General features: G+C 54.8%; 55 protein-coding genes (1 of these 55 running past the window's edge). 25 read left to right on the forward strand and 30 right to left on the reverse strand.

What is annotated here, in order from left to right; genetic code table 11:
• Window positions 1–116: 116 nt before the first annotated feature.
• From AB3175_RS11655 to AB3175_RS11695, 9 genes are all read right to left on the reverse strand, one after another.
• A complete protein-coding gene (locus AB3175_RS11655; RefSeq protein WP_367361112.1) occupies window positions 117–527 on the reverse strand; it encodes a pyridoxamine 5'-phosphate oxidase family protein in 411 nt (136 codons plus the stop codon).
• A gap of 192 nt (window positions 528–719) precedes the next feature.
• Window positions 720–2468: an ATP-binding protein gene (locus AB3175_RS11660; protein WP_367361113.1), complete on the reverse strand. Its 1749-nt coding sequence runs from the start codon at window positions 2466–2468 to the stop codon at window positions 720–722.
• A complete protein-coding gene (gene phoU / locus AB3175_RS11665) occupies window positions 2465–3163 on the reverse strand; it encodes a phosphate signaling complex protein PhoU (protein WP_367361114.1) in 699 nt (232 codons plus the stop codon). The genes AB3175_RS11660 and phoU overlap by 4 nt, the downstream gene beginning before the upstream one ends.
• 45 nt (window positions 3164–3208) lie before the next feature.
• On the reverse strand, window positions 3209–3970 hold the full coding sequence (gene pstB / locus AB3175_RS11670; protein WP_367361115.1) for a phosphate ABC transporter ATP-binding protein PstB: 762 nt from the start codon (window positions 3968–3970) through the stop codon (window positions 3209–3211).
• A 2-nt stretch (window positions 3971–3972) separates the two neighbouring features.
• On the reverse strand, window positions 3973–4833 hold the full coding sequence (pstA, locus tag AB3175_RS11675; RefSeq protein ID WP_367361116.1) for a phosphate ABC transporter permease PstA: 861 nt from the start codon (window positions 4831–4833) through the stop codon (window positions 3973–3975).
• Between the two features lie 22 nt (window positions 4834–4855).
• Window positions 4856–5743, reverse strand: a complete 888-nt coding sequence (pstC, locus tag AB3175_RS11680) for a phosphate ABC transporter permease subunit PstC (RefSeq protein WP_367361117.1) — start codon at window positions 5741–5743, stop codon at window positions 4856–4858.
• Between the two features lie 16 nt (window positions 5744–5759).
• Window positions 5760–6575: a phosphate ABC transporter substrate-binding protein gene (locus AB3175_RS11685; protein ID WP_367361118.1), complete on the reverse strand. Its 816-nt coding sequence runs from the start codon at window positions 6573–6575 to the stop codon at window positions 5760–5762.
• Window positions 6576–7011: 436 nt separating this feature from the next.
• Entirely contained in the window at window positions 7012–7371 is a 360-nt protein-coding gene (locus tag AB3175_RS11690) for a transposase (protein ID WP_367361119.1), read from the reverse strand.
• Window positions 7372–7443: 72 nt separating this feature from the next.
• On the reverse strand, window positions 7444–8172 hold the full coding sequence (locus AB3175_RS11695; RefSeq protein WP_367361120.1) for a response regulator: 729 nt from the start codon (window positions 8170–8172) through the stop codon (window positions 7444–7446).
• Between the two features lie 283 nt (window positions 8173–8455).
• Here AB3175_RS11695 and AB3175_RS11700 point away from each other — a divergent pair, with 283 nt between their 5' ends.
• Window positions 8456–11944: a DUF748 domain-containing protein gene (locus AB3175_RS11700; protein ID WP_367361121.1), complete on the forward strand. Its 3489-nt coding sequence runs from the start codon at window positions 8456–8458 to the stop codon at window positions 11942–11944.
• Window positions 11945–12125: 181 nt separating this feature from the next.
• Here AB3175_RS11700 and AB3175_RS11705 read toward each other — a convergent pair whose 3' ends face one another.
• From AB3175_RS11705 to AB3175_RS11715, 3 genes are all read right to left on the reverse strand, one after another.
• Window positions 12126–12248, reverse strand: a complete 123-nt coding sequence (locus AB3175_RS11705) for a hypothetical protein (RefSeq protein WP_367361122.1) — start codon at window positions 12246–12248, stop codon at window positions 12126–12128.
• A 252-nt stretch (window positions 12249–12500) separates the two neighbouring features.
• Entirely contained in the window at window positions 12501–13709 is a 1209-nt protein-coding gene (locus AB3175_RS11710; RefSeq protein ID WP_367361123.1) for an aminotransferase class I/II-fold pyridoxal phosphate-dependent enzyme, read from the reverse strand.
• Entirely contained in the window at window positions 13696–14676 is a 981-nt protein-coding gene (locus AB3175_RS11715) for an NAD-dependent epimerase/dehydratase family protein (RefSeq protein WP_367361124.1), read from the reverse strand. The genes AB3175_RS11710 and AB3175_RS11715 overlap by 14 nt, the downstream gene beginning before the upstream one ends.
• Before the next feature lie 270 nt (window positions 14677–14946).
• On the opposite strand from AB3175_RS11715, the gene AB3175_RS11720 reads away from it, so the two are divergent.
• A complete protein-coding gene (locus tag AB3175_RS11720) occupies window positions 14947–15384 on the forward strand; it encodes an acyl-CoA thioesterase (protein ID WP_367361192.1) in 438 nt (145 codons plus the stop codon).
• Between the two features lie 195 nt (window positions 15385–15579).
• On the opposite strand, the gene rd is transcribed toward AB3175_RS11720, so the two are convergent.
• Window positions 15580–16299 carry a rubredoxin gene (rd, locus tag AB3175_RS11725; protein WP_367361125.1) on the reverse strand — a complete coding sequence of 240 codons (720 nt, stop codon included), beginning with the start codon at window positions 16297–16299 and terminating at the stop codon, window positions 15580–15582.
• A 738-nt stretch (window positions 16300–17037) separates the two neighbouring features.
• On the opposite strand from rd, the gene AB3175_RS11730 reads away from it, so the two are divergent.
• The 4 genes from AB3175_RS11730 to AB3175_RS11745 all read left to right on the forward strand — a co-directional run bounded on the left by AB3175_RS11730 (window position 17038) and on the right by AB3175_RS11745 (window position 20061).
• Window positions 17038–17604, forward strand: coding sequence for a YSC84-related protein (locus tag AB3175_RS11730; RefSeq protein ID WP_367361126.1), 567 nt, complete (start codon window positions 17038–17040; stop codon window positions 17602–17604).
• Window positions 17605–17866: 262 nt separating this feature from the next.
• On the forward strand, window positions 17867–18298 hold the full coding sequence (locus tag AB3175_RS11735) for a hypothetical protein (protein ID WP_367361127.1): 432 nt from the start codon (window positions 17867–17869) through the stop codon (window positions 18296–18298).
• Between the two features lie 25 nt (window positions 18299–18323).
• Complete coding sequence (locus AB3175_RS11740) at window positions 18324–18788, forward strand: cytochrome c3 family protein (RefSeq protein ID WP_367361128.1); 465 nt, start codon at window positions 18324–18326, stop codon at window positions 18786–18788.
• On the forward strand, window positions 18781–20061 hold the full coding sequence (locus AB3175_RS11745; RefSeq protein ID WP_367361129.1) for an ammonia-forming cytochrome c nitrite reductase subunit c552: 1281 nt from the start codon (window positions 18781–18783) through the stop codon (window positions 20059–20061). The genes AB3175_RS11740 and AB3175_RS11745 overlap by 8 nt, the downstream gene beginning before the upstream one ends.
• A 103-nt stretch (window positions 20062–20164) precedes the next feature.
• Here the strand turns inward: AB3175_RS11745 and AB3175_RS11750 are convergent, their stop codons facing one another.
• The 6 genes from AB3175_RS11750 to AB3175_RS11775 all read right to left on the reverse strand — a co-directional run bounded on the left by AB3175_RS11750 (window position 20165) and on the right by AB3175_RS11775 (window position 27495).
• Window positions 20165–21310, reverse strand: a complete 1146-nt coding sequence (locus AB3175_RS11750; protein WP_367361130.1) for an HD domain-containing protein — start codon at window positions 21308–21310, stop codon at window positions 20165–20167.
• Window positions 21311–21709: 399 nt separating this feature from the next.
• Window positions 21710–22939 carry an ABC transporter permease gene (locus AB3175_RS11755; protein WP_367361131.1) on the reverse strand — a complete coding sequence of 410 codons (1230 nt, stop codon included), beginning with the start codon at window positions 22937–22939 and terminating at the stop codon, window positions 21710–21712.
• The gene (locus AB3175_RS11760) at window positions 22936–23628 is read right to left on the reverse strand and encodes an ABC transporter ATP-binding protein (protein ID WP_367361132.1); all 693 of its coding nucleotides are present in this window, start codon (window positions 23626–23628) and stop codon (window positions 22936–22938) included. The genes AB3175_RS11755 and AB3175_RS11760 overlap by 4 nt, the downstream gene beginning before the upstream one ends.
• Window positions 23629–23632: 4 nt before the next feature.
• The gene (locus AB3175_RS11765) at window positions 23633–24820 is read right to left on the reverse strand and encodes an efflux RND transporter periplasmic adaptor subunit (RefSeq protein ID WP_367361133.1); all 1188 of its coding nucleotides are present in this window, start codon (window positions 24818–24820) and stop codon (window positions 23633–23635) included.
• Window positions 24821–24909: 89 nt separating this feature from the next.
• Window positions 24910–26187: a TolC family protein gene (locus AB3175_RS11770; RefSeq protein WP_367361134.1), complete on the reverse strand. Its 1278-nt coding sequence runs from the start codon at window positions 26185–26187 to the stop codon at window positions 24910–24912.
• A gap of 291 nt (window positions 26188–26478) precedes the next feature.
• A complete protein-coding gene (locus AB3175_RS11775; RefSeq protein ID WP_367361135.1) occupies window positions 26479–27495 on the reverse strand; it encodes a deoxyhypusine synthase in 1017 nt (338 codons plus the stop codon).
• 239 nt (window positions 27496–27734) lie between these two features.
• Between AB3175_RS11775 and xseA the strand changes: the two genes are divergently transcribed.
• The 15 genes from xseA (at window position 27735) to metG (ending at window position 42752) form a co-directional block, all read left to right on the forward strand.
• Window positions 27735–29090, forward strand: a complete 1356-nt coding sequence (gene xseA / locus AB3175_RS11780; RefSeq protein WP_367361136.1) for an exodeoxyribonuclease VII large subunit — start codon at window positions 27735–27737, stop codon at window positions 29088–29090.
• 18 nt (window positions 29091–29108) lie between these two features.
• Window positions 29109–29348: an exodeoxyribonuclease VII small subunit gene (locus AB3175_RS11785; protein WP_367361137.1), complete on the forward strand. Its 240-nt coding sequence runs from the start codon at window positions 29109–29111 to the stop codon at window positions 29346–29348.
• A gap of 7 nt (window positions 29349–29355) precedes the next feature.
• Complete coding sequence (locus AB3175_RS11790) at window positions 29356–30252, forward strand: polyprenyl synthetase family protein (RefSeq protein WP_367361193.1); 897 nt, start codon at window positions 29356–29358, stop codon at window positions 30250–30252.
• Between the two features lie 54 nt (window positions 30253–30306).
• A complete protein-coding gene (dxs, locus tag AB3175_RS11795) occupies window positions 30307–32241 on the forward strand; it encodes a 1-deoxy-D-xylulose-5-phosphate synthase (protein WP_367361138.1) in 1935 nt (644 codons plus the stop codon).
• Between the two features lie 36 nt (window positions 32242–32277).
• Window positions 32278–33030 (forward strand): TlyA family RNA methyltransferase, encoded by a 753-nt coding sequence (locus AB3175_RS11800; RefSeq protein WP_367361139.1) that lies wholly within the window; start codon window positions 32278–32280, stop codon window positions 33028–33030.
• A 6-nt stretch (window positions 33031–33036) separates the two neighbouring features.
• Window positions 33037–34770 (forward strand): 4-hydroxy-3-methylbut-2-enyl diphosphate reductase, encoded by a 1734-nt coding sequence (gene ispH, locus AB3175_RS11805; protein WP_367361140.1) that lies wholly within the window; start codon window positions 33037–33039, stop codon window positions 34768–34770.
• A gap of 41 nt (window positions 34771–34811) precedes the next feature.
• Window positions 34812–35402, forward strand: coding sequence for a hypothetical protein (locus AB3175_RS11810; protein ID WP_367361141.1), 591 nt, complete (start codon window positions 34812–34814; stop codon window positions 35400–35402).
• 86 nt (window positions 35403–35488) lie between these two features.
• Complete coding sequence (locus tag AB3175_RS11815) at window positions 35489–35710, forward strand: NifU family protein (RefSeq protein ID WP_367361142.1); 222 nt, start codon at window positions 35489–35491, stop codon at window positions 35708–35710.
• 86 nt (window positions 35711–35796) lie between these two features.
• Window positions 35797–35976, forward strand: a complete 180-nt coding sequence (locus AB3175_RS11820; RefSeq protein ID WP_367361143.1) for a DUF362 domain-containing protein — start codon at window positions 35797–35799, stop codon at window positions 35974–35976.
• Window positions 35977–36061: 85 nt separating this feature from the next.
• A complete protein-coding gene (gene tmk / locus AB3175_RS11825; RefSeq protein ID WP_367361144.1) occupies window positions 36062–36712 on the forward strand; it encodes a dTMP kinase in 651 nt (216 codons plus the stop codon).
• A gap of 137 nt (window positions 36713–36849) precedes the next feature.
• Window positions 36850–37824, forward strand: a complete 975-nt coding sequence (gene holB / locus AB3175_RS11830) for a DNA polymerase III subunit delta' (protein ID WP_367361145.1) — start codon at window positions 36850–36852, stop codon at window positions 37822–37824.
• A 177-nt stretch (window positions 37825–38001) separates the two neighbouring features.
• The gene (locus AB3175_RS11835) at window positions 38002–38772 is read left to right on the forward strand and encodes a stage 0 sporulation family protein (protein ID WP_367361146.1); all 771 of its coding nucleotides are present in this window, start codon (window positions 38002–38004) and stop codon (window positions 38770–38772) included.
• A 157-nt stretch (window positions 38773–38929) separates the two neighbouring features.
• Window positions 38930–39688 (forward strand): Nif3-like dinuclear metal center hexameric protein, encoded by a 759-nt coding sequence (locus AB3175_RS11840; RefSeq protein WP_367361147.1) that lies wholly within the window; start codon window positions 38930–38932, stop codon window positions 39686–39688.
• Between the two features lie 108 nt (window positions 39689–39796).
• Entirely contained in the window at window positions 39797–40795 is a 999-nt protein-coding gene (locus AB3175_RS11845; protein WP_367361148.1) for a hypothetical protein, read from the forward strand.
• A gap of 46 nt (window positions 40796–40841) precedes the next feature.
• Entirely contained in the window at window positions 40842–42752 is a 1911-nt protein-coding gene (gene metG / locus AB3175_RS11850) for a methionine--tRNA ligase (protein WP_367361149.1), read from the forward strand.
• A 250-nt stretch (window positions 42753–43002) separates the two neighbouring features.
• Here metG and AB3175_RS11855 read toward each other — a convergent pair whose 3' ends face one another.
• Together AB3175_RS11855 and AB3175_RS11860 are read right to left on the reverse strand one after the other, a co-directional pair.
• A complete protein-coding gene (locus AB3175_RS11855; RefSeq protein ID WP_367361150.1) occupies window positions 43003–44400 on the reverse strand; it encodes a class II fructose-bisphosphate aldolase in 1398 nt (465 codons plus the stop codon).
• Window positions 44401–44969: 569 nt separating this feature from the next.
• Window positions 44970–45260 (reverse strand): hypothetical protein, encoded by a 291-nt coding sequence (locus AB3175_RS11860; protein ID WP_367361151.1) that lies wholly within the window; start codon window positions 45258–45260, stop codon window positions 44970–44972.
• Between the two features lie 149 nt (window positions 45261–45409).
• Between AB3175_RS11860 and AB3175_RS11865 the strand changes: the two genes are divergently transcribed.
• The 4 genes from AB3175_RS11865 to AB3175_RS11880 all read left to right on the forward strand — a co-directional run bounded on the left by AB3175_RS11865 (window position 45410) and on the right by AB3175_RS11880 (window position 51007).
• Window positions 45410–45892, forward strand: a complete 483-nt coding sequence (locus AB3175_RS11865) for a hypothetical protein (RefSeq protein ID WP_367361152.1) — start codon at window positions 45410–45412, stop codon at window positions 45890–45892.
• A 99-nt stretch (window positions 45893–45991) separates the two neighbouring features.
• Window positions 45992–47341, forward strand: a complete 1350-nt coding sequence (locus AB3175_RS11870; RefSeq protein WP_367361153.1) for a phosphomannomutase/phosphoglucomutase — start codon at window positions 45992–45994, stop codon at window positions 47339–47341.
• A gap of 415 nt (window positions 47342–47756) precedes the next feature.
• Entirely contained in the window at window positions 47757–49565 is a 1809-nt protein-coding gene (gene typA / locus AB3175_RS11875; protein ID WP_367361154.1) for a translational GTPase TypA, read from the forward strand.
• A gap of 89 nt (window positions 49566–49654) precedes the next feature.
• Complete coding sequence (locus AB3175_RS11880; protein WP_367361155.1) at window positions 49655–51007, forward strand: M23 family metallopeptidase; 1353 nt, start codon at window positions 49655–49657, stop codon at window positions 51005–51007.
• 53 nt (window positions 51008–51060) lie between these two features.
• On the opposite strand, the gene rapZ is transcribed toward AB3175_RS11880, so the two are convergent.
• The 9 genes from rapZ to AB3175_RS11925 form a co-directional block, all read right to left on the reverse strand.
• Window positions 51061–51924 carry an RNase adapter RapZ gene (gene rapZ / locus AB3175_RS11885; protein ID WP_367361156.1) on the reverse strand — a complete coding sequence of 288 codons (864 nt, stop codon included), beginning with the start codon at window positions 51922–51924 and terminating at the stop codon, window positions 51061–51063.
• Complete coding sequence (locus AB3175_RS11890; RefSeq protein WP_367361157.1) at window positions 51921–52715, reverse strand: HPr kinase/phosphorylase; 795 nt, start codon at window positions 52713–52715, stop codon at window positions 51921–51923. Before AB3175_RS11890 ends, rapZ begins: the two co-directional genes overlap by 4 nt.
• A 123-nt stretch (window positions 52716–52838) precedes the next feature.
• A complete protein-coding gene (locus tag AB3175_RS11895) occupies window positions 52839–53300 on the reverse strand; it encodes a PTS sugar transporter subunit IIA (protein WP_367361158.1) in 462 nt (153 codons plus the stop codon).
• Between the two features lie 15 nt (window positions 53301–53315).
• Window positions 53316–53855, reverse strand: coding sequence for a ribosome-associated translation inhibitor RaiA (gene raiA, locus AB3175_RS11900; RefSeq protein ID WP_367361159.1), 540 nt, complete (start codon window positions 53853–53855; stop codon window positions 53316–53318).
• 149 nt (window positions 53856–54004) lie between these two features.
• Window positions 54005–55468 (reverse strand): RNA polymerase factor sigma-54, encoded by a 1464-nt coding sequence (gene rpoN, locus AB3175_RS11905; protein WP_367361160.1) that lies wholly within the window; start codon window positions 55466–55468, stop codon window positions 54005–54007.
• 30 nt (window positions 55469–55498) lie between these two features.
• Window positions 55499–56221 carry an LPS export ABC transporter ATP-binding protein gene (gene lptB / locus AB3175_RS11910; protein WP_367361161.1) on the reverse strand — a complete coding sequence of 241 codons (723 nt, stop codon included), beginning with the start codon at window positions 56219–56221 and terminating at the stop codon, window positions 55499–55501.
• Between the two features lie 2 nt (window positions 56222–56223).
• Window positions 56224–56805: an LptA/OstA family protein gene (locus tag AB3175_RS11915; RefSeq protein ID WP_367361162.1), complete on the reverse strand. Its 582-nt coding sequence runs from the start codon at window positions 56803–56805 to the stop codon at window positions 56224–56226.
• A 14-nt stretch (window positions 56806–56819) separates the two neighbouring features.
• Window positions 56820–57395, reverse strand: a complete 576-nt coding sequence (gene lptC / locus AB3175_RS11920; protein WP_367361163.1) for an LPS export ABC transporter periplasmic protein LptC — start codon at window positions 57393–57395, stop codon at window positions 56820–56822.
• Between the two features lie 79 nt (window positions 57396–57474).
• A protein-coding gene (locus AB3175_RS11925; protein ID WP_367361164.1) for a KdsC family phosphatase crosses the window boundary here: on the reverse strand, window positions 57475–57671 show its 3' end. 334 nt of this gene lie beyond the right edge of the window; only the last 197 of its 531 coding nucleotides appear in the window; its start codon lies beyond the right edge, outside the window; it ends in the stop codon at window positions 57475–57477.

Consider the following 57671-nt stretch of genomic DNA (forward strand, 5'->3'; position numbering starts at 1 on the left):
CATCCGGTTCGGATGGTCCCGGCGGCATCAGCTCCAGAATCGCGAGGTCCGGTTTCTCATCCCGGGTAAGCGGCAATGCCTTCGTAACATCCCATATCCCAGCCGCACGCGTCTTCCTAAGCCAGCAGCTTCCCAGCCTTCGGACCCGGGGTGACTCCGTAAATCTCTTCGATTTTCAAAATGGCGATCCCTTTGGACTTCAAGGGAAACCCGGCGGCATTGCCAAGCTCCTCGATCCATCTGGCCGTTTCCTCATACCGGCTACCGCTTGTTTCCAGGACGACGGACCCTTTTAACTGGTATCCTTCATGGCCTTCCCAGAAGGTCACGGCCACGTTCGGGTTTGCCTTCATGTTTTTGAGAGTTTTGTTAAAAAACTGATCCGAAATCAAAATCGTTTCATCGTCAAGAATCTTTTTGGCTCCCACCGGCACGGCATTCGGCTTTCCGTCGCTGTCCGCTGTCGCCAGCACAACCGTGGGGATTTTCTCAAACAATTCCTTCATTCTGTCCGTCATTCTTGCCATAGGGTCTCCTCCTTGAAATTTGATTCCGGCTTACTTTAAAATCAAGCCGCCTTTAATTCAATCACAAATCCCGGGTTTGCAAACGTTCAGAGGACCGACGGTATGATGTTCATTGGAAAAGGCAGGTTGAAAAAGGTCGCCTTGCGGGTTAGGTATCGGGAAAAGAAAGGAATCTTCCAATAAAGACTCTTATCAAGCCCTCTTGAAGAACAGGGACACGGTCGTTCCCTTACCGAGAATGCTGGCAATTTCCATCTTTCCCCCGTGAGACGCCATGAGATGCTTGACAATGGAGAGCCCGAGACCCGTTCCACCCAGCTCCCGCGAGCGTGCCTTGTCCACGCGGTAGAACCTCTCCCCGAGACGGGGAATGTCCTGAGAAGGGATGCCGATTCCGGTATCTTCAACCTCCAGAACCACCCAGTCCTTCGCCCCGTCTTCACGGCAGGAAAGAGTGATTCTTCCCTCTTCCGGCGTGAATTTCACCGCGTTGTGAAGGACATTCATCAGCACCTGCACCGCCCGGTCCCGATCGGCGAGGATCCCGGGGACTGCCCCGGAGATGATCGTATCCAGGGCGATCTTTTTCTCTGCCGCCGAGGATTCCACCATGGGGAGCACCGTCCGTATCAGGGCATCCACGGAAAGAGGTTCAAGCTTCAGATTGGTTTCATTGAGCTCAATGCTGGAAAGCGTCAGGAGATCGTCCACAAGACGGCTCAGGCGCTCTGCGTTGCCGGCAATGGTCCGGAGAAATTTTCTCGCCGTTTCCCTGTCGTCCAATGCCCCCGCCAGGAGTGTCTGGAGAAATCCGATAATGGCCGTAAGCGGCGTCCGGATTTCGTGGGTGACATTGGCCACAAAGTCCGTACGCATCTGTTCCAGTTTTTTCAGCCGTGTCACATCGTGAAAGACCAGCAGCGTTTTCTCCTCGCCGGCGGGAAGGCCCTGAATGTCTGAAATATTGACATCCACGATGTTCGGCTGCTTTCCGCTGAGTCGGATTTCCTCAAGAACGGGTTTCCGCTCCCGCCGGAATCGCTCAAGAGCCCTCTGGAGATCGGCGCTCATAAAGGCTTCCAGAATGGATCTCCCATGAATTTCGGAACTCCGGCGGTCCAGAATGGATTCAATTCCGCGGTTGGAGGATTCGATGCGGCCCTGAGAATCGAGCACAACAACTCCTTCCACCATGCTCGCCAGGGCGGCCTCCAGTTTTCCCTTTTCCTGATGGGCCAGCAGGATTTTTTCCCGGTATTCCTCGACCAGATAATTGATCGCCTCCGCCAGCTGCCCCAACTCATCGGAGGCTTTCACCAGGAGAGTTCCGGAAAGATCCCCCCGGCGAATGGCCTGGGTGTAATCCCGTATTTCCCGGATCGGCTGGAAGATCTTCCGGGTAAACACAAGGGCCAGCAGGAGGGTGGGCAGCAGGGCGAAACCGATTGTCCGGTAGAGGAACCCATACATGCGCTGCACGGAATCTTCCACTTCTCTCAGGGATCGGGACATTCGGACGTATCCCTTGATTCCCTTGTCGTTCCGGACAGCCAGAGCCACATACATTTCATCGTCCCGCAGCGTGGAGCTGCGCCGGACCGATTTGCCGGATCCCCTCAGCCGGGCTTCCTCAACTTCGGGGCGGTTCAAATGAATCTCCATTTGAGAGACATCCCCCCGGGAATCCGCCAGGACGCCTCCACCGGCGTCAATGATCGTCACCCTGGCTCCGGCTTCCTGTGCCAGAAGACGAATGTTGCTCCTGATCTCGTCAAAAGGATGCAGTGATACGAGACGTGCCGTATGAAGAAGGCCTTCCTCGATCTGCTTCGTCTCAATGAGACGTATCTGCCGGGAGAAAAGCACGGCGACAATGGCGGCCACCAGGAGGATCACCGCACAGTAGCTGATCAGGATCCGGATAAAAAGCCGCTTCTTCACGCCATCCGCCCTTTCGGTTCCAAAGAATCATTGTGCCGGACGCTTTTTCCTGTCACCAGATAGATGACCATGTCCGCAATCCCCTCGGCATGATCCGAAATCCGCTCCAGGTTCTTGGCGATCTGCATGATGAGTAGAGCGGTCCGGATCGTTCTGGGGTCCTGTATCATGAATGTCAGGAGTTCACGGAACACCTGCTCATTCAAATTGTCGACGGTTTCATCCTCCCTGCGGACCTGATCCGCCAGATCCACGTCCTCCCGAATCAGGGAGTCCAGGCTCTGACGGATCATTTTCTGGGTGATTTCCGCCATTCGGGGAATGTCGACATAGGGCTTCAACTGAGGCTCTTCATTAAGAAGAAGGACCTTCTCGGCAATGTTGACCGCCATGTCTCCGATCCGTTCCAGATGTCCGTTGATTTTGATGGCCGTGGCGATGAAGCGCAGGTCCCGCGCTGCCGGCTGCCGCAGGGCCAGAATCCGGATGCACCGGTCTTCATTCTCCGAATCGAGCTGATCAATGGCGGCGTCGTCTGCAATGACCCTTCTGGCCAGTTCCGAATTTCTCTCCACGAGCGCCTGCAGAGCGTTCTTTATGGCGTTCTCGGCCAGCCCCCCCAGATAAAGCAATCCATCCTTCAGTTCCTGAAGCTCCTTTTCGTAGTGGGTGCTTGTATGCCGCCTGTCTCCCATGATGTATACCTCGTGATATTAAAAAGATGTCCTTTCTTGGTGTCCTTATCCAAACCGGCCCGTGATGTAGTCTTCCGTCTGCTTCTCTTCCGGGTTCGTGAAGATCTTTTCCGTGGAATTGAATTCAATCAGCCTTCCCAGATAAAAAAATCCCGTTTTCCCTGATACCCGGGCAGCCTGCTGCATGTTATGGGTTACGATGATGATCGTGTAGTTTTCTTTGAGTTCATCGATGAGTTCTTCGATCTTCGCTGTGGATATGGGATCCAGAGCGGACGTCGGCTCGTCCATGAGAACTACGTCTGGTTTCATGGCCAGAGCCCTTGCAATGCACAGGCGCTGCTGCTGACCACCGGAGAGGGTCATCGCCGAGCGGTTCAGGATGTCCTTGACCTCTTCCCACAGGACCGCCTGCCTGAGGCTCGCCTCCACCAGATCTTCGAGATCCCTTTTTTTCCTAACACCATGAAGTTTGGGTCCATAGGTGATGTTGTCAAAGATGCTTTTCGGGAACGGATTCGGCTTTTGAAAGACCATGCCGATCCGACGACGAACCTCCACCGGGTCTACATCGGCGGCGTAGATATTCCTGTCTTCAAAGATTACCTGACCCACCAGGCGAGCGCCATCGATAAGATCATTCATTCGGTTGAGCAGCCTGAGCAGCGTGGATTTTCCGCAACCTGAAGGACCGATGAGGGCCGTGACCTCATTTTTTTCAAAATTCATGGTAATGTCCGTCAGGGCTTGAAACGTACCGTAATAGAAATCGACATCCACGACATCAATAATAGAGTTATTTTTCAAATTTACCACCTCTTCCTTTTTCGCATCCGGCTGCGGATCACAATGGCAATCAGGTCGATTCCCAAAACCAGGGCAACCAGCACGAGAACGGTTCCAAACTGGAGGGGACGGGTTTCTTCAATCCGTGTGCCTGCCGTGGCCAGAACATAGATGTGATAGGGCAAGGCCATGACTTCGTCGAAAATCGACGAGGGGAGCTTCGCCGTAAAAAAAGCTGCTGCCGTGAACATGATCGGCGCCGTTTCTCCGGCGGCACGCCCGATGCCCAGAATGGAGCCGGTCAGAATGCCCGGCATGGCGTTGGGCAGAACGATACGGGAAATGGTGCGCCACTTTGAAACGCCCAATGCCAGGGATGCCTCGCGGAAGGTCTGGGGAACGGCCTTCATGGCTTCCTCGGAGGCCCCAATGATTGTGGGAAGAATCAGAAAACCCAGCGTCAGCGCCCCGGACAGGATACATGAGCCGAACTGCAGGAAGACGACAAAGAAACCAAGGCCGAACAGCCCGAACACGACGGAAGGGATGCCGGCAAGACAGTTGACCCCAAGTCGGATGGCCCGGATGAGCTTTCCCTGGCGGGCGTATTCCGTAAGGTAGACCGCCGAGGCGATTCCGAGGGGCAGGGCTACGAGAATAGCTCCCATCGTCAGGTAAAGCGTTCCGAGAATTGCAGGAAAAACGCCCCCCCTGGTCATGGAATCGCGCGGCGGGCTGCTCAGGAATTCCCAGTTGACGGCCTGAAAGCCGTTTTCAAAAATGTAAAAGAGGATGCCGCCAAGGGAAACCACAATGGCAAGGACACACAGTGTTGCTGTGCCCAGGAAGAGATTCTGCTTAAGATACCGCCATTTCAAGTTCATAGAGGAATGTCCGATAACATGATTAAAGCGTCGCCGATCCCACCTGTTTGAAGCGGTTCGAGACGTAGTCCGCTATCAAATTGAAAAAAAGGGTAAGGAAAAACAGCACGATTCCCGTGGCAAAAAGGGCATGATAATGTCCGCTTCGAAATGGTGCCTCTCCCATCTCGGCGGCAATGCTCGCCGGCATGGGTCGTACCGGATCGAAGAGGCCTTCAGGCATGGCCGCCGCTCCGCCGGCCACCATCAAAACGACCATGGTTTCCCCAATGGCCCTTGCCATTCCCAGAATGACCGCCGCCGAAATGCCGGACAGGGCGGTGGGGACGATCACTCTGGTAATCGTTTCATAGCGTGTCGCCCCCAGGGCGTAGGAGGCTTCCTTGAACTCCTTGCCAACGGCATAGAGGGCGTCTTCTGAAATGCTTGAAATCGTGGGAATCGCCATGATGGCCAGCATGAATGAGGCGTTGACAATGTTCAGGCCCGTGGGGAGATCGAAGGTCTCCTGCATCCAGGGCGCCAGAACAACCATCCCGAAAAAACCGAGTACGACGGAGGGCAATCCGGCCAGGAGCTCAATGGCGGACTTAAGGAAGTCCCGGATGGCCACCGGGGCTATTTCCGCGATGAAGATCGCGGAAAGAACCCCAAGAGGCACGGCAATTAATGAGGAAAGGACCGTCACCACCAGCGAGCCGACGATCAGCGGCAAGATTCCAAATTCGGGAGGATCATAGGTGGGGTACCATTCTTTTCCGAAGAGGAAATTATAAACGGACACTTCCTGAAAAATAGGCACCCCTTCACTGAAAAGAAAAACCACAATCAGCCCGAGAATCAGGATGGATACGGTGGCAATTCCGAGAAAGAACAGCTTGATGAGTTTCTCTTTTCCCTGCCTTGTCATGATATCTCAACCTCTCCTACTTCTTCCCTTTCTTTGCACCCTTTTTATCAGAGGCCTGGACGGGTACAAACCCCTCCTTTTCCACCAGCTTCTGACCGGCAGGGCTCAGGACGAAACGGATGAAGCCGGCCGCCTCGCCTTTGGGCTGACCGTCTGTATACATGTAGAGCGGCCGGGCAATGGGATAGGTCTTTGCCAGAACGGTCTGCACGGAGGCTTGAATCCCATTGACGCTCACTCCCTTGACGGAGCGGTTCAGATATCCCAGCCCGATGTACCCGATGGCGTAGCGGTTTTTGGAAACCGTCTGCACAACGGCCCCGCTGGATGCCTGAAGCTGGGCTTTCGGTGTGACCTTCGCACCGTTGAGCACGAGATGTCCCCAGGATTCGTAAGTGCCGGAACTGCTGTCACGGGAAACCACCACGATGGGGATATTGTCCCCGCCAACCTCTTTCCAGTTTGTAATTTTTCCCTGATAAATCTGGCTCAATTGATCCAGGGTCAGCCCGTTGACCTTGTTGCGGGGATTTACGATGGGCACGATGGCATCGATAGCCACGACGTGTTCCATCGGAGAAACGCCCTTTGCTTTGGCGCTGGCAGTCTCTTTTTCCTTGATCTCCCGGGATGAATTGGCGATGTCTGTTGAACGGTCGATCAGCGCCTTGATTCCCTCTCCCGATCCGCCGCCCGAAAGTGAAATGTTCACTCCCGGATGACTCTTCATATACGCTTCGAGGGCCACCTGTGCAACAGGAAGCACGGTCGTCGAGCCTTTGATCACAAGCGTCGTCGCTGCGGCAGCGGGAAGGCTCCATACTAGAAACATTAAACAACTCACTACCCATAAACCAGCTTTTTTCACTTTAAAATCCTCCTTTAACTTTCTTTTCTCCATCATGTTTGACCCTGTAACAGGGCTTCAAATGAAATCATTGGACTTTTACAGGAATATTGTTGCAGTTTGATGACAGATAGATGAAATGTTTGAAATATAAACCACTCGAGGGGATTTTTTACCCCGGCGGATTGAACGATCTTTATGCCGCATCAATAGGGACGATATCCGGCATTGGGTGAAACCGATCAAAGAACCGATTCTGGGACGTGGAATCATCAGGCCTCACAGAGATCGGAACATGAAAGGATTGTTGCAGTGAAATGAATTTTTAATGAAAAGCATGTCCTCACGAGAGTCAGCTCCGTCGAGTTTCGTTCTCTCGTCCGGACAGAAAAAGGTTCCTCCGACTAAAGCGTACTTCGTCTCATGGAGTGCCATAATTTTGAGTTTGAAGAATCCCATATCTCGGAAACCGTAGGCCATTCATTTTTGTGGTTTTGATTTTGTTATTAGTGCCCTCCAATGATGCCGATGAGATGCGATGATCGTGATAAGAGAGGATTCCGGATTGGAAGGCGGCGATCGTTTTGGAAAATTTCATCAACCTTCTGATAAAGAAGGTTTCCGCTCGTTTGATCCAATCGGCTAATACGATTTGAGCTTTGCCTTTGTACGGTTGGAACCAGATTTGCCTGAGATCCTCTTTGAGGTAATAGGCACATGAAAGAGGCCGGTTTAACAGGAGCAGCCTTTGTATGTTAAAACAAGTGGGGCAAAGGTCCATTCCGACCGAGGCGGGACATAACAGGCACGCAATCTGTTTACCTTCTGAAGAATCGGAACAGGGGATTCTTCTTCAGCGTTCACCAGGGTATTCCGACGGGTCGGCAAACTTGTAGCCGATGCCTCTGACGGTTAAAATGTACTGCGGCTTTTCCGTGTTTTTTTCAATGGCCGCCCGGAGTCGGCTGATGTGGACGTCGACCGTGCGGGGTTCAACAAACGCTTCGTCTCCCCAGATGAAATCAAGCAACTGCTCCCTGCTGAACACCCTGCCGGGTTGGCGGATGAAAAATTGAAGCAGTTTGACCTCCTTCGGCCCTAGATCAACCTTTTTCCCGTCCACAGTGACCTGATAGTTCCTGTAATTGAAAGCGAGTCCCTGGAACGTGAAGATTTCCCCGGCAGCGGGACCGGGGTCCATCCGTTGATCGGAACGGCGCAGCACGGCCCTCACCCGGGCGATTAATTCCCGCATGTTGAAGGGTTTGGTGATGTAGTCATCTGCCCCCATTTCCAGTCCCAGAATTTTGTCGACAGGCTCCCCTTTCGCCGTCACCATGATGATGGGCAAGGCTTCGGTATGTTCCCGCTGACGCAGAATCCTGCAGACGTCCAATCCTGACAGTCCCGGCAGCATGAGATCCAGGATCAGGAGATCCGGCTTCCGCCTCTGAATCATCTCCAGGGCCTGCTCTCCATCGAAGGCCCTCAGCACGGCCATCCCTTCTCTTTCAAGGTTGAAGGCCACCAGTTCAACAATGTCCTTCTCGTCGTCCACGACGAGAATTCGCTTTTTCCCCATCGTCATTTTTCTCTTTTCCAAGGGTCATCATTTGCCAGAACGTATCGCCGGGGCATTTAACCCTTAATCAACAAAAACTTCAAATGAAAGATGAACACGTTTCTACGGAAATTCTCAGGACACGGTCCAGGTCATCCTCGTGGCACAAAATTCAAAAAAGGTGTATAACTCGACATCCGCTTGCCTATGCCTCTGCAGAGCGCCGGCCTTGCATCACACCTTCTCCGGCGATAAGGGCCGTCAATGCCTTTGTCGGTCCAAGCGGATTGAAAGGGACACAAAAATGAATGTGCGAAAAAGATTTTCAACCGCCCCGATCAAAGATACTCTGGCCAGGCCGTGGATCCGGAAAGCCGTCTTCCTCCTGATCGGTCTGTTTGTGGTGTTTGCTTCGGCGCTGTTTTTTGGCGGTCCGCCACTGCTGAAATCCTATCTGACATCAAGCCTCTCCAAAAAGCTGGGTAGAACGATCAGCATAGGGGCTGTCAACATGAATCCGCTGACGCTCTCCCTTTCTCTCAAAGATTTTACCCTGTCGGAGGGCGACGGAAAAACGCCCTTTGTCACCTTCAAGGAGGCCTATGCAAATGCCCAACTGGCCTCTCTCGTATTCGGCGGTCCGGTGCTGGCTGAAGTCCGATTGACGGAACCCCGAATAAATCTGGTGCGCAGAGCGGACAACACCTACAATTTTCAGGACCTGATCACACGCCTGAAGCCGGCGCCTGGCGGGCCTAAAAAAAAGACATCAAAGCCTCTGCGTTTTTCATTCAACAACATCCGTATTCTTTCCGGCCGGATCGATTTCGATGACCGGCCTGCAACGCGAAAACACACCATCCAGGATTTGAATGTCGCGATCCCCTTTTTATCCAATCTTCCCTATCGCGTGGATGACTATGTCCTTCCGGAGCTTTCAGCCCTGATCAACGGAGCCCCCTTCCGCCTTGACGGCAGGAGCAAACCTTTCGAGGCCGACCAAGAAAGTTCCCTGAACCTCAAAGTCAGCAAACTCGCCTTGACGGAATACCTGGCCTACGTGCCGAAGAAGCTTTATTTCTCCCTGCCCGCCGGAACGCTTGACGCCGATCTCAAGATTTCCTTTGTCCAGCCCCGGGACAGGGCCCCGTCGCTGCAGCTTTCCGGAAGCGCAGCCCTGCATGATCTTGCAATGAATGAGGCAAGGGAGATGCCGGTCGTACGGCTCAAGAGCCTTGACGTGGCCCTGAACTGCATCGAACCTCTTTCTCAGCGCTTCACCGTTGACCGTGTGGCCCTTGAAGGCCTGGAGCTCTTTGTGCGTCGGGACCGCCGCGGCCGCCTCAATCTGACGTCTCTTGTGGAGCCGGGCGAGGAGAAAAAACCGCTGCCCTATTTCCTTTTGAAGGAGGGCAGCGTGGGTCCATCGGTCGTCCATGTGCTGGATGACTCGCGGACCCAACCCGTTGAAGTCACCCTGAAGGATGTCCGCCTCCTCGTCCGCCATCTCACCAGCGAAAAGGGCAAGGCGGGTCAGGTCGAACTCAGCGCATCGGGCCCGGGGAGCGCTTCTGTTCAAGCGGCTGCGGATGTTACCCTGGAACCCTTTGCGGTTGGAGGTCTCAACGCCCGGCTTGAAGCTCTCCGTCTTCCCCTGCAGAATGGCAAGCCTGAGATCGTCTCCATCGGGAGCCTGGCCGTTACCGGGGCTTCCTTTGAAATGGAGCGCCGTAACCTGCTCGTCAGCGAAATCTCTCTCCGCAGAAGCCGCCTGTTTGTCCACCGAAACGGGAAGGGCGAACTCAACCTCCGTGAAATGGCGGGAAGCAGCCGAACGGCTTCGACGTCCACACCGGCGGGCCCCGCCTGGCAATATGCGCTCCAAAAGGTCGCCCTGGATGACATCGGCGTACGCTGGCGCGATGAAATTCCTTCTTCCGGGACTGCTGACATCGGACTTCAACATCTTTCCGCCACGGTTGAAAACCTGTCATCCCGACCGGATTCCTCGGCCGACATATCCCTCAACGCGCAGACCGGGCGAAGCGGCACGGTGAGACTTGCCGGCAGCGTTGTGACAACCCCCCGGATCTCTGCAAAACTCCGGGTCAAGGCAAGCAGCCTCCCGATCCTCCCCGTGCAGCCCTATTTCGCCGACAAGGTTCAGATCCGAGTCACCGGCGGCACAGTAAGTGCGGAAGGCGCACTGACGGCCCTGCTGGAGAACGCTCCGAAATTTTCTTATCGCGGCGATGCTTCAGTAAACAGATTCTCTTCGGTGGACAACGTCCACCACAACGATTTCCTGAAATGGGAAACCCTGCATGTCGACGGTATCCGGTTTGACTCGGCCCCTTTGAATGTGGACATCCAGGAAATTTCTCTGAAGAATTTCTACTCGCGCCTGATCATTCATCCGGACGGGTCAGTCAACGTGCAGCACATTCTTGATAAAGGAGATGGATCTATGGAAGCTCCGGCCGAAGCGGACGAAGCGGCCTCATCGTGGGGAGACATCGGGAAGCCCCCCGGGAAGGTTCGGGCGCAATCGTCAGCACCGTCAGGGGCTCCGGACCGGCAACCGCCGGCGCCGGTCAGAATTTCCCGCGTGTCGCTGGAAGGCGGCCAGGTGCGCTTCTCCGACCGCTTCATCAAGCCGAACTATTCCGCAAATCTTACCAGACTCGGCGGGCGGATCGTCGGTTTGTCTTCGAACCTTGCGGAAACCGCTGCCGTGGACATCCACGGCACCGTGGACGGCGCGGCTCCCGTGATCATACAGGGAAGGATCAACCCGCTCTCCGAAAATCTTTTCCTGGATCTGACCGCTGTGGCCAAGGGCGTTGATCTTCCAACGGCAACGCCCTATTCTTCGACCTATGCCGGCTATCCAATTATAAAGGGAAAGCTGTCCATGGATGTGCACTATGTCATCAAGAACCGCAAATTGGTTGCTGATAACCGCCTTGTTCTCGATCAGCTCACCTTTGGAGACAAGGTGGAAAGTCCGAAGGCAACCAATCTTCCCGTGCTTCTGGCTGTTGCGCTCCTCAAGGATCGCCACGGCGTCATCGACGTCAACCTGCCCGTCTCCGGTTCGCTGGATGATCCGAAATTTTCGGTGGGCGCCATTATTTTGAAAGTGATTGTCAACCTCATTTCAAAAGCCGTGACGGCGCCCTTTGCACTTCTGGGAAGCCTGGTCGGCGCCGGAGCGGAACTTTCTTACATCGAGTTTGCTCCCGGCCGTTCAGATCTGGATCAAAACGCCCTCGATAAGATTTCGTCATTGTCCAGGGCATTGGAAGACCGTCCCGCACTTCATCTCGACGTAGCGGGACGGATCGACCCCGTCTCGGACCGGCAGGGGCTTCAGCGCAGAATGCTCGAGCACAAAGTGAAGCGTATAAAGTTGATGAGCCTTTCAAAGAAGATGGACGATACCACAAACCTTGACGAACTATCGGTCGACCGAAATGAATATCCCATGCTCCTGAAACGGGTCTATCGAAAGGAAACATTCCCCAAACCGCGAAACCTCATCGGTTTTCCAAAGGATCTCCCGGTGCCGGAAATGGAAAATCTTATTCTGAGCCACACGAAGGTAACGGACGATGACCTGCGTCAGTTGGGATTGAGGCGGGCACGGGTTGTTGCCGACGCCATTCTCAAGACCGGCAAGGTGACCTCTGATCGGGTGTTTGTTCTGGAGCCGAACCTCAAGAGCAAGGCCGGCGAAAGTGATCCAGCGGAAAAAGCAAAGATGAGCCGCGTCGATTTTTCCCTGAAATGAAACGGAACAGCGGCTTAAATCAGAAAATGGATACGGGGGCGTTTTCTTGCAGAACGGCTGGCGGAATCCGGCCCGCTTCCCCCTATTGTTCTGATGGCCATAAAAACCAGCAGAACCGATTCCACAGAAACATGGTCCTGGATGACAGTCCTTTCTTCGTCAAAGGGATCTTCAGATATCCCTATTTATTGAAGAACCTGTTCCCGAAAGCATAGAGGGCGGCCTCTTCAACAGAAAGATTGCTTCCAGTCTCAACATAGGGATTTAAATAAACCGTCAGATTGCTCAGAATGGAATCCGTCATCCCAAAGACTCTTGTTCTCCGTCTTCGCGGATACTTTTTCCTGCCGTTCAAATTTGCCTGATTCATTGTTTCCTCCCCCTTCAGCACACTTCCGATGCGAAAAAAATCGTTTCGTTTATGCAACTCATCACATAACGAAGAAGAAATGCAATACGGATTAACTACGGGACAATTACCAGACAAATCCTGGGAGTTTAAAAGTTGATGGACGGGAATCGCGAAAACCCCTTCCTGGTTGTTTTTCCAGGAGGCTCACAAGTGATCAAGAAGAAAACCAATGTCCTTTTCAGTATGTTCGGCGGTGACCTGAAAACGGATCTCCTCCTCACCCTTTGGCACCACGGGGTAACCGATCCCCGTTGCAAGAATCTGGTTGATAAAGAGGTTTTTGACCAGTTTTCTCGTTCTGTCACTGTCACCGATCAGCAGAGGAACAATGGGATGTTCGCTGCCGATCGTTTCGAAACCCCGTTCAAAAAGGCCCTTGCGAAGGATCGCCGCGTGCCTGCGGACCCTTTCCAGCAGCCCCATCCCCTCGTCGCTGTCCAGGATATTGAGCGCCTCCAGTGCAGCGGCCGTTTCCGAAGGGGTCATGGGGTTCGAGTAGATATAAAATGGGGCGGTCTCCCTCAGGTAGTCGATCACGGTCTTATCGGCGGCCACATAGCCTCCGTTGACTCCCAGGGCCTTTCCCATGGTGGCGATGACGATGTCGGCCCTCGCCGCTGTTCTTTCCTCCGTACCCCGGCCGAGCGCACCCAAGGTACCGACACCATGGGAATCGTCCACTGCGATGATCAGGCCTTCTTCGAAAAGAGTCTGATACCGGTTGCAGACTTCGCGGATCTCATCAAGGGGAGCGAAATCCCCGCGCATGCTGAAGACGCCGTCCGTCACCACCAGGACCCTTTTCACCTCCCCCGTAAACTGCTCCAGAATCCCATCGAGCTCCCGGATGTCCAGGTGCCCATAGATTCTTCTAGCGTACGGCTTGGCAAGGCGAAGGGCGTTGATGATGCTGTTGTGATTGAGGGCGTCACTCACCACCAGGGTTTCGGAAGTGATCAGCTGCGGCAGAACCCCCATGACGGCGGCATAGGCAGCGCTGAAGATCATGGCAGCCTCCCGTCCGTGAAAGGCGGCAAGCCGCCTTTCCAGTTCAATGTGAGGTTGGTGGGTTCCGCTGATGAAGCGCACGGACCCTGGTCCTGCTCCGAACTGCCGCGCCGCCCTTTCTTCCGCATCAATCACCCGCGGATGAACATGGAGTCCAAGATACGAGTTTGAATTCATGCGCAGAAAAGCACGCCCTTCATAGCCATCAAGGAGATATCTCGGTCCGTATCCATTGGCGGGGGGTTGGCGGCCGGTGATGATCCGCTCATGCCTTTTCCGGATCCCGTTCCGGGCCGATTCTTCAAGCTTCGCTTCCAGGATGGGCTTCAGTTTATCGAGCGCCATGGCCGTTCTCTCCTCCTTTTCCCAGTTTCACGGCGAGTGTTTCCATCATATCCGACACGGTCGCGTCAAGATCGTAGCGGGGTTCCCAACTCCATTCGGTTCGTGCCGCACGGTCGTCCATGCGCCGGGGCCAGGAATCGGCAATAGCCTGGCGCAGCGGATCGATCTCGTAGGAGATTGAAAATCCGGGCAGGAACGAACGGATCTTCTCCACCAGTTCCGCCGGCGTGAAATTCATGGCGGATAGATTGTAGGCGTTGCGGTGGAAAAGTCTACCGCCGTCCGTTTCCATCAGAGTCACAGCCGCACGGAGGGCATCCGGCATGTACATCATGTCCAGGCGGGTGTCGGATGCAAGGTAGCAGCGGTAGCGCCCATCCGTCAGGGCGGCATGGAAGATCTCCACGGCATAGTCGGTTGTGCCGCCGCCGGGCCGTGTCCTTGAAGAGATAAGTCCCGGAAAGCGGAGCCCCCTCGTGTCCACACCGAAGCGCCGGAAGTAATAGTCGCAAAGAAGTTCGCCGGCCAGTTTGGTAATGCCGTAAAGGGTGCCCGGTCTCTGGATTGTCGTCTGTGGAGCGTTTTCCCTCGGCGTGCCTGGACCGAAGACGGCGATGGAGCTGGGAAAGAAGACGGCGCAGCCGCAGCGGCGTGCAGTCTCCAGCACATTCTTCAATCCGCCCATGTTGATTTCCCAGGCCAGATGGGGATTTTCCTCCGCCCGTGCAGACAGGATCGACGCCAGATGAAATATGGTGTCGATCCTGTAATCGGTTACGATGTGCTGAAGCTCAAGGGCATCCCGGACGTCCAGGATGCCGTAGGGGCCGCTCTTCCTGAGTTCGGATTCAGGTTCGCGGCGATGTCCGGCAGCGACAACGTTCTCTTGCCCGTAGGCCTTCCTGAGGGCTGGGGTCAATTCCGATCCGATCTGGCCGGTTGATCCGGTTACCAGGATTTTTTTCATTCCCGTCTCCCAAGGGATACCGCATCCGCCTCTCTAAACCGCCTGTCCACGCTAAGGGACGTCAGCATCCCGGCATCTTGGAACCTATAAGAACACCATAGACTTATGTCAACAATACACCGCCGGTCCAGGGGAATAAAGCCGCAATTTGTCCTGTTGCCAAATGCGTTCTTTATGTGATAGCAGAATCCGGAGAGAAAAGACCCGCTTTCCCCCGCATGAAATCCGGCCTTTCGACAAAGGCCGTCGATCCGGAAGAATGGAGCCGTGATGCGTTCGATCTCCCGCAAAGACAGCTATCCGAGCATTGTAGTTCAAATGACGGTTCCCTTCCACGACCTCGATCCAATGGGGGTGGTCTGGCATGGCAACTATCTTAAATATTTCGATGTGGCCCGATCGGCCCTGTTCAAAAGCCTCGGGGTTGACCTTTATGGAGTCCGTGGCGACAGCCCGTTCATATATCCCATCATCCGGACTTCGATCAAATACGTCCATCCCCTTCGCCACGGGGATGACTTCACCTGCAGGGCCACGGTCGTCGAAGCCCGCTTCAAGGTGGTTTTGGATTTTGAAATCCGGCTGGCGGATACCGGGCGGATCTGCACTCGGGGCCACGGTGAGCAGGTGGCTGTAAAATTGCCGGACATGGAACTGATGATGAGTATTCCAAAGGATATTCAGTTGGCGCTGGGCTTCGGAAGATGACCGGGGCGTGCCCCCTCGGAACGGCTCCGGTCATGTCGCCCGGTTTCGGTCCGTTGCCGCTTTTCTTCAAAGGTCCGTACGACAGGCCCCTTTGATCGCCCTGAACATCCGAACTCTCCGGGAGGAGAGCAAAACCGCATCGGGTTCCCGGAAGGCGGCCCGCCGGTTGCGCACCGGAGGACCGCCTTGGTACCATCAGGCTACTTCGCTGAAGTCTTCCTTGCCGGCTCCGCAGATCGGACAGGTCCAGTCGTCGGGAAGCTTGTCAAAGGGCGTCCCGGCGGGGATATTGTTCTCCGGATCACCCGCTTCCGGGTCATAGATGTAGCCGCAAATTCCACACTCATACTTTTTCATTGAACTCTCCTTTTCTGTTGTTTTCGAGGCGTTTTCTGCCGCCGCTTCCTTATAGGTCGGGGCGGTTTTGGGGGCTTTTCCGTTTTTTACCTCCTGATAATAGGCATAGGTCAGCGGCGTACCCTTTTTCAGGACGGCCGCCGCCGCAAGCTCCACGATGAAGACCGTATGCGTCCCGCCGTCGGCGGAAGCAACCACCTTTCCTTCCATATACGACAGTGCATGGTCGGTGACACAGGGGCATCCCGTTGCACCCTGAACGTAGGCGCACTGGGACAGCTTGTCGATCTCGCGCCCTGATTTAAAGCCGAAGAGCCCGATGAAGGGAAGCGGGGTTTCCTGCCCCAGGGTCGACACCGCCAGAACACCGCTTTTCAGGATGTATTCATGGGTGAGATTTTCCTTGTTGATGCTCACGGCAATTTTTGCCGGCGTACTGCTGACCTGGAAAACCGTATTGGCAATCTGCCCGTTCATTCTGCCGTCCGCAATCGAGGTAATGACATAAAGCCCATAGCTGATGTCGTACAAAGCCTTTCGATCCATCGTTGTCTCCATGATCCAGGTAACCTCCTTGAAGTCGCTGCGCCTCCGCCATACCCATGGCGCGGTATTCTAACGTCATTTCGCCGCGGGGACATACCCGGCCGTTATGGCCTGCGTGAAATCTGTCTCCTAATCTAACGGACTTTCTTGAAATTTTCAAACAAGAGGTTTCTTCCCAATATCGCCTTCCGATCGATGAAATCCCATCGCGGGACCAGCGCGGTCCAGCAGGTTTTGGTTCGAATTTTTCGGTCACCGAGTTTAAAGAACCTCAAGCCCCTTTGTCCGCTTTTTATTTAGTATTTATTCTTAATAGGATGTTGTTCTTCGCAAGTCAAGGTTCTGCTTCATAAAAGGCAGGGCGGTCCCTGTCCCGGGGCAGAAATCGTCTTGACACCCATGCCCCCTTCTCTTATATTCAAGGTCTCAATGTAAGGGAAAAAGGACGTTCTGATGACTCCAGACAGGATCACCATCAAAAATGACTTCCGCTCCTGATCCCCGCTGCTGTCCCCTTCCCCGACTTCCATCTGTCGCTGCCGCTGTCACCACTGTCCTGATCCTCTATTCGGAGCCAGGAATACGTTGCAACCATTTCTCCCCTTGCCGCCCGCAAACGCCGAGGCTTCTGGAAAGGAGGTGATCAATACCCCGTAACGATTGTACCTGATCGGAGCCCCATGTCGTCAACATGGAAGTTTTCCCTCAACCATTTCTTTCACCAAAAATTCGTAGAAAGGAGTAGCTGCCATGAAAAAGAACCGTACGCTGATTTTCGGTCTGCTCATTCTGATGCTGCTGGCCACCCTTGTGTCCTGCGCACCGGCTCGCATCCATTCCGGTTCCAGCACGAATGAAATTGATCTAAACGTCAATGCCACCCTGGACCGTTTTACCAGGGATGTCAAAGGCGCATCCGAGTTTCTCGCGTCGGCCAAGGGCGTCCTTATTGTACCCAATGTGATCCAGGGAGGGTTTTTCGTCGGAGGTCAGTATGGCGAAGGCGCCCTGAGAATTGGCGGGAATAGCGTGGATTACTACAGCCTCGCCGGCGGCTCCTTCGGCCTTCAGGTCGGAGCCCAGCAGAAGGACATCATTCTGGTCTTCATGGAAAAGGAAGCCCTGGATAAATTCCGCTCCAGCACAGGATGGCAGGCCGGCGTTGATGGAACGGTGGCGATGGCCAATATAGGCGCCGAGGGATCCGTAGACACGACAAAAATCAGAGATCCGATTGTCGGTTTCGTCTTCGGCCAGAAAGGTCTCATGGCGGGTGTATCGATTTCCGGTTCGAAATTCACGAAGCTGGCGCGATAATCCCCGACCCGGCAGGCATAAACAGAGTGCCGCCGCTGCCGGGGACCTGATCCCGATGGACGGACAGCGGAAATAAAAGAAGGGCTGAAGCCTTCATTGCCCTGCGTGACGGACAATTCTGACGATGGCATTGTCGTCACCAGGGCATTACAGGCAAGCGGGGGATCTCCTGCCAACGAGACGGACACGGTGAACAGCATTCCGCCACCAACGGCCCACAGAACCTTTGCCCATGATTTCATACGCCCCTCCTTGACAAAGGTTGATTGGTTCTTCCGCAGGTTATCCTGCCAGGATTATATCCCCCCTTTCTCAGAAAGGGATCGATGAAAGCAAAGAGCAGGACGGACCCGGTCCTGACACGTTGAAACGCTCCATCGCATTGTTTGCTGACAGCCAAGGAAGCCTGATGTTTTTGAAGCAGGGCGCTCTTGGGTCATCAGGTCCAACGCCGGCCCTGCGTTTAAACAGGGCTCTCGGCAGACAGGCGCTACGCCTGGTAATGCTTCTTCTCACCATTGGAGTGAACGCGCTGCCGGCCGTTTATTTTACCAAAGGAATGCAAAAATTTGTTTATATTCATCCGTTTAAATTCATCCAGGGATATTTACCGTTGACCGAATGTTTGGAAATGGCTATAAAAAAGGTGCATATCACTCGTATCGTTTCGCTGGAGCAGTTGAACCCCTTATGAAATGGGAAGGGAATTTCCCGGGGCCATGTGCAGGCATAAAAAAACGATAACCATCCTCTTGGCCGGCATCCTGACAGGGCTACTTCTAACGGGCCTGATGGCGGGAGCGTATCATTACGCGGGAACTTCGGAATTCTGCGCAAGCTGCCACAGCATGGGCGATGTCCACAAGCAGTGGCAGCGCTCTCTCCACAGCTCCTTTACGTGCATCGAATGCCACATGCCCGCGGCCAATGCACTGACACGATTTGCCTATAAGGCCAAGGCCGGCCTTTCGGACGTCTACCACGAAACGCTCCGGGATTATCCGGCGGCGATTACCCTGTCCGAGCAAGGCAGGAACATCGCTGACAGCAACTGTCTGCGCTGCCACCGAGCCGCGGTGGAAAACTCCTTCATGGTTGAAGATCCGCAGGGAAGCTGCACGTCCTGTCATCGCCGTCTTGTTCATGGCCAAAAATTGCCGGAAAGGGGACTGCTTCATGATTAAAAAGATCGTCTTTTCAGGGATTGCCCTTGCCGTCCTGTTGGGCGTTTTTATCGTTGCCCGGGTCTGGCTTTTTTCTCCGGAAGATGGAATCAAGCGGGTCAGCATTCCAGAAGGCGTCCATGATCCGGCTGAATGGGGAAAGGCCTATCCTCTACAATACCAGGGTTATTTAAAGAATCGTGAAATGGCCCCATCGCCGACGGGGTTCGGCGGTAGTGAGAAAACACAGAAGGCCGTCATGGAGCCGGCGAACCTCATGAACTTCAAGGGAATGGGGTTCAGCAAGGACTACACGGAAGACCGCGGCCATCCCTATGCCCTCGAGGATCTCCGTGAGACGGAACGCTTGACCCCAAAGACCACGGGCGCCTGCATGACCTGCAAGACGGCGCAGATCGGCGGCATCTTCAAGGATAAAGGCTGGGCATATGCCAGGACGCCCCTGACGGATCTGCTTCCGACCCTGAAGCATCCCATTACCTGCAGCAATTGCCATGACCCGAAAACGATGAACCTCCGGGTGATGAATCCCGCCTTTATCGAGGCCCTGGCCAAAAAGGGCATCGATGTCCGCAAGGCCTCCAGGGCGGAGATGCGCAGCTACGTCTGCGGCCAATGCCATGTGGAATACTATTTCGAGCCGGAAACGTACCGCGTGGTCTTTCCCTGGAACAAGGGGCTCCAGCCGGAACAGATGTACGCCTATTATGCCGAAAAGCCGGCCGGTTTTACCCAGGACTGGGTCCATCCTGATTCGCAGACAAAAATGCTCAAGGCACAGCATCCCGACTACGAAACCTGGAGCACGGGCACTCACGGGATGGCGGGCGTCGCCTGCGCCGACTGCCATATGCCCTTTCTGAGAGAGAGCGGACGGAAATATTCAAGCCACTGGGTGACGAGCCCCATGCGGACCGTTGAGGAATCCTGCCGGACCTGCCATACGCAGAGCAAGGACTGGCTGATGGCGCGCGTAAAGACGACCCAGCGCCACGTGTGGGACATGCAGCTCAGGGCGGGGTCCACGGTGAGCCGGGCCCACGAGGCGATCGCCAAAGCTGCGGCTGATTCCCGCGTCAATGGAGCCGAGCTTGAAAATGCCCGGGAGCTTCTCCGAAGGGCCCAGTGGTACTGGGATATCGTCTCGGCGGAAAACAGTATGGGCTTTCACAATCCAGCGCAGGTCCTCAACACGCTGGGACAGTCCGTCGATCTGGCCCATCAGGCCATCGCCACGGCAAACCGGGCAGTGTCCGCTTCACACGGGAAGTGAGCAGGTACAAGTTACGGAGTCCCTCATGAAAGGGGAACTCCGCGAAGGCAGAGGCGGCCCGGCCTTGCATGCCGGTCCGTTTTTCATGGGATGACGCGTTGTCCTACAGTTCCGGTCGAACCCCTTCCGCGCTGATTCCATGAATATAATAATCGGGATCATTCATAAAGTTCAGAAAAATGATGACAAAGGCGACGGCGACTTCAATCATGAACGCCTTGTCGTTGTAGAGACCCTTGAGCTGTTCCTTGCGTGATTCGCGCTCCGGCTGATCGAAGACGGTCATGAGCAATCCGTTCAGGCGGGATGTCGGATTGGGCGGAGTCACTTGGTCAAATCCGCCCGATTGTGAGTAGGCCATCGTATCCATGAGGATTCCCCGGAATTTTGCCGTGTCCGGATCATGGTATCCGAAGACATGCAGGGCAATCCGCTGGGCCTCCATCATGCTGGCCTGCGCGAGAGCTTCGAAGAGCGCCCGGGCGATCTCGTCGTCCTTTGCCGCCTTTTTCTGCCGGATGAGCGAAAGCAGGAGAATATTTTTGAAGAGCTGGTAGAGCCGCTGCGCGCCGTTGAGAATCACGGTGGGTTGATGGGGCTTGCCGGGCAGATAGCCCTTATAGGTATTGGTAAAGACCGTCTGAAAGGCGATTTCAAAGAAGTCCACGCCCTGCATGGGGTCCTGAAGATCAATGCGCATATCCAGCGTGTTGTCCAGCCGGTCTGCAAGCTTGACCCTGACGACCGGTGGCCTGCCACCGGCTTCATCAAGCAGATGGCCGATATAATGATAATAGTTCTCGGAAGGTTCTTTGGTCAGCCATTGCAGCTGCTCCCTTAAGCGCCTCTGATCGAGTTCCGGCAGGGCCAGCAGGAAGGATTGAAACGCCGTATCCAGGTTGATCCAATCCGAATCCTTGAACTGTGCCGGCTTGAAATCTTCGAACGTATCATGAAGAAGGCAGGTCATCATGTCCAGCAGGTCGATCTTCTCTGAAGCCCGGCACAACAAGGCCGTGGCCCGGATCGGATGTAAAATGGAAAGAGGCCCCAGGTTCCGTTCCATTTTTCCATAGACATTGCTCAGATAATCGAATACCTGGGACAAGATGTTCTGATCCTCTGTGGAGATCGGTCTACCCTCAAGGATCACCATCGTGATGCTGTCCCAGTTCAGCTGCTTCGAACACAACTGGTAGTTCAATAAGGCTGAAGTCGTGAGAAATTCCGTCAAACTGTAGGCTTTCATCAACCACCCTCCTTTTTTCGATCATTCAGGAATCTTGAGCTTTCGGCAGTCGCGCACCGGGTGCACGGCCAATGTGACCCCATAAAGGCGATTGTTCCCGCAGAAACTCTTCGCAGTACCAGGAATTTAAAACAACGCTCAGCCCCGGTGTAAACGGCTTTCATGAATCGAAGCGTTAAGAATGATTCTGCCCCCTGTCAAAAGCATCCTGTTCTCAGGATAGAAAATTATATCATACAGAAACACAAAATAAATCTTTTTTGAGGACAGGGGTCAAAGGCAGACCTCCGTCAAGGGCATCGCACTTCTGCCTAAAATTGACAGCCGTGGACACCGCGACGCTGTCACGATCCCGTCGCCTCAAAAAAGATCGCACGGGTCGGATCACTTCTGCGGGGCTTATTCATAGCGGAGGGCTTCAATGGGATTGAGCCGGGAAGCTTTGTATGCGGGATAGAATCCGAAAAAGATCCCCACGAGGCCGGAAAATCCAAAGGCCAGGAGAATGGACAGCGAAGATATGACGGTAGGCCATTGGGCCAGTGCAGACAGGGCTTCGGAAGCGGCAATTCCAAGGAGAATTCCCAGTATCCCACCGGTCAACGAAAGGGTCAGTGCTTCGATGATGAATTGAAAGCGGATATCCCAGGTTTTCGCGCCGACGGCCATCCTGATCCCGATTTCTCTGGTCCGTTCCGTCACCGAAACCAGCATGATGTTCATGATTCCGATGCCGCCGACCAGAAGCGATACGGAGGCGACGGCACCCAGCAGAAGGGCCATCACCCTCGAGGACTCTTCTGCAGCCTGCATGATCTGGGTGAGATTCCGCACCGTGAAATCATTCTCCTGCTGCTCTCCGATGCGATGCCGCTGCCGGAGGAGTTCCGTGATCTGCCGTTCCGACGCCGTGAGGTCATCGGAGCTTCCGGCCTTGACCAGGATGGAGCGCACCATGCCGGGGATGGTCACCCCGAATATTTTCTTCTGGGCCGTCGATATGGGAATGTAGATGATGTCGTCCTGATCCTGCCCCATGGCCGACTGTCCTTTGCTTTCCAGGACGCCGATAACCGTGAAGGGAACCTTCTTGATCCGGATAATGGAGCCGACAGGGTCCATGTTTCCAAAGAGGCTGCCTACGACCGTCTGCCCGAGAACGGCCACTTTTGTGGCGTTCCGGATATCCTGATCATTGAAGAAACGGCCGGATGCCAGGTTCCAGTCCCGAACGGTCAGTATTTCCGGCATGGTACCGAAAATGGCTGTCGCCCAGTTCGAATCCCCGTAAACCACCTGGGCCGCGCCGTTCAGGATTGGAGCAACTGCCGTCACCGCCGGACACTCTTTGACGATCGCCTCTGCATCCCCGATATTCAGAGTGGCCCGCGTTCCGGCCCCCAGCCTCAATCCACCCGCCGTCATGCTCCCCGGAAGAACGAGGAGCAGGTTGCTCCCCATGCTTGCAATCTGCCCGGAGATCCGATGGCTCGCACCGGCCCCAACAGCCAGCATGGCGATGACGGCCCCCACGCCGATGATGATTCCCAGCATGGTGAGGACGGAACGCATCTTGTTCACACGGAGGGCCCGAAAAGAAATTTTAATGGTCGAGGGAAGAGAAATCATGACGAACCCGTGGCTTCATCGCTTTGAACGCGCCCGTCCCTGAAGCGGATGATCCTCCGGCTGTAGGCGGCGATTTCCGGTTCATGGGTCACCAGCACGATGGTGATCCCCGATGCCGAATTCAGTCCTTTCAGAAGCTCCATAATCTCAACGCTGGTTTTCGTGTCCAGATTTCCCGTCGGCTCGTCGGCCAGGAGAAGGGGGGCCTCATTGGCCAGCGCTCTGGCAATGGCCACCCGCTGCTGCTGCCCGCCGGAGAGTTGGCTGGGGGCATGCTGTTCCCTCCCCTTGAGCCCCAGCATCCGAAGGGCATCCATGGCGCGCTTTTTTCTTTCCGCAGCGGACAGATTATTGTAGAGCATCGGCAGTTCCACATTTTCCAGGGCGGATGTGCGCGGCAGGAGATTGAACCCCTGAAAGACAAACCCGACCTTCCGGTTCCGGATCTCGGCCAGTTCATCCCGGTCCAAACCGGCGACTTCGATCCCATCGAGGAAATAGTCTCCTCTCGTCGGTTCGTCCAGGCAGCCGATGATGTTCATGAAGGTGGACTTCCCCGAGCCTGAGGGCCCCATGATGGCGACAAACTCCCCCCGGTCGATGGCTACGGACACCCCGTCGAGGGCATGGACCTCCTGCCCCCCCACCTCGTAGATCTTGTAGAGCTCCTTTGTTTCCAGGAATCTCATGGGTTTAAAACATCCTCGGAACCCGGGGAGAAGAGGAGGAGCCGTTGTCTTTCTTTTTATTCTTCAGGGTTTCCAGGATCACCTGCTCTCCTTCACGTAGTGTCCCGGCATGGATTTCCGTGAACGTTCCATCGCTTATTCCAGGGGTGACGGCAACGCGCTGCGGCGTATTGTCCCTCAGAACCCATACGGCCTGCTCCCTTCCCCGCGAGGCGACGGGTTTGAGGCCCCTGCCGTCTTCCGCCGGACGGAAACGCAGGGCTCCGTTGGGAACCCTGAGCACCCCCGCCTTATCCGCAAGAATGACGGATACATTGGCCGTCATGCCGGGCTTCAGCCTCATGTCCGGATTATCCACCCGGACGACCACATCATAGGTTACGACATTCTGAACATTGATCGGTGCTATGCGCACCTCGGCGACCCTGCCCTGGAAGATGGAATCGGGATAGGCGTCCACGGTGAACTCCACGGGCATCCGGACCTTCACCTTGCCGATGTCGGCCTCGTCTACATTGGTGTCGATCTGCATCCGCTTCAGGTCCTGGGCGATGGTAAAGAGTGTGGGGGTCTGAAAGCTGGCGGCCACCGTCTGTCCGACATCGACATTCCGGGAAATCACCGTACCGTCGACGGGCGAAAGAATCCGTGTATATCTCAGGTTGGTTTCTGCAAGGCTTAGAGCGGCCCGGGTCTGCGCTACCTGGGCGCTGGCGGCGGAAAGCTGGGACAGAAAAACCTGGGCGTTCGTTTCCGCTGCGTCCAGGTCACCTTGGGCGACCAGGTTGCGCTGAAAGAGCATCCGGTATCGGTCCCGTGACCGTTTCGCATCGCTCAGCGACGCCTCGGCCTTGGCCTCGTTCGCCTTCGCCTGGAGCAGGTTTGCCCTTGCCTGCTGAACCTGCGCCTCGAATATGGCCGGGTCTATCTGTGCAAGGAGTTCCCCCTTTTTTACAGGGGCGTTGAAATCGACATAGATGCCCTTGATCGTACCGGAAACCTGGGTGCCGACCTGGACGGTCGTGACGGCATTGACCGTTCCGGTCGCCGTGACCGTCGCCCGGACATTGCCCCTTGAGACGTCTTCCGTCCTGTATGTTGGCTCCTTCTTCCCGCTCTCACGGAGATAGTAACCTCCGGCTCCGAAGATCAGGATCAGCAGGACGATCCCGGCGACCAGTTTCTTGTTCACGATTTCCCTTCCTGCAATCCGATTTTTGTCAGGGCTCTCTCCCCGGGTGTCGAATCCTTTCGATTGCACATTGGCCGTTCATGGCTCGTTCAGAATGTTTCACCCACCGCTCTTTCCAGCTCCGCCTGAGCAATCCGGCAATCGGCCAGCGCAGACGCATAGGCTGTCCTGGCATTGCTCAGGGACACCAGTGCGTCGGTCACTTCGATCGGATTTCCCACCCCGGCGTCATAGCGCCCCTCGGCCAGCTCCGCATTTTCTTCGGCCTGACGGACGGCAACGAGCGTGGCCTCCCTCCGCTCCCGGGCCTCCCGCAGATTTGAAAGGGCCTGCTCCACTTCAAGTCGTATCGATTGCCGAAGCGACGACTCATTCGCCCGGAGCACCTCCAGGGTTGCCCGTGCCCCCTCGACGGCATACCGCGTCTCGAAACCGCTGAACAAGGGAACATTCAGAAACGCTCCTACGTTCCAGCCTTCCTGGAGGGGGAAATCCTCGCCGCTGAAGCCGTAGCCGGCCGATCCGGTCACATGGGGATAATACCCCTTGCGGGCCAGCTCAACAGATTCTTCCGCCGCCTCCAATTTCTTTCGGATCGATTGCAGGTCGGGTCGGTTATGGAACGCCCTTTCCAGAGCATCGGGTAGATCCGCCGGATTGTCCTGAAACAGCAGACTGTCATCCAGGACATAGCCCGAAGCGCCTGGAAGCCCCATGGCATTGTTCAGGCCGACACGGGCGATCCTCAGGTCGTTTTCAGCCCTTATCCGATTGAGAACGGCATTGCTGAGATCAACTTCGGCCTTCGTCACATCGAACTTCGGTTTTATGCCCACCTCGAAAAAGCCTTTGGCCTGGATGAGATGATGCTGAAACCGGCCGACGGTCTCCACGGCGACCTGTTGACTCTTTTCGGCCAGCAGCGTTATGAAATAGGCAGACTTGACGCCGAATACAATCTCCGCCTCGGTGTCATGAAGATCCTGGCGGAAGGCGTCGGTGGAGAGCTTTTCAATGTTCAGCGAGGACCTTCGCTTTCCGAAATCCAGGAGTGTCTGACTCAGAACCACGCTACTGTTGTAGTCGTCAAAGGTGTCCCTTCCCGCCCTGGAACGATTGAAACGGGTGTAATCCGTCTGCCAGTTGATTTCTGGATAATAGCTCGCCTTAGCCTGCCCCACCCTGCTTTCGCCGATCCGAATCGTATCCCTGGCCGCCTGAACGGCAGGATGGTTTCGAAGGGCCATTTGCACACACCGTTGAAGATCCAGGCGTTCTCCCGGTCGGACCGGCATTTCCGCCCCGGCCGGTACGGAAAACGGGACCAGCAGGAGAGCCGCCAAAATGAATTTGAGATGTTTGTTCATGACTTCACATTCGGACCTGCGCCCAAGAAATTCTGCATACGGGATGCGGGTGTCCCGGAGCCTCAGAAATCGGCGGCGAGCATGCCCGCAAAACATCGTCGACTTCTCTCCCTCAAGCCGTTACCCCGTGATGTCAGCCGGCTTGGGATGGCGTCATGTTCTGGCGAGTTGACAGCAGATACCGGCTCGCAGCTGCAGGAGCCATGCGTCTTCACCGGATGCTTCATCTTCGATATCCGCTGCAATATTACTGGAAAAAAATAAGGGCTGGTAATCGGCGCTTTTCTCGATCTAGCCGAAGGTTTGCGCGAGCCTCCGCCGCGGCCTCCCCTTCCAGTGCCCCTGTTGGTAGGCATAGCTGGCCATGAGGGGAAGGACGGAAGTGGCTTCCGCGTAAACCATCTGCTCGTAGGAAACGTCCACCTTACCCCAGGAGGTCGCTTCGCGGAGGGTGGAACTGGAACAGGCGCCGTCGCGGGCGTCCGCCACGGTAATTTGAATGGCGTAGCGGTGCATGGGCACTTCCTTGCCGAGCACTTCAGCGCAGATCACGGTATCCTGGGCAAAATTCTTGGGAACACCGCCACCGATCATCAGCAGTCCTGAGTTTTCCACCGCCATCTTGATCATGGTCAGTTCCCGGAAATCCTTGACGGAATCGATGCTTACATGGGATTCCGGGGCATTCCACTGATGGAGGACCAGACCAAAACCGGCGCTGCTGTCCGAAAAGGCCGGACAGAAAATGGGCACATCATGTTCGAAGGCCGTCTGAACGAGCGAATTTTTCTTGACGGCATGGGACGACAGATACCGTCCCATTTCCCGGATGATTTCCCTGGAGGAATAGGGCCTGGGGGAAAGGGCATCGGCAATCTCCTTGATGGTGCGGTCGCAGACCTGCAGTTCCTCCTCATCGATGTAGGTGTCGTAGATCCGGTCGATATAAAGCCTGCGCAGATCCTGGTCGTCCACATGGGGGGTTCCCTGGTAATGCCGGAAGCCGAGGGCCTCGAAGAAATCCATGTCGACAATCGTCGCCCCCGTGGCCACAATGACGTCTACCATGTTATACCGGACCAGATCCGCATACAGCTGCATGCATCCCGCAGCGCTCGTGCTTCCCGCAATCGTGAGAATCACGGCGCAATCCTCATCGGCCAGCATCGCGTCATAAATTTCCGCCGCCACGGCAAGATCGCGGGCTGTAAAGGACATGCCCCTCATGGCCCGGATGATCTCCACCGAGTTTATTTTCGTAAAATCGATATGCTCCACGGGTTTTTTCAGATAATCCTTCTTTTCCATGCATTCTCCTCGGACGCAGGACGCTGAACCGAGCATCGGCTCCCATGCCTGCCGTTATGATTTCGTAAAGGACATTTCCGCCGAAGTCTCTTCCCGAATCTCTCCCGGCGGAAGAGCACTCCGTCAACCGATCCTACTCTTAAATCAAGCCCGTTCAAATGTCAACTTCGGAAGAACGCTGGACAAAATCACCCTTGCCACAACAGGCAATATCTGATAGTTGCTCTAAAATGAAGGAAATGACGACGGGGATACTGACCGTTTCAGAATTGAATAAACAGATCGGGGATCTCCTGGAAATTCGTTTCGATCTGCTCTGGGTTGAAGGGGAAGTCTCCAATCTCCGCCGCCCCTCGTCAGGGCACCTCTATTTCACCCTCAAGGATGAGAAAAGTCAGATTCGGGCCGTTATTTTCAAATCGCCCTCCGGATCAAAGGCCTTTCGCAACAACCGCCTTCCCCTTTTCGAGCTTGAGGAAGGCATGCGCATCCTCTGCCGGGGCAGGCTGGCCGTCTATGCACCCCGCGGGGAATACCAGCTTATCCTCGATTCGGCGGAGCCGCGCGGAACCGGCGCTCTTCAGAGAGCCTACGAGCAGTTGAAGCTCCGTCTTCAGGCCGAAGGCCTTTTTGACCCCCTGAGGAAGAAACCGATCCCCTATCTGCCTCGAAAGATCGGCGTCATCACCTCGCCCACCGGGGCCGTTATCCGCGACATCATCAGCATTGCGAAAAGGCGCTTTTCCTCCGTCTCCGTCGTGGTCTCTCCGGTCCGGGTCCAGGGAGCCTCGGCAGCCGGAGAAATTGTCCAGGCGTTTCAGGATATGCACGCCTTCGGCGGCATCGACGTCCTGATCCTGGCCCGCGGCGGTGGATCCCTGGAAGATCTTGCCCCTTTCAACGACGAGAGGGTCGCCCGGATCATTGCCGCCTCCACAATCCCGGTCATCTCCGCGGTCGGCCATGAAACGGATTACACGATCGCCGATTTCGCCGCGGATCTGCGGGCGCCGACTCCGTCGGCTGCGGCGGAGCTTGCCGTTCCCGACAGGGCTGAACTGAAGCTGAGGCTCTCCGGCCTGCAGACTCGTCTTGCCAAAGCCGGCCGCCGGAAGCTGTTGCGGGATCAGGAAAGGCTGTACCTCCATCAGGAGCGGCTGAAGAATCCGCAGCGGCTCATTGCCGGATTCCGTCTTTCCCTGGATGACCGTGGAGAACGCCTCCTGTCCCTTGTAAAGGAACGGATTTCAAGGGAAATGCAGAATCTTCCGCTTCTTTCGCTGCACCTCCGGCAGGCAGGTCCCCTCGGCATGGTCCGCAGCAGCCGCCCGGAAATCGACATTCTGGAAAACCGGCTCAATGCCGCCATCCGCCGCTTTTTCCAACAGTCCAGGAAGGCATGGGCCCTACAGGCTACTCTTCTTGAATCCCTGAGCCCCCTTGCTGTGTTGTCCCGTGGCTACGGTATCGTCCGCACCCTTCCCCACGGTCGGATTGTCAGAAATGCCGATGTGCTTTCGCCCGGGGATTCCTTCGAGGTGCAGGTTTTTCGGGGTCGTTTCCGGGCGATCGTTGAGCGGATTTTCCCGGAATAAAGGACAGGAGAGGATGTGATGGCAAAGGAAAAATTTGAAGAGGCCATGGCCAAACTGGAAGCCCTCGTGCGTAAAATGGAAGCGGGTGAAATGACCCTGGAAGAATCCCTGAAGGCCTTTGAGGAGGGGGTGCGCCTTTCCCGGCTGTGCGCAAACCGCCTGGACGAGGCGGAGCGGCGGGTTGAGCTGCTTGTCCGGGAAAGCCAGCAGCTGACGGTCCAGCCTTTTCCGGAACATGGAGGAAAAGATGAATCCTGAATCTCTTTTGGATCTCAACGCCTACCTCAAGGATCGAAAGCAGCGAATCGACGAGGCCATCGACCGCTTCCTGCCCGGCGATGACAGCCTGCCGGCGGACCTTTTCAAGGCGATGCGCTACAGCCTCTTTGCCGGAGGAAAGCGGATCCGCCCCATTCTCTGCCTTGCGGCGGCGGAGGCGACGGGCCTATCCGATGTTTCCGAAAGCATCCTGCCGGTGGCCTGCGCCCTGGAATACATCCATACCTATTCCCTCATCCACGACGACCTTCCGGCAATGGACAATGACGATTACCGCAGGGGGAATCCCACCAGCCATAAGGTATTCGGTGAGGCCCTGGCTATTCTTGCCGGTGATGCGCTGCTCACGGAGGCATTTGCTCTCATGGCCCGCGGGGATCTGCAGCCTGAAATCGCACCGGAAACGCTCCTGAAGGTCATTTCCGAAATCGCCACGGCCGCGGGGGCTTTCGGGATGGTGGGCGGACAGGTCGACGATGTGAAGGCGGAGGGGAAACCGGGGAATCTGGATGTTCTGAATCAGATTCACTCCAGGAAGACCGGCGCGATGATTGTCGTCTCATTGAGGGCCGGCGCCATCCTCTCCTGCGCATCCGAATCACACCTTGCAGCCCTCACCGATTACGGCCACAAAATCGGGTTGGTTTTCCAGATTGCCGATGATATTCTCAATGTGGAAGGAGACCGCCATCTGCTGGGCAAAAATACGGGAAGCGACGCGGCGCGCGGGAAAATGACCTTTCCCACCCTGCTGGGACTGGAAAATTCCCGCCAGAAGGCTTGTTCCCTCGTTGAGGACGCCCTGGGCGACCTGGAGTTGTTTGACAGCCGTGCAATGCCTCTGCGGCTGCTGGCACGGTATTTCCTCGAACGGCGGTTTTAGGGACCGATCGCTTTCACGATTTTCTAACAGGACGTTTTTGCTATATTCAACCTTATGGACCTCTCAAAGCGAAGCTCCGGACGCCTTCTCAACGGGATTTTGTATCCCCGGGACATCCGGAACATGAACAACGACGCCCTTGCGGCTCTGGCTGAAGATCTTCGAGCCACCATCATTGGAACGGTTTCCCGGACGGGCGGGCACCTGGCTTCATCCCTAGGGGCCGTCGAACTGACGCTGGCCGTGCACAAGGTTTTTGATACCCCACGGGACAAGATCATCTGGGATGTGGGTCATCAGGCCTATGCCCACAAATTGATCACCGGACGGGCGGACCGTTTCTTCACCCTCCGTCAGAAGGGCGGCATCAGCGGCTTCCCGAAACGGGAGGAGAGCCCCTATGATGTCTTCAACGTCGGCCACAGCAGCACATCCATTTCCGCCGCTTCCGGCATCCTCGAGGCCCGGGATCTGAAAAAAGAAGCTTTCAAGGTCGTGGCCATCATCGGCGACGGATCCATGACGGCCGGGCTGGCTTTTGAAGGCCTGAACTGGTCCGGAGACCGCAAGAAGGACCTGATCATCATCCTCAACGACAACGAGATGTCCATCTCGCCGAATGTGGGGGCCTTGTCCTGCTACCTGAACTCCGTCATGACCGGCCAGACGGTCAAGAGAATCCGGAAGGACATCAAGAATTTTCTGAAAACGATCCCCTCCATCGGCGAGCAGGTCCTGGAATTTTCCAAGAGAGCGGAGGAGTCCCTGAAAGCCCTCATCGTGCCCGGAGCGCTTTTTGAAGACCTCGGATTTACCTATGTGGGTCCTCTGGACGGTCACCGCCTCGATCATTTGATCCGGAACCTCGAAAATGTCCGCCATATGGAAGGCCCCGTTCTGGTCCATGTCATCACCCGGAAGGGGAAAGGCTACGAGTTTGCGGAAGCGGAGCCCCTGCGTTTTCATGGCATCGGGCCCTTTTATCCGGAAACGGGAGGGCCCAGTTCTGCCGGAGGAGCTCAGGCGCCGGCCTCCTATACGCAGGTCTTCGGCCGGACGCTTGTCCGGCTGGCCCGAGACAATCCCCGAATTGTCGCCATTACCGCCGCCATGTGCGAAGGCACCGGGCTGAATGAATTCGCCGGACAATTTCCGGAGCGCTTTTTCGATGTGGGCATTGCCGAACAGCATGGTGTAACCTTCGCCGCCGGCTTGGCCACCGAAGGGATGATACCCGTTGTCGCCATCTATTCGAGCTTTCTTCAACGGGCCTATGACCAGATTCTCCACGACGTCTGCCTGCAGAATCTTCCGGTGGTCTTTGCCCTGGACCGCTCCGGATTCGTCGGGGAAGACGGCCCAACCCACCATGGACTCTTCGATCTGTCCTTTCTCCGGCCGATTCCAAACATGATCGTCATGGCGCCCAAGGATGAGAATGAACTGCAGAGCATGCTCTTTTCGGCAATGGGCTATGGCCGGCCCGTCGCGATCCGTTATCCTCGGGGAAGCGGGATCGGCGTTTCCCCGGATGCGGAACCCACCCTTTTGGAAATCGGCAAAGGGGAGCTCCTTGCCGACGGGACGGACGTCGCCATCCTCGCCATCGGCTCGACGGTTTACCCGGCCCTTGCCGCCTCGGAGAAGCTCGCAAAGGAGGGAATCTCCGCCGCGGTCGTCAATGCCCGGTTTGTCAAGCCTCTGGACCGTCAACTCCTTTTGGACCTTTCACGCTCATTCAAGCACATCCTGACCGTCGAGGAAAATGCCGTCATGGGGGGGTTCGGCAGTGCCGTCCTGGAATGCTTCGAAGAAAACGGCATCCGCGATCTCCGCATCAAAAGGCTGGGAGTCCGGGACGAGTTTGCACAGCAAGCCACTCAGGCCGAGCTGCGCGACCTCTACGGAATCGATGAACAGGGCATTGTGGCAGCCGTCTTGGCCATGATGGATCAAAAAAAAGAGCGGGAACCTGATCCTCCCGCCTGAGAAGGAATCGTCGACAGCACTCCTAAACCCGTTGCCATGAAAACGAAATCAGAAAAAATCCGTCTGGATCAGCTCCTCGTCAAGCAGGGCCTTTCGGTAAGCCGGGAACGTGCCAGGGCCCTGATCCTTGCCGGCGCCGTTCTGGTGGATGACCAAGCCGCTCTCAAGGCCGGTATGCTCGTTTCCCCCCAGGCCCTTGTCCGGATCAGGGGCAAGGAATCCCCCTACGTCAGCCGCGGGGGGCAGAAGCTTCAAGGGGCGCTTGAAGCCTTTTCCATGGATGTCCATGATCTGGTAGCTCTGGATGTCGGGGCCTCCACGGGGGGCTTCACCGATTGCCTTCTCCAGAAGGGCGCCCGCCACGTTTATGCCCTTGACGTCGGTTATGGACAGCTGGCCTGGAAATTGAGGAAGGATCCAAGGGTGACCAGCATCGAAAGAACCAACATCCGGTTTTATGACGGCGCCGGCATGGACGCCCCTGTCGATCTGATCACCATCGATGCCTCGTTCATTTCCCTGAAGCTCGTCATTCCTTCCGCGGTGAAATTCTTAAAACGGGGAGGGCATCTTCTCGCTCTGATCAAGCCTCAGTTTGAAGTGGGAAAGGGACAGGTCGGAAAGGGAGGCATTGTCCGGGAGCCGGATCTTCATCAGCGCGTTCAGGATGAGGTGACCCTCTTTATGGGGGGTTCCGGATTGGAGGTCATCGGAACGGCGGCCTCACCCCTTCCAGGCGCCAGGGGAAACAGGGAGTTCTTCATCTATGCCCGCTTACCGGTGGAATAACGAGAGATGAGCGTTCGAATAGCACAGACGGCCGGGTTTTGCATGGGCGTTCGGCGAGCCGTTGAAATGGTCCTTGAGATCGCCCGTCACAAAGGCCCCAGAACCATCTACACCTATGGCCCGCTGATTCACAATCCGCAAACGGTGGACTTCCTGCGCGCCAGGGGGATTGTCCCTGTCGACGATCTTGATGCGATCCCCTCATCGGAACACAACGCGGCCATCGTCATCCGGGCCCATGGAATTTCCCCGGCTGAACGGCGAAAACTCCGTGAAAAGGGCCTACGGATCATTGACGCAACCTGCCCCAAGGTTGCCCACGTTCAGGCCATCATCCGCAAGCACGCGGCTCAGCATTACGCCATCCTGATCGTCGGCGACGGCGATCATCCCGAGGTAAACGGCCTCCTCGGCCACTCCGGCGGCCATGGCAGGGTCGTCAGCAGCTGTTCCGATGTCGACCGTCTTCCCGATCTGGAAAAGGTGTGCGTCGTTGCCCAGACCACCCAGAGCGTTGATGAATTCAAGGCCGTCGTCCAGCGGGTCCGCGAGAAGTTTCCGGAAACCGTCGTTTACAATACGATCTGCGACTCCACGGAACGGCGCCAGTCTGAAGTCCAGGAACTGGCCTCCCAGACGGAAGCCATGGTGATCGTCGGCGGCAGAAACAGCGCCAATACGCGACGCCTGGCCGACCTGGCGGCCCTTCAGGGCACGCCGACTTTTCACATCGAAACGGCGGACGAACTGAGCGGAGACCTCCTCGTCGGCTTCGATCGCATCGGTCTCTCGGCCGGGGCTTCCACACCGAACTGGATCCTTTCCCGTGTCGTTGACCGGATCACGGAACAGCAGTCGGAAAAAAAGCGAAAGGGTCAGCTGTTCTTCAAGCTCTGGACCCTGGCGGTCCGTACCGATCTGTACTCCGCCCTCGGGGCGGCCTGCCTCTCACTGACAGCCATGCTCCTCGAGCGCGTCCCTGTCAACATCCTGTTTCTTTTAATCACCGCCCTTTATGTTCATGCCATGCACACCTTCAACCGGTTTGTAAACCGGAAGAATTGCACCATCGGCTCCTTTCGGGAGGAGTCCTACCTGAAGCACGAGTATTTTTATCTTTCCGGGGCCATCTTATCCATGCTCACCGGACTGGGCATCGCCATGAGCCAGGGAATCCATGCCTTTCTGCTTCTCTTTTTCATGTCGACCCTGGGGATCCTCTACAATTCTTCCCTGTTGCCCAAAAAATGGCACTATCGAAGCTTGAAGGATCTCCCCGGCTCAAAAAATATCTCCATGGCCCTGGCCTGGGCAACCGTCGTCGCCATCATGCCTGTTGTGGAACGGAAGCCCTCCTTCTCCCCCGAACTCCTCATCGCCTTTCTTTTTACCTTTGGTGTGGTTTTTATCCGCTCGTCCCTTTCCGATATCCTGGATATCCAGAGCGACCGGCTCATCGGCAGGGAGACGATCCCCGTTGTGGTCGGCAAGCAGAAAACGCAGACCCTCCTGGCGGCTATCTGCCTGCTGTTAGCGGTCATGCTGGTTTCCAGCGCTCTCGTCGGCTGGACCTCCCCGCTCTCACTGGTCCTGCTGATAAATTTATTTTATATATGGATTTGTTTCCGACTTTGTGATAGAAGGGCCTCGCTTTCAGGAATAGTCCTTGAGGGGCTTCTGGAAACAAGCTATGTTATCGCAGGGTTGTGCTCTATTCTTTGGGTTGCCGCACGGTCCTGAACAGGGGGATTCCGCAGGCCTTGTAGAAGCGAGAGGTTCTTGTGCACATAAGATTCCGGCATGTCATTCTTGCCATATTACTGATCCTAGCTCTTGCCGGCTGCGGGGGATTGCGCTATTCCGAGGTGGACCCGGAAGCCGGCAATTTTCATCCGGAGCGGATAGGGATCCTGCCCGTCGATGTGGGACCCTATGAAGAGGCCAGGGGGACTGTCGATCAGATCATCGCCGGAGTCGTGAGTGAAAAAAAGTGGTTTACCGATATCGTCTCCGGGAATGATATCCAGCGCCAGCTCCAGGAAAATGAAGAGCTGCGGAAAGTGACGGCCGATTATACTGCGAAGCTCAAAGCCGTCAATTTTTCCGACCCCGATCTGAGCAGGAGAATCGGGGAAATATGCCGCGTTGACGCCTTTCTGGTTGTTTCTCTCGACTACTGGAACTACACGACGGAAGCGACAGACAAGGTGGGAAAGATCGGTCTTTCCATGAAACTCATTTCTGCCGCCGAAGGCAGGGTTCTTTGGAAGGCCGGTCATTCAAGGGCTCAAAAATACCTGCTCATCAAGCCCCAGCTGCCGGATGTGGCCAGAGCCCTCGCCAGGGAGATGATCGCGGAAATGCCCCATTGAAATCGTGACGCCTTCTTTCAGAAGGAGACCGCCATGAGCCATCTTCTCCTGGAAGGGAACAAAAGGAAAAATTGGAGGGTACAAACATGAAAGATAAAGTTGAAGCAGTCCTGAATCAGATCCGGCCCAACCTGAAAGCTGACGGTGGCGATGTTGAGCTGGTCGACGTCAGTGAGGATGGGGTGGTGAAGGTCCGCCTGGTCGGTGCATGCAAGGGGTGTCCCATGTCTCAGATGACCTTGAAGATGGGGATAGAAAAAATGCTCAGGGAAAAGGTCTCCGGAGTCAAGGAAGTGGTTTCGGTTTAAGTGAGTTCATGATATGACCCATTTGCCTGTCAGGTCGATGGATCATGAAATAAAAGAAAACAACATTTTAAAAGGAGATAAAAGTTATGGCGTATGTAATTACCGACGATTGTTTGGCTTGTGGTTCCTGCCAGGATGAGTGCCCCGTTGGAGCGATCAGTGAGGGAGAAGACAAGTACGTAATCGATGCAAATCTGTGCACCGACTGTGGAACGTGTGCGGAACAGTGCCCGGCTGAAGCGATCGTTCCCGGCGAAGCCAAATAAATCTTCAGATTCTTCTTCAAGACGGGGGGAGCACTTCTCGCTTTTTTGGGCGGAAGTACCCCCCTTTTGATTTTTATCACCAGACATGTCTTATTTTATTTCTTTCGAAGGAATTGAAGGGTGCGGGAAAACGACTCAGATCAAACTGGCCGCAAGATTCTTGAGAAAGTGGCGTCTCCCCGTGATGACGACGGAAGAACCGGGAGGCTCTCCCCTCGGGAAAAGGATCCGGAAGCTTCTTTTGAAGCGCGGCCCCTTTGACATCTGTGACGAGGCGGAAACACTGCTTTTTCTGGCGGCCCGCGCTCAGCATATCCGCGAGGTCATCCGCCCCGCCCTGGTCCGTGGGAATTGGATTCTCTGCGACCGGTTTTCAGACGCCACCATGGTTTACCAGGGCCTCGTACGGGGCATTGACGCAACATGGATCCGCACGCTGGATGAGTTCGCCACCTCCTCCCTGAAGCCACACCTGACCTTTCTCTTCGATCTTCCCGCGGAAACGGGCATTCGCCGGGCCCTGCAGCGGATGTCCGGCGTTCCGGAAAAGGCAAGGGAGGACCGCTTCGAACAGGAGGGGCTGATTTTTCACGAAAAAATCCGCAAGGGCTATCTTTCCCTCGCAAGGCAGGAGCCGGACAGGTTCCGCGTCATCGACGCGACCGGGGATGTTGCTTCCATATCCCTTGAGGTGTGCCGTCATCTCAAGGCTTTCCTGAGCGCAGACGGCGGCTGAGCACCGCTCCGGCGCTCTTCCAACCCCTGAAATCCCCTGAAGGGCTCGGCCGGTTCCTGCGACCATTGCAAGCTTCAGCCGAGTTCGCCGTCAACCGGGGCCCAAACCCCTTCAAATCAGAGCATAGGACTATTTTCATGTCATTCAAGGATATCCTGGGCCACCCGAAACCCGTCAGCATCCTTCAGAATGCCCTGCGTCATGACCGTCTTGCCCACGCCTATCTTTTTCACGGCATGGACGGCATCGGCAAACGCACCCTCGCCTTGACCTTCGCCAAGGCGTTGAACTGCCGGCAAGCCGCCTTCGATTCCTGCGATTCCTGCCTTTCCTGCCTCAAGACCGATCACAGGAATCATCCGGACGTTGAAACCGTGGAGGCGGACGGAGCCTTCATCCGGATCGATGCCGTCAAAGGCCTTCAGGAAAGGATGAAATTCAAACCCATGGAGGGCCGCAAACGCATCGCCCTTATCCTGGATGCCGACCGTTTGAACAACGCAGCGGCTAACGCCCTTCTGAAAACCCTTGAGGAGCCCTCTGCATCCAATATCCTGATTCTGGTAACGGCCAGGCCATACTCCCTGCCGCTCACCATTCTTTCAAGGTGTCAGCAGATCCGGTTCAATCCCCTTCCGCAGGAGATCGTGCTGACCCTTCTCGCCGAGCGGTCTTCTCTGGAGGAATCTCACGCCCGCCTGCTGTCAGCCGCTTCCAGCGGCAGCATCGGCAAAGCCCTGGAGCTCAATCGCGAGTCCTTTCTTGTGTTGAAAGAGGAATGCCTGGATTATCTTTCCAGGATGCAACAGGATGAGCCTCTTCAGCATTTGTCTTTTCTTCGTTTTTTAATCGATGACAGGAAAGACATCCAGGATAAGCTCGATTTCCTCAAAACGTTTTTCCGGGACCTTCTGATTTTCAAAGAAACAGGGAGGGGTGACGGCCTTATGCACAGGGACCGCCTGGACCTGATTGCGGCCTTGTCCGAGAGGCGAACCCCTGCAGAAATTCTGATGAACGTGCAGGCCATTGAAGAGGCCATTCATCAATTGGAGCAAAATGCGAATAAATCGTTGACTTTGGAGGTTATGATGTTTAGACTTTCGATCTAACCTTGATAAGCGCCTTCCAATACGCACATCTTCGTTCCGATCCAGGTTGAACTGCAGGGGAAAACCCAGATGGCGAAGGCCATGCCGGTTCCGCCCGGCAAAGCGTTGCCGGAATCGTCGGGAAGGCGCGTGAATTGCAGTAGAAGTGAGCCGAACTTTCAGGAGACCATACAGCCTGTGCTAAAAACCATCGTTGGTGTCAAGTTTAAAAAAGAAGGAAAGATCTACAACTTCGACGCAGGGGACCTTGCGATCCTGGTGAATGATCCGGTGATCGTCTCGACAGACGACGGAACATCCATGGGAACGGTTCTCACAAGCCCCCGATCCGTTCCGGAGGAGGACATCCAGACCCCCTTGAAGCCCGTGATTCGTAAAGTGACGGAAGAAGATCTGCGCATTCGCGACAGCAACAGGACTCTCGAAGAGAGTTGCTTCTCCTTCTGTTCCGAAAGAATCAAGATACGGAATCTGCCCATGAAGCTGATTGATGTGGAATGCCTTTTTGACAGGAGCAAGATCATCTTCTACTTCACGGCGGAAAATCGCGTGGATTTCCGGGAGATCGTCAAGGATCTTGCACAGAAATACAAAACCAAGATCGAGCTGAGGCAGATCGGGGCCCGCCAGGAGGCAAGGATCGTCAAGGGCATGGGGGTTTGCGGACGCGAAGTCTGCTGTGTCAACCTGCTTCACAATCTGGACCGCGTTTCCGTCAAAATGGCCAAGGAGCAGAATATGTCCCTCAACCCGGAAAAGATATCCGGGCTCTGCGGCAGGCTCATGTGCTGCCTTGCCTTTGAGTACGAATGCTACCGGGAACGAAAAAAGGACAAGGGCGCCCAAAGCCGAAAAGAGAATGCCGGCTCCGCCGATCACCCGTCTTCGGAAAAACCTCCGCAGAAACCGGGCCGTGGGGATCACCGGAATGATCCCCGCAGCCATTGACGCCCCTGGAGCATCCTGCTTCCTGTCCCGAAGGAGAACGCCTTTCCGGGGATTGGCGGGCGAAACGTCAAAACTTTTTTGAAGGGGTTGACTTAAAGGCGCCATCTGTTATGATGTCGCGCTAGTATTTTACAGGATGCACTTTCTGCAGGAATTAATGGAACGAAACGTCATCACGGACTATCTTGACTCCTACTTGGAAATCGGCTCCTTTACAGATGATTCGGCAAACGGTCTCCAGGTTGAAAACAGCGGAACCGTCGACCGGATCGGCCTGGCCGTCGATGCCTGCCATGAGTCGATCACCAAGGCGGCACAGGCGGGCTGCAATCTTCTTGTCGTTCATCACGGGCTCTACTGGGGACGCCAGGAACTGGTTCTGGACCATCACTATCAGCGGATACGGGATCTGATCATCGCCGACATGGCGCTGTATACAGCTCACATTCCCCTCGACGCCCATCCTGAAATCGGACATAACCGTGTTATCGCAGAGCATCTTGAACTGGTCGATGCTGAACCCTTTGCCCTCTATCACGGCAGGGCGATCGGCGTAAAGGGCCGATTCAAGAGGCTTTTTTCACGAACCGAAGCAGCGTCTGAAGTCGAGAAGGTCATCGGTTGCCGTCAGGGTTTTTTAACCTTCGGCCCGGATATCATCTCGACCGCCGCCATTGTCGCCGGCTCGGCCACCGATACCGCGCTTTTCAGGGAATTGAAACGGGAGGGAATCGATCTCTTCATCACCGGCGAGCCGAAGCACGGCGCGTTTCACCTGGCCCGGGAATTCGGGCTGAACATTTTTTATGGCGGCCATTACCAGACGGAAACGTTCGGGATGAAGGCGCTGGGAGAGCATCTTCACAAGCGTTTTTCCATTCCTGTTTCTTTTGTCGACGCGCCCTGCATCTTCTAAGATCGCGCATGCGCCGCGCCCCGGGGCCGCACTTTCGGCATTCGATTCCGCTGCAAAAAGCGCTTTAGCTAGAAAGTCTTTCTTAACCATAATTTACAGGAGGGTGACATGCCAGTAGAGTTTGAACAGACGTTTCGTAATTTTTTGATGTTGCACCAGGAAAAGCATAACCGCACCTATCACTTCCTGATTCTCATGGATTCCATCATTGCCGCGGCAAAGCGAATTGAACTTTATTACCGAACCGGCGCCCTCAAGGGAAATCTCGGCGTGGCCGGATCGATCAATATCCAGGGCGAGAATGTCATGAAGATGGACGACATCGCCAACGAGATCGTGCTCCACTACCTGGCCTCGAACAAGCGCGTGATCCAGGTGGTAAGCGAAGAGTGTGATGACATTGTTGACATGAACAAAGAGGGCGGCCGCTACTTTGTCTATTTCGATCCCCTGGACGGATCATCCAACGTGTCCCATGGGCTGCCTGTGGGGTTCATGTTCGGGATTGCCAAGCGGTTTCTCGATGGCGATATGCGGGGCCCTGAGGATTATCACCTCCGCGAAGGCAGCGAGTACATCGCAGCAGGCATGTTCGTCATTCCAACGGGGATGTTCACCCTGGCACTGCGCGACGCAGGCTGCTGGCGCTTCCATTCCGACGAAACCTCAACCTACGTCAAGCCGGTTCAATTGACCATGCCCGACAATCCAAAAACCTGGGAATTGTCCTTCAACGCCGGAAACACAAACGTCTTCAGCGACAAAGTGCAGAAGTGGATCGGGGCCAATTTGAACAAATACAAGTTCCGCTATATCGGCGCCCTTGCCGGCGACTTTCACCGCCTGCTGTCAAACGGCGGCCTTTTCATGTATCCTGCCATCGTCAACCATCCGAATCCCAAGGAAAATCGTCCTCAGGGTAAACTCAGGCTTCTGTATGAGGCCAATGTCGCGGCGTTCATGTGCCGGGAAGCCGGCGGCGACGCCATCGATGAAACGGGCACACGCATTCTTGATCTGAAGCCGGCGGCGCATCACCAGCGTACCACGCTGTACGTCGGCTCAAAACCGATTATTGATGACCTGGCCGCAGCGCTCAAGGCTTAGGAGAATCTCTCTTGAAATCGTTTCTTTTCTTTGTGGATTGAGAGCCATGGAAAATACCTATTACGTCACAACACCCATTTACTATGTCAATGCCTCCCCCCATCTCGGGCATGCCTATACAACCATCGTCGCTGATGTTCTGGCCCGTTATCATCGGCTGTCGGGACATCGGACGTTCTTTCTCACGGGCACGGACGAACATGGCGACAAGATCGCCGAAGCCGCCGACAAGAGCGGCGTCACGCCGAAAGCTTACGCAGACCGGATCAGCAGCCAGTTCCGTGAACTTTGGCCGAAGCTTTCCGTCACGAACGATTTCTTCATCCGGACAACGGATGCCAGGCACATCGAAACCGTGCAGACGATTCTGCGAAAGGTCTATGACGCCGGCGATATCTATTTCGGTCATTATGAAGGGTTCTACTGCGTCGGCTGCGAACGCTTTTACACGGAAAAAGAGCTGGTCGACGGGAAATGCCCGGACCACCAGACAGAGCCTGAATTCCGCAAGGAAAGCAACTATTTTTTCCGAATGAGCAGATATCAGGAGTGGCTGATTGCCCATATCAAGGAACACCCGGACTTTATCCGGCCGGAACGCTATCGGAATGAAGTGCTGGCCTTCCTTCGCGAGCCCCTGGAGGATCTGTGCATTTCCAGGCCGAAATCACGCCTGAGCTGGGGGATTACCCTGCCCTTTGACGAAAACTATGTAACCTATGTCTGGTTTGACGCGCTGATCAACTATATTTCCGGAATCGACTATCCCGACGGCGAAAATTTCCGCACCTTCTGGCCGGTGGCCGAACATCTGATTGCCAAGGACATCCTCAAGCCCCATGGCATTTACTGGCCCACCATGCTCAAAGCCGCGGGCATCGAACCCTATTCTCATCTGAATGTTCACGGCTACTGGAATGTCGACTCAAGCAAGATGTCGAAAAGCATCGGCAATGTTGTCCGCCCTCTCGATCTGAAGGACAAATACGGGCTGGATGCCTTCCGCTATTATCTTCTCCGGGAAATGGTTTTCGGCCTGGACTCGAGCTTCAGTGAGGAGAGCTTCGTTCTGCGGGTCAATGCGGAACTGGCCAACGATCTGGGGAATCTTGTCAGCCGGGTTACGTCCATGGCCATGAAATTCTGCCAGGGAGCCGTACCGGCGGTCACGGAGGTGACCGGAGCCGACCGTATCCTCGCCGATACGGCCTTCAGGGTTCTTGCTGAAGTCAAAACCTCTTTCCGGGAATTGACTTTTCACAAGGCCCTGATGTCCATCTGGGATTATATCGGCACGGCCAATCGCTACATCGTGGAACAGGAACCCTGGAACCTGGCCAAGGACCAGTCGAAAAAGGCCAAACTGGATGAGGTGATTTATTCCCTGCTGGAAACCCTCCGGGTGATCGCGGTTTTGATCTCCCCCTTCATGCCCGGTTCTGCGGAGAAGATTTTGCTGCAACTGGGGATCGCCCATCCTGACAGGGAAAATTTCGGAACGATCCGCACCTGGGGCGCCCTTGCCCCCGGCCTGCGCCTGCAGCGAGGCGAAGCCCTGTTCCCGCGGATCGATTACAGGTCGGAGACCGCGGCCGTCGAGCAGAAAATCCCCGCACCGCCCCCGCCGATCAAACCGGAGGTTTCTTACGAGGATTTCGAGAAGATCGATCTCCGGGTTGCCCGGATCCTGGAGGCCGAGATCGTTCCCAAATCGGCCAAGCTGCTGAAGCTCAAGATCGACATCGGTGAAGAGCGGACGGTGGTCGCCGGCATTGCCAAGGACTATGCGCCGGAGCAGCTCGTGGGCAAATCCATCGTGATTGTGGCAAACCTCAAACCGGCAAAATTGATGGGAATTGAATCCCGGGGGATGCTTCTGGCCACGGATACAACCGATGAGGGCATCACCGTCCTGTCCTTTGACCGCGAGCCGAGAACCGGGGCAAAGGTCCGGTAACGTCTACCGGAAATGGTCTACATGCATCAGGCCGTCCAACAACCTGTTCCACTCACGCCCAATGCCTCGCATCTCTCGAATTTTAGCGCCTTGGCGGGCTGATTCCGAAGCCGGGCTGAAAGCATACCATCAAAGAGAGGCGGACGGGGTTATGTTCCAGATTCGTCCCCGTCCGGCTCTCTTTCATTTGCATCCGCGACCATTCTCCGGAAAATTTCCTTCAAAACGTCGTCGTTTTCTTTACGTTCATCTATCCCTTCAATGCGGCGGGAGCCTTCAAGGGGACCTCCACGGCCGAAACGAACTTGCGCACAACCGCTTCGGTGTTGGCCACATTTAATTTCCGGAACAGAAAGGTAAACTGGTTTTCCAGCTCCGTACTGATCTGCTTCAATGTTTCCGGCGGAAGCTGCCAGAGTTCCTGCTTGAAAGGTCCAAACCCCTTTTTGCGGGTTTTATAGATAAATTGCTCCTCCGTATCCTTTTCCTTCTTTTCCCCCGCCATCTCACGCTGCAGGTACTCATAAATCCGGTCCTTCAAGTCTACGGGGAAATGGGCACTGTCGTAAATGATGTTCTGGAAACCGGTTGCCAGATGAATCTCTGCCGTTCCGATTGCCGGGAACCTGTCAAAGGCCTCGTTGGGCAGCGTGGACGCACCATGCTGAACAGCGCCGGAAAGTCCGTAACGGCTCCGGGAGACTTCCGACAGCTTTTCCAGGGTTTCAAAATCCAGCTTCACCTTGGCCACACTTCCATCGGCCAGGGGAACGCCACCGTGGGTGGTCCCCGTCTGAACGCTTATTTTGCTGATTCCCTTCAAGTCAGGCCCGTAGCTCTTCAGGGCCTCGAGATACCCATCCATAAAGGCCTGAAGCTCTTCAACGGTACTGTTTTTGCCGCCCACCTCACCGATTTCACCCCCGACGGATACCGTGATACCCGCCGGCTCCAGATCCCGGATCACGCTTGTCAATTCTGCGGCAAGGTCGAAATTTGTCTTCTGCTGTTCATCAATGGTGGGTTTTGACAGGTCCACGAGGGTGGAAGTGTCGACATCGATGTTGTAGAATCCGGCTTCAAGGGCTTCCCAGATAAGGTCCTTGACGCCCTTGACTTCCTTTTCCCCATCGGCGGCAAATTTCTTGGCATTGACCTGGAAGTGATCTCCCTGAAGAAAGATGGGGCCGTGGAATCCGGTTTTTATGGCTGCTGCTGTCACTGCGCTCGTATATTCAATGGGCCTCTGTTTTGTATAGTCAATTTCCGAACGGGCAATTTCAAAAATGACGGCGCCGACGGAGTCTTTCAACGCCGCACGGAAAATGGCCTGGGCCACCTCATAGGTCAAGGCCCTGATGTTGATGGCCGGAACGGTAAAGCCCGTCACTTCCTTTCTGCCCATGGCCTCATAGAGGGACTGAATGGACGATGACAGGATCCCCAACGCGGCTCCGCTTTGCCGAATGAGCCACGAAGCCGCCTCTTTGACTTCCGGCAGGGCACTGAATACCGCCGTAAAAATGAGAGAATCAATAAGCGAATTTCTCAATATCTCTTCATTCAACACCTTGACCTGATCTCCCTTTACCTCCAGGACACCTTCACAGCCTTTTTTCAATTCATCCACACTGTTGAAAATCATCATCTCCACCTTTCTCTTTTGTCTTGATCTTCCTGTTTCCGTTTACGGTCAAACCTTCAGAACGCCGTTCCGTTCAGGCGCGCCTTTTTTCTCCCTCTACCGCTCAAGCCCCCTGGTCCGCTCTGCCGCGTATCCCGCCCGCAGACGGCATTGCGGATCTCTTCACCTGCTCGCGGATTGTTGCCTGTAGCGACTTTAATGACCAAGAAACCGCCTTCCGACTGCACCGCAACCGAAAAAATATCCGCTGTTTTCAGCGGTTAAGAACGACAGAGAGTTGTTTCTATTTTTGATATCGCCCGGTATGAGCTTGCTTTGCAATTTCGATTGCCTTAAAAAGTCTTGAAATACAATGTTCTTGGTTGATACAGGGAGGGTAACGCGGCCGCAGCGATGGAAGACGCCGCTGATTTTTTATTGCGGTAATATATCTTGAAATGGCCTTGCTTGCAACCAATTTTTATGATTAGAAAGGCGGTCAAATCCTCATGCCTCAACCATCATCGGGATGTCGTAACCTAATCCACCTTGATGAACAACCTCATGATCGCCCCGGGCAATCGAAGAAGCAGTCAGAGGCTCGACATCACCATGCCGGAGAGAACCCCGAAGCCCGTAACGACCATCAGTCCCTGAATGGAGAACGGTCCGGTTACGGCTTTCAGGATATGGAGAAACAGGGGTGGATGCAAAAGAAAAAGGCCGAGGGAAAGGGCAATCAGCGGAAGGATCAGCCACTGTGTCCGCCCGATCCAGATTCTTTCAATAAAAAGCGACGTCAGAATCATGGTCATGACGAAATAAACGAGATTGAAAAGGATTAACAATGCGTCACTGATTCCTGGAGATGATATTGCATTCATTTTGTTTGTCCTCAGGACTAACATAATCATTTATTCTTAGGGGACAAGGCGCACAGGGCAGTTTTTCATGAAGAGCGGATCGAATCTGATCCCGGTACGCACGCTCCTCTCATGGACTTGCAAACTTCCACTCAGAAAGGTATTGCCGAATGAAAGCACATTCAGACCGGAAGCTCGGCGGCAGGGACAACAGGCCCTTGAGGCGTTGCATCGTATTGCTGGCCGCGCTTCTTGTTCTGATCAGCCTGTCTGCCTGCGGCGCTTCGGTCGGGCAGACGCTTATATCTCAGCCTGATGAATTTACTTACACCTACGAAGCGAAAGAAAAATTTGTTCTCAGGGCCATTGAACGAGTCCTCAAGGAAAAAAAAATGGGGACCAACATTCGGATCGATGAAGAAAAGCACCTTGTGGAATCCGATTTTGTCGTTCTGGATGATTGGCGGACCCGAAGTCTCGCCAGGACCCGGACACTCAACTGGAAGGAAACGGAAGTGACTCTTTCCGTGGTTGCGGAAAAGAAAACCCCTTCGGGATGGGAAATGCGCCGCCTGCTGGAAAAAGAGCAGTATACCAAAATTTTTGATACGATCGATCTCAAGATTTACGAAGAGATGTACAGGACGCAATGACAGAGCCGGATTTTCGCCCCCGAAGGAAGGGTGGTAAGCCTGGCTGGACGGACGTTGTCTTGCCCAGGCGGCAAGAAGGTCAAGAGGAAAAACAGATCCATGAACCCTGCCATTTTTCGGGAATACGATCTTCGCGGCGTCGTTGAAAAAGATCTGAATGACGAACGGGTTTATACGCTGGGGCGTGCGATCGGGACGTACGCCGTCCACCACGGCGCGACCCTGCTCACGACCGGGAGGGACTGCCGCCTCAGTTCAGATGGGTATCAGCAGGTTCTCAATGCCGGCCTGCGCAGGGCCGGCATTGACGTCATCGACATCGGCCTTTGCGCAACCCCCATCCTGTACTTTTCCATCCGCCATTGCCAGGCACACGGCGGGATCATGGTTACCGGAAGCCACAACCCACCGGAATTTAATGGTTTTAAGGTATGCATCGGCCAGGATGCACTCCATGGCGAAGAAATCCAAGCCCTGAGAAGGATTGCCGAATCGGGAGATTTTGCCCAAGGCGAAGGTCGTTTACAAATGCGATCCATCGCGAAAGACTATGAAGACTACCTCTGCAGTTCCTTTTCGCTGAAACCGGGCATCCGGGTCGTTCTCGATGGAGGGAACGGCGTTGGGGGATATTTTGCCGCCCCCATCCTGAAGCGGCTGGGCTGCCGGACTCAGGAGCTCTTCTGCGAACCGGACGGGCGATTTCCGAACCATTTCCCGGACCCGACGATCCCGGAAAACCTGTATGAGCTCACACGGCAGGTGACAGCGGAACATGCCGATGTCGGGTTGGCATACGACGGCGATGCGGACCGCCTGGGCGTTGTCTCGAATACCGGCAGAATCCTGTGGGGTGACGAACTGCTGATTCTCTTTTCCCGCGCCGTTCTCGAAAAGCATCCCGGAGCCGCCATCATCGGTGAAGTGAAATGTTCACAGAAGCTTTTTGACGATATTTCCAGCCACGGCGGCAAAGCCATCATGTGGAAGGCCGGCCACTCCCTGATCAAGGCCAAAATGAAGGAAGAGAAGGCGATGCTCGCCGGCGAAATGAGCGGCCACGTGTTTTTTGCAGACCGCTATTTCGGATACGACGATGCCATTTACGCCTCTCTGCGGCTCCTCGAAATGCTTTCCCGGACGGGGAAGTCCGTCAGCGAACTCATGGCGGACATTCCGGAAACCTGCACCACGCCGGAGATCCGAATCGCCTGCCCCGACGATGTGAAGTTCCGCCTCGTGGAGGAGCTCCGGGATCATTTTCGCACCCTCGGCCCCGTCATCGACATCGATGGAGTCCGTATTCCCTTCGCCGACGGATGGGGGCTTGTCCGCTGCTCAAACACGCAGCCGGTATTGGTTCTCCGCTTTGAGGCGGCGACGAAAGATCGCCTGGAGTTCATCCGCTCCACCATTGAAAAGGTCGTCTTCGATAAACTTCCCTCCTGATTTCTTTTCCGGATCATCAACAAATTGTTGCCAATTGACAACTTTCCTGTTATCAGCCTAAGCGAAGTTTCAAACATCAGGCGAATTCCAACCCGGAGACGAAAAAGGGACGGCAGGATGGCTGCGGTACCGCACGTCCCGGAAGAGGCATGCGGCAGAAATCCATGTCGATGAGCCGACAGCGGGGGCGGTCAGGAAAACGCTTCGATACGGAACGCAGTAGAAGTGTCGTGACATGGTCAGAAGAATAGTGCATAAACGGATACATCGATTGAACAACCCAGCTTTGTTTAACGCTTTCCATTTTTATCCAACCGCCTATCCTCTCGAGCACAGCCGGTCAGGTTACTTTATCGCCGGTTGAATCCGGAAATCACCCCTCTCGAAATCGTTTTAAAAAAGGATATAAGGCAGCATGAATATTAGAAATGTAGCAATTATCGCCCATGTCGACCATGGCAAGACCACGCTGGTCGACAAGCTCCTCATCCAGAGCAAAATTTTCCGCGACAACCAGGAGGTGCGGGATTGCTTTCTTGATTCCAATGACCTCGAGCGCGAACGGGGCATCACCATTTTGTCCAAGAACATTTCCATCACCTACGGCGGTCATAAAATCAACATTATCGACACTCCGGGACATTCCGATTTCGGCGGAGAGGTGGAACGGGTTTTGAAGATGGCCGATGGAGCAATTCTTCTCGTGGATTCTTTCGAAGGCGCAATGCCCCAGACGCGCTTTGTTCTGCAGAAAGCCCTCTCCTTCAATCTGACGCCCATCCTGGTCATCAACAAGATGGACAAACCGAACCGGCGGCCCGCAGAGGTTCTGGACGAAGTGTACGATCTCTTCATCGATCTGGGCGCTGACGACGAACAGATGGAATTTCCCGTCCTCTATGCCTCCAGCCGTTTTGGCTGGTCATCTCTTTCCCCCGATGTGCAGGGGACGGATCTGACCCCTCTTCTGGATGCCGTGATCACCTCCATCCCTCCCCCGAAAGAAGCGGAAGGCCCCTTACAGATGCAGGTCACCACGGTTGACTATTCGGACTATGTGGGCAGGATCGCCATCGGACGTATTTTCCGCGGAACAATCCGCTCCGGGATGCCCGTATCCGTCATAAAGCGTGACGGCTTCACTCAGAAATCAGTCGTAAAGGACGTGTTCCTCTTCGAGGGGCTGCAGCGTAATAAAGCCGCTGAAGTCCCCTGCGGAGACATCTGCGCCGTCCTCGGTCCGGAAGACATCGATATCGGGGATACGATCTCGGACGTCGATTATCCGGAGCCTCTGCCCATCATCCCCGTGGATGAACCGACGATGAGCATGACGTTTTCCCACAACGATTCTCCCTTTTTCGGGAAGGAAGGGCGGTATGTCACGAGCCGCCATCTGCGGGACCGGCTGCACAGAGAGATCAAGAGCGACGTTGCCCTGCGTGTGGAGGCTGCCCCGGGAACGGAATCTCTCAAGGTCTATGGACGGGGCATCCTGCACCTTTCCATCCTGATTGAAACAATGCGCCGGGAAGGCTATGAGTTCCAGGTGGGCCAGCCGCACGTCATCTACAAGGAAATCAACAACCGTAAGGCTGAACCCATCGAGCTTCTCATTGTGGACATACCTGCCGATCTCTCCGGCCGTGTCATTGAAGTGGTCGGCAAAAAGCGGGGAGAACTCAAAAAGATCGATTCCATCGGGGGGCGGTCCCGTCTGGAGTTCCATATCCCGGCGCGCGGAATGATCGGATTGCGGAACCGCCTGCTCAACGCCACCGCTGGCGAGGCCGTCATCCATCATCAGTTCTACCAGTATGAGCCTTTCAAGGGCTCCATCCCCCATCGGCAGAACGGCGTACTCATCTCCATGCAGGATGGCCCGGCCACGGCCTACGCCCTCGATGCGCTGCAGGCCAGGGGACGGTTCTTCATCGCTCCCGGGGAGGTAGTCTATGAAGGCCAGATTGTCGGGGAGCACAACAAGGAGGAGGACATGGTCGTCAATGTGCAGAAGGCTAAAAAGCTGACGAACATGCGTGCGTCAGGGAGCGACGAAGCGGTCAAGCTGTCTCCCCCTGTCGTCTTTTCCCTCGAGGAAGCCCTGGAATACATCAATGAAGGGGAACGAGTTGAAATCACGCCTAAATCCATTCGGCTCCGCAAAAAGATCCTCGGAGAGTGGGAGCGGCGAAAGGCGGATCGCCTGGAAAGCAGAGCTTAGTCAGCCCGGCCTTTGGACTTGATAAACCGCCGCAAAGGAATTATAAAGGGCTCCAGTTGCAACACCTGATCCCCGGAGGATGGAAAGCCATGACGTTTGTACAACCCAGCAAGAACCGGAAGCGTTATCTTCTGATCGGATCCGCCGTTATCGCCGTTCTGGCCGTTGCCGCCTGGCTGCTTCTCGGGCAACGCCTTGAATTCGGAAAGCCTTCCTTTACCTCGAAGGGCGAAATTCGAACGATTGGATGGAATACGCCCTTGATTCTGACGTTTTCCGATTCCAAAAGCGGCCTTTCCAGAACAGCGGTAGCCCTTACCCAGGACGGCAAAACATACCCCCTTTCCACTCTCACCTATCCCTCGGGGAAATACAAGTCCCACGAAGTCCGTGTGATCCTTGACCCGGCAAAACACAAGCTTCGCGAAGGCCCGGCCACCCTCCACATCTCCGCGGAGGATGGCGCCCTGTTCGGCAATTCGATGACCGTCGACCGGTCCGTGATGATCGACTTCGGTCCGCCCCAGATCCTTCTTCTGAGCACACAGAACCATCTCAATCCCGGAGGAACCGGCGTGTTGACCTATCGCGTCTCGGAACCCGTTTCCGTCACAGGGGTATATATCGATCAGGCGTTCTTCAGAGCCTATCCGGTTTCCCTGTCCGGACAGCCCGGTTTTATCTGCTATGTGCCCGTGCCGATGGACGCCGGAAGCAAACCGATGCATCTTCGGATAGTAGCCAGGGATCTTGGCGGAAATGAATCCTCGTCGACGGTACCCTATGTTCTTCTGAAAAAAACATTCCGAAGTGACAGGATGATGCTGAGCGATTCCTTTCTCCAGCAGAAAATGCCGGAATTTCAGGCATCCAATCCGCCATTGAGAGGCAAGAACCTCCTTGAAACCTTTATTTACGTCAATTCACAGATCAGGGAAGCGAATTTCAAAACAATCCAGGGGATATGCGAAAAAAGTGAACCCAGGCAGCTCTGGAGCGACACCTTCCTGAGAATGAAAAATGCCTCCCCCATGGCCCTCTTCGGCGATCGGAGGACCTATATCTACGGGGGACAGACCGTTGGTGAAAGTGTTCACGGGGGAGTCGATCTTGCTTCGACCGCACAGGCCCCCATTGAGGCGGCCAACAGCGGCATCGTGGTTTTTGCCGGCCCACTGGGCATTTACGGAAATACCGTCATCATCGACCATGGCTTCGGGCTTTTCACCCTGTATGCCCACCTCTCCTCGATTTCGGTTAAGGGTTCCCAATCCGTCTCGAGGGGGGACGTCCTCGGCGCAAGCGGCCTGACAGGCCTTGCTGGAGGCGATCATCTGCACTTCGGGATCATGGCGGGAGGGCGGTTTGTCAATCCCCAGGAATGGTGGGATCCTCATTGGATCAACGACAATGTCCTGAAGAAACTGCAGATCGGCGCCTAATGAACTCCCACTGCCCTGCCCGGTAAAATCAACGCCGGCAAGTCATGGGATTTTCAACTCTTATCGATATCGCGGTGGTCCACGTTGACGGGATAATCCTGTTTGGAAAAGTAGGACATCAATTCATTCGCCATGACGACGGAGCGATGTTTCCCCCCGGTACAGCCCACGGCGATCGTCAGCCTGGGTTTTCCTTCCTTTTCGTAAAGGGGCATCAGAAATTCCATCATGTCCAGTAACTTCTGGAGAAAAATGACGCTCTCCTCGGCACTCAGGACATAGTCCCGGACCTCTTCATTGTACCCGTTAAAATTTTTCAACTCCGCCACATAATAGGGGTTTGAAAGAAAACGGACATCGATGACCAGGTCGGCATCAACAGGAATTCCATAACGGTAGCCAAAAGAAATGACCAGAATGTAGAGCCGCCTGGCTGTTGACGAGGACAGGAAATGGCGCTGCACGGCATCCTTTAACTGATGAACGTTGCAGGATGATGTATCAATGACCCTGTCCGCCATCTCCTTGAGGTTTCGAAGCAGCATCCGCTCCCGGTGAATCCCCTCCATGACGGAAGCCTGTGACAGGGGATGGACCCGCCTCGTTTCACTGAACCGGTGAAGGAGGGCATCATCTCCGGCGTCCAGAAAGAGGATCTCGATCTTGTACCCCTCCCGTTGAAGCTGCTCGAAGACGCCTTTGTAGGTCTGGATGAAGGTATTTTCCCTCAAATCCATAACCATGGCCACTTGACATATATTTTTCGGTTGAGCGGATTGTATTTCGAGAAATTGCGGAAGCAGGGCAACGGGCAGATTGTCCACGCAATAAAATCCGATATCTTCCAAGGCCCTCAATGCCGTGGTTTTTCCCGAACCGGAAAGACCGGTAATGATCACCACCCGAAGCGATTTCAATGGTTTCTCCCCATGCCCGTCATCGCCCGTATCGATGTATCCACCTTCGATGCCATGCCCACCGCATCTCCCGTTACAGGAAGGGACCTTCCGTAAACGGGAGTTTCCAGAATGTCCAGCGTTCTCAAGGGATGGCCACGCTCAGTTCCCTGGCCCATCCCCTCCTCTTCAACCAGTTCCACAAAGCAATCAATCCTGGATTCGGCCAGAATCGCCGACCTGTCCAGGACTTGCTCGGCTCGGACGATTCCCCTTCCCTTTATTTCCAGGAGTGGGAATTCGGGGTTCCAATTGCTGCCGTAGATGCGGCCCCCGCTTCTTTTCCTTGCGACAACAACGTCATCGGCAATCCAGCGATACCCGCGCTTAACAAGCTCCAGGGCGCAGGTCGTTTTCCCCAGGCCGCTTTCCCCCAGGATCAACATCCCCCTTCCGTCGAAACTGACCAATCCCCCGGAAAGCGACGTCTCTTTGCCGGTGTGCTCCCTGAACAGTCCGGTCAGCCGGCTTTCCAGGAGAAATTCATCGTACGCGGATGCAAAGAGCAGCGTTTCAGACGGTCCGACGGCTTGGATCAGGGATTCCGGAATGCGCCCCGTTCCGGCCAGTGCAATGCAGGCCCATGTTGAAGAGCGACCGCTTGAAAAAGAGCGGGACCATGAAGGCGGGAAGATCGGCACGCCCTTCCCGGAAGGAGAGGCGTGCAATGGAAAAATACCGATCGTTTCCGGAAGGGGAAAACAGGATAAATCAATCCGGTTGTTAAGCCTGGTGATGCGAAGTCTGCTCAAGGGCCTTCCCGGGCCGGCTCCGCCCGAAATTTCCTTTATTCCCAAACGGTCGGAAGCACGGTCCAACATGCCACGCAGGGATGGAGTCTCTTCACGTGTCCTGGAGATCATGAGAAGCAGGCCTCATGTCTGCCCGTCCTTTTCCGTAATAATCCGGTATATTTCATCCCCGGATGGAGCCTCCATGAGGCGTGTTCGAAAATTCTGATCCTTGAGCATTCTGGAAATTCTCGCCAGGACCTTCAGATGCTCCGTGGCGGCATGCTCCGGCGCCAGAAGAAGGAAAAACAGGTACACCGGCCTTCCGTCCAACGCGTCAAAATCAATTCCCCGAAGGCTCCGACCGAATGCGACGATCACCTCTTCAAGTCCATCCAGTCTCCCGTGAGGAATCGCAATGCCCTCTCCGATACCTGTACTTCCGAGCTTCTCGCGATCCATCAGCGTCCGGATCATGGCATCCGGCTCAAATGTCCGGTTATGTTTCAGGATCCGCTGCGATAATTCCTCCAGGACCTCCTGTTTTCCAGACGATACCAGTTCTTCGACAATATAGTCTTTTTTAAGCAGATCAACGATTTTCATTCAGCATTCAATGTATCAGCTGTTCGTTTCAATCAGGAGATAGCCGCCATCGTCACGCCGGTAGATGACATTGACATTTTCTGACGAGGCATTGCGATAGACAACAAATCGATTATTCGTCGAATCCATCTCCAGAACGGCATCATCAAGCGACATGGGTTTCAGAATGATTTTCCTTGTTTCTATAATCTTCGACTCCACAGCATCCTCTGCCTCTACGGGCAGCGCTTCCGGTTCCTCGCCTTCTTCCTTCAGGCCACCGCTTTTGTGAAGCCGGATTTTCTCCTTGTGCTTTTTAAGCTGCCGTTCGATCTTCTCTACGGCATTGTCAATAGCAAGGTGCATATCTTTCGACTCTTCCTTGCCGATGATGTTCAACCCGTTTGTTGTGATGTTGATTTCTGCAACGTTTCTGAATTTTTCAACGGTCAAGACCACATGAACATCAGTAGGTGCATCGATATGCTTGTTCAGTTTCTTCATCCGTTCATCAACATATTCCCTTTGCCAACCTTCATCCTCGGTATTTCTGAAGGTCACGGAAATTTTCATCATTGCTTACTCCTCCTCTTTTCTTTGTCACTGAATCCTGCCATATCTGCTCCCTGCCAACCGGCTTCTTCCGCAGGGGAATCGTTCTTCGTTATGTTCAGGCCTTTATGCCGCCTCCAGGAACGATCGTTCCGTCCGCTTCGATACCCGTGCTAAAAGTATCTCTTCCTCCTCGATGAGGGCAGTATGTTCATCATCTCCCGATACTTGGCAACGGTCCTTCTGGCAATCTTGATCCCTTTGCCCTCCAGGAGACTGACAATTTCATGATCGCTGTATGGATTTTTCGGATTTTCAGAGGCAATCGCCTTGCGAATCTCCTCCTTTACACTCTTGGACGCAATGGCTTCACCGCTTTTCTTCTGGATGCTGCTGCTGAAAAAATATTTCAATTCGAAGATTCCACGGGGTGTGTACATGTATTTGTTCGTGACCACCCGGCTGATGGTGGATTCGTGCATTTCGACGTCGTAGGCGATATCCCGCAACACCAGGGGCTTGAGATGATTGATTCCCCTGTCGAAGAAATCCTTCTGGTACCGGACGATGCTTTCGGCCACCTTGTAAATGGTCCTCTGCCTCTGCTGGATGCTTTTGATCAGCCAGGTGGCTGACTGAACCCGTTCACGGATGTATTTTTTGCCGTTATCGGAGTTGGAGTCATTTTTCACATTTCCCATGATCTCCTTGTAGAAGTTGCTGATCCTCAGCCGCGGCATGCCGTCATCGTTCAACACAATCTTATATTCGTCGCCTGCCTTGAAAACATAGACATCGGGAATGATGGCCTGGATCCTCTCCTCGTTGTAAATGCTTCCCGGCCTCGGATCCATATCGCTGATCATCATGACGGCCTGCAGCACCTCGTCGATGGAAACCCGGTTTTTCTTTGCAATGTGATTATAGTTCTTGATCTCCAGATCCTTCATGTGGTTCTGAATGATCACATCGACGAGGGGATTTTCTATCCCCAGCAGCCTGACCTGGATCAGCAGGCATTCCTGAAGATTCCTGGCCGCAATGCCGGGAGGATCGTATTCCTGAATCTTCGCCAGGACCGCTTCCACTTCCGTTTCCTCAACATCTTCCAGCCGGGCGATTTCTTCCGTTGTGGCCGCCAGATATCCGTTTGTATCGAGATTGCCGACAATCTGCTCCCCGATCCTCATTTCAAGCTCCGACAGACGGGTCAGCTTAAGCTGCCACATGAGATGATCCGTCAGAGTGGCTTTTTTCGTCAGCAGATTATCCCAGGAAGGCGCCTCACCGTCCCTGCGATCGTACGATGCCCCCACCGATCCATAATCTTCGAGGTAACTGCTCCAGTCAAAATCCTCCTTCCCGTCCCCTTCGCCCGTTATCTCTTCCGTTCTTTCTATGCCCTTGAAATCTTCTACTTCAGCAATGGTTCCCTCTTCACTGACCGTACTCAGCTCCGCTTCATCGTAGTCTTCCGGGGGCATGTCCTCAAGGAGCGGATTCTCTTCCATTTCCTGGTTGATGACATCTATCATCTCCATTCTTGAAAGCTGGAGCAGCTTGATGGCCTGCTGCAGCTGCGGGGTCATGATCAGCTGCTGGCTCAATTTCAGATTTTGTTTCAGTTCGAATGCCATGTCCCTTACCGGCTCGCCTTTAATCAAAAATTAAAGTGTGAAGTCTTCCCCAAAGTAGATTTTCCGTGCGATTTCGCTGGATGCAATTTCGGCCGGCTTGCCCTCGACGAGGACTTTGCCGGCATTGACAATATAGGCTCGATCGCAGACTGAAAGCGTTTCCCTGACGTTGTGGTCCGAGATCACCACACCGATCCCCTTCGATTTCAGCTTGGCAATGATTTTCTGAATATCCGCAACGGCCAGGGGATCAATGCCGGCAAAAGGCTCATCGAGAAGGATATATTGCGGAGAGGTCACCAGTGCCCGCGTGATCTCCACACGCCTTCTCTCTCCTCCGGAAAGTGAATACGCCCTGTTTTTGGCCAGATGAGTTAAATCCAGCTCACCCAGCAATTCCTGCAAGCGGTTCTCTTGTTCGTTCTCCTTCAGTTTCAGAGTTTCAAGGATCGCCAGGATATTCTCCTCGACGGTCAGCTTCCGAAAGACGGAAGGCTCCTGAGGCAGGTAATTCAAACCTTTTCTTGCCCGAAGATACATCGGCTCCCCGGTGACATCTTCACCATTGAGGCAGATGGACCCGCCGTCGGGATGGATGAGACCGACAATCATGTAAAAGGTAGTTGTTTTCCCCGCACCGTTGGGCCCCAGCAGCCCGACAACTTCACCGGGTTGAATCCTCAGATCGATTTCGTCGACGACTCTCCGCCCACTGTAAATCTTCACCAAACGGTTTGCTGAAAGTTCATTCATCCCTAGGGCTGCTGCTTGCTCCCCTCATCCTTTTCAGCGGGATAGACGGTCGCCGAAACTCTCTTGCTCGGGAAACTTTCGACCATTCCTCTGTTCTCTTTGAGAAAGACGACAATCCGATCCCCCCGGATCACATTTTTCTTTTCACGCATCACGGGGCTTCCCGTGACGACAATTTTCTGGTCGTCCTGGAAAAAAACGGCGTCTTCACCTGTTACAACCCGGTCTCCCTGAGTTACCACAACGCGCCCCTTGGCCTCAATTCGATCAAGATCGCCCGTTCGGCCGATCTCTCCTGCCGCACCCTTCCTGGCGCCATTCTCCTTTTTCTTGTAGTAAAGCAAAATCTTGTCCGATTTGATCACGTTGTTCCCCTGAACAGCGACCGCATTTCCGGAAAAGACGACCAAACGCTGTTCATTGTAGGCATCCAGACGATCCGACTCAATTCGAATGGGTTCCCTGCTCATTTCCAGCTTTTTCGTGTCGGCCTTTTCTGCGCCCACTGCCGGCATATTTCCGGCGGCAAAGGTCATGAGACAGGCGATCATCAGGATCGGGCGCCATAACCACCGCTTTTTCAAGGTTGCAAACTCCTTCATCTCTGGATACAGGCCTTTACGCCGGACAGAAGAGTCAGGTGCTCGTCCGCAAGCGAAATCGACATCCCTGTCGCATTAATCTGCATCCTGCTGTTTTTCAGGTTGACGGGTGAACCTGTATGGCATCGTTTCTCTTTTCCGGAATATGTGACCTCGTCCGTTTTAAAGGAATCTCCGTTGCTGGATTGGAGATGGACATCGCCTGTCAGTTTCATATCCTTTGAATCCTGCTTCAGGGTCCCTTCCTTCCCGGTAAGGACAAAGTTCCGCCCGTCCGGCATTGTCAACGTGATTTTCGGATTCTTCAGGAGAGCGAGATTGTCCTTTTTCCGATACTGGGCACTCTCGGCGTGGACTTCCCAGATAACACCCTCGTCCGTTGCCTCCGTGTAATGCACATTCATGACCTGCAAATCGACCTGGTCATCCATGAGCTTCTCTGGAGTTTTTCGGGGCTCTTCCTTGTTCAGGGTATATAGGATTCCACCCAGAACAAAAAAAACGGCCAGACAGCCAGCGGACACGATCAGTCTCTTTTTTTTCAGCAATACGGTCAGCGCTTTCAACCTCATCCCGATGATCCTGCTGTCTGTATATCACCCGTTTCAGGACATGTAAAGGTTAAACATGAATCAGGTTCTACCGATAAAATCATACCAGTTCGTACCGACGGACGACCTCTTCCCATTTGCCCTGGACCTTGAGAATCAGTTCGCACACCTCCCGAACGGCCCCCCGCCCCCCGGGCTTATCCGTAATATAGTCTGCCGCTTTTCGTGCTTCCTCCACCGCGTCATGAACAGCCACGGAAAACCCGCTCCTCTTCAGAAGAGGAACATCCACAAAAT

It is taken from the genome of Syntrophus sp. (in: bacteria) (assembly GCF_040768185.1).
Taxonomy (GTDB): domain Bacteria; phylum Desulfobacterota; class Syntrophia; order Syntrophales; family Syntrophaceae; genus Syntrophus; species Syntrophus buswellii.

Coding starts and splice junctions, on each gene's coding strand:
- AB3175_RS11655 (WP_367361112.1), bottom strand. CDS start 527: ATGGCAAGAATGACGGACAGAATGAAGGAATTGTTTGAGAAAATCCCC.
- phoU (WP_367361114.1), bottom strand. CDS start 3,163: ATGGGAGACAGGCGGCATACAAGCACCCACTACGAAAAGGAGCTTCAG.
- pstA (WP_367361116.1), bottom strand. CDS start 4,833: ATGAACTTGAAATGGCGGTATCTTAAGCAGAATCTCTTCCTGGGCACA.
- pstC (WP_367361117.1), bottom strand. CDS start 5,743: ATGACAAGGCAGGGAAAAGAGAAACTCATCAAGCTGTTCTTTCTCGGA.
- AB3175_RS11685 (WP_367361118.1), bottom strand. CDS start 6,575: ATGTTTCTAGTATGGAGCCTTCCCGCTGCCGCAGCGACGACGCTTGTG.
- AB3175_RS11690 (WP_367361119.1), bottom strand. CDS start 7,371: ATGGACCTTTGCCCCACTTGTTTTAACATACAAAGGCTGCTCCTGTTA.
- AB3175_RS11695 (WP_367361120.1), bottom strand. CDS start 8,172: ATGGGGAAAAAGCGAATTCTCGTCGTGGACGACGAGAAGGACATTGTT.
- AB3175_RS11700 (WP_367361121.1), top strand. CDS start 8,456: ATGAATGTGCGAAAAAGATTTTCAACCGCCCCGATCAAAGATACTCTG.
- AB3175_RS11705 (WP_367361122.1), bottom strand. CDS start 12,248: ATGACGGATTCCATTCTGAGCAATCTGACGGTTTATTTAAATCCCTAT.
- AB3175_RS11710 (WP_367361123.1), bottom strand. CDS start 13,709: ATGGCGCTCGATAAACTGAAGCCCATCCTGGAAGCGAAGCTTGAAGAA.
- AB3175_RS11715 (WP_367361124.1), bottom strand. CDS start 14,676: ATGAAAAAAATCCTGGTAACCGGATCAACCGGCCAGATCGGATCGGAA.
- AB3175_RS11720 (WP_367361192.1), top strand. CDS start 14,947: ATGCGTTCGATCTCCCGCAAAGACAGCTATCCGAGCATTGTAGTTCAA.
- rd (WP_367361125.1), bottom strand. CDS start 16,299: ATGGAGACAACGATGGATCGAAAGGCTTTGTACGACATCAGCTATGGG.
- AB3175_RS11730 (WP_367361126.1), top strand. CDS start 17,038: ATGAAAAAGAACCGTACGCTGATTTTCGGTCTGCTCATTCTGATGCTG.
- AB3175_RS11740 (WP_367361128.1), top strand. CDS start 18,324: ATGTGCAGGCATAAAAAAACGATAACCATCCTCTTGGCCGGCATCCTG.
- AB3175_RS11745 (WP_367361129.1), top strand. CDS start 18,781: ATGATTAAAAAGATCGTCTTTTCAGGGATTGCCCTTGCCGTCCTGTTG.
- AB3175_RS11750 (WP_367361130.1), bottom strand. CDS start 21,310: ATGAAAGCCTACAGTTTGACGGAATTTCTCACGACTTCAGCCTTATTG.
- AB3175_RS11755 (WP_367361131.1), bottom strand. CDS start 22,939: ATGATTTCTCTTCCCTCGACCATTAAAATTTCTTTTCGGGCCCTCCGT.
- AB3175_RS11760 (WP_367361132.1), bottom strand. CDS start 23,628: ATGAGATTCCTGGAAACAAAGGAGCTCTACAAGATCTACGAGGTGGGG.
- AB3175_RS11770 (WP_367361134.1), bottom strand. CDS start 26,187: ATGAACAAACATCTCAAATTCATTTTGGCGGCTCTCCTGCTGGTCCCG.
- AB3175_RS11775 (WP_367361135.1), bottom strand. CDS start 27,495: ATGGAAAAGAAGGATTATCTGAAAAAACCCGTGGAGCATATCGATTTT.
- xseA (WP_367361136.1), top strand. CDS start 27,735: ATGACGACGGGGATACTGACCGTTTCAGAATTGAATAAACAGATCGGG.
- AB3175_RS11785 (WP_367361137.1), top strand. CDS start 29,109: ATGGCAAAGGAAAAATTTGAAGAGGCCATGGCCAAACTGGAAGCCCTC.
- dxs (WP_367361138.1), top strand. CDS start 30,307: ATGGACCTCTCAAAGCGAAGCTCCGGACGCCTTCTCAACGGGATTTTG.
- AB3175_RS11800 (WP_367361139.1), top strand. CDS start 32,278: ATGAAAACGAAATCAGAAAAAATCCGTCTGGATCAGCTCCTCGTCAAG.
- ispH (WP_367361140.1), top strand. CDS start 33,037: ATGAGCGTTCGAATAGCACAGACGGCCGGGTTTTGCATGGGCGTTCGG.
- AB3175_RS11815 (WP_367361142.1), top strand. CDS start 35,489: ATGAAAGATAAAGTTGAAGCAGTCCTGAATCAGATCCGGCCCAACCTG.
- AB3175_RS11820 (WP_367361143.1), top strand. CDS start 35,797: ATGGCGTATGTAATTACCGACGATTGTTTGGCTTGTGGTTCCTGCCAG.
- tmk (WP_367361144.1), top strand. CDS start 36,062: ATGTCTTATTTTATTTCTTTCGAAGGAATTGAAGGGTGCGGGAAAACG.
- holB (WP_367361145.1), top strand. CDS start 36,850: ATGTCATTCAAGGATATCCTGGGCCACCCGAAACCCGTCAGCATCCTT.
- AB3175_RS11840 (WP_367361147.1), top strand. CDS start 38,930: ATGGAACGAAACGTCATCACGGACTATCTTGACTCCTACTTGGAAATC.
- AB3175_RS11845 (WP_367361148.1), top strand. CDS start 39,797: ATGCCAGTAGAGTTTGAACAGACGTTTCGTAATTTTTTGATGTTGCAC.
- metG (WP_367361149.1), top strand. CDS start 40,842: ATGGAAAATACCTATTACGTCACAACACCCATTTACTATGTCAATGCC.
- AB3175_RS11855 (WP_367361150.1), bottom strand. CDS start 44,400: ATGATGATTTTCAACAGTGTGGATGAATTGAAAAAAGGCTGTGAAGGT.
- AB3175_RS11860 (WP_367361151.1), bottom strand. CDS start 45,260: ATGAATGCAATATCATCTCCAGGAATCAGTGACGCATTGTTAATCCTT.
- AB3175_RS11865 (WP_367361152.1), top strand. CDS start 45,410: ATGAAAGCACATTCAGACCGGAAGCTCGGCGGCAGGGACAACAGGCCC.
- AB3175_RS11870 (WP_367361153.1), top strand. CDS start 45,992: ATGAACCCTGCCATTTTTCGGGAATACGATCTTCGCGGCGTCGTTGAA.
- typA (WP_367361154.1), top strand. CDS start 47,757: ATGAATATTAGAAATGTAGCAATTATCGCCCATGTCGACCATGGCAAG.
- AB3175_RS11880 (WP_367361155.1), top strand. CDS start 49,655: ATGACGTTTGTACAACCCAGCAAGAACCGGAAGCGTTATCTTCTGATC.
- AB3175_RS11895 (WP_367361158.1), bottom strand. CDS start 53,300: ATGAAAATCGTTGATCTGCTTAAAAAAGACTATATTGTCGAAGAACTG.
- raiA (WP_367361159.1), bottom strand. CDS start 53,855: ATGATGAAAATTTCCGTGACCTTCAGAAATACCGAGGATGAAGGTTGG.
- rpoN (WP_367361160.1), bottom strand. CDS start 55,468: ATGGCATTCGAACTGAAACAAAATCTGAAATTGAGCCAGCAGCTGATC.
- lptB (WP_367361161.1), bottom strand. CDS start 56,221: ATGAATGAACTTTCAGCAAACCGTTTGGTGAAGATTTACAGTGGGCGG.
- lptC (WP_367361163.1), bottom strand. CDS start 57,395: ATGAGGTTGAAAGCGCTGACCGTATTGCTGAAAAAAAAGAGACTGATC.